A 42,110-nucleotide genomic window follows, 5' to 3' on the forward strand; every position below is an offset into this window, starting at 1 on the left:
CTACCTTTGCAGTCTCAAAATCTACCGAGAAAACCAACCCTGTAAACTATTTTTTATAAAATATGGCTAAAAAAACAGTAGAAATCGCCGTTGAAGACAAACTAAGAGCACTTTACGACCTACAAATTATTGATTCAAGATTAGACGAAATCCGTAGCACAAGAGGCGAATTGCCTATTGAAGTGGAAGATTTAGAAATTGAAATCGAAGGTTTAGAAAAAAGAGCTGAGAAATTTCAAAGTGAGGTGAAACTTCAAAACGATGAAATCAGCACAAAAAACGAAGTGATTAATCATGCGAAATCTTTGATTGAAAAATATAAATCTCAGCAAGATAACGTAAGAAATAATAAAGAGTTCGAATCTTTGGATAAAGAAATTGAATACCAGGAACTGGAAATTCAACTTTCAGAAAAAAGAATCAACGAATTTGGTGCGAAAATCGGTCACAAGAATGAAACTTTAGACGAGTTAAATTCTAAAATTGCTGATTTGAAAAACCACTTGAAATTCAAAAAAGAAGAACTGGAAAACTTAGTTTCTGAAACTCAGAAAGAAGAGGATTTCTTAATTGAAAAATCAACTGAATTTGCCAAGAATATCGATGCGAGATTATTGGCTTCTTACCAAAGAATCCGTACAAATTCACCAACAGGTTTAGCGGTTGTAGGTTTAGAAAGAGGTGCTCCGAAAGGGTCATTCTTTACACTTCCTCCACAAAAGCAAATGGAAATCGCACAACGTAAGAAAATCATTATCGATGAACATTCTGGTAAGATTTTGGTTGACGATGATCTGGTCAATGAAGAAAACGAAAAAATGAAAGACATTATTAAGTTCTAATTCTTTCTAACAATAAAAAAAGCCGATTTGAAAAATACAAATCGGCTTTTTTATGGAATATCTTTTAGCTTATTTCAACTTTATCTAAAAACTCGTGAATTCGTTTCATTGCTTCAATAAGATCTTTCTCTGAAGTTGCATAGGAAAAACGAATACAGTTTGGATTACCGAAAGAAACGCCTCCAACGGTTCCAACATGAGCATTTTCTAATAAGAACATCGCAAAATCATCGGCATCTTTAATGAATGTTCCATTTAAACTCTTTCCAACATAAAATGAAATGTCTGGAAAAAAATAAAAGGCCGCTTTCGGATAATTGACTTTAAAACCTGGAATATCTTTTATCAAAGAAAAAACCAAGTCCCGTCGTTTTTTAAATTCATCGATCATAAATCGGTATTCACTGGGATCAGTTTTTAATGCAGTAATTGACGCTTTCTGAGCCATCGTATTCGCACCGCTCGTCATTTGTCCTTGAATCTTTTCACAAGCTTGCGCTAACCAACTCGGACACGCAGAATAACCAATTCTCCAGCCAGTCATCGCGAATGCTTTTGACATTCCATTGATCACGGCAGTTTGCTCGTAAACCTGTTGAAACTCTGCAATCGAAGTATGTTTGCCTTCATAATTTGTAAATTCATAGATCTCATCAGAGATAATCGTGATCTGCGGATATTTTGCAATTACATTAGCAATACTTTCTAGTTCTTCATAAGTGTAATAACTTCCCGACGGATTACAAGGAGAACTGTACAGAAGTGCTTTTGTTTTCGGAGTAATTGCATTTTCAAGTTGTGCTGCAGTCATCTTAAATTCGGTATCAATGGAAGTTTCTACGAATACCGACTTTCCACCCATCATTTTGACCATTTCATCGTAACTTACCCAATATGGAGCCGGCAGAATTACTTCATCACCGTCATTAATTATAGAAGAAAGTACGTTTAGAATCGCTTGTTTGGCTCCATTGGATACACAAATTTGCGAAGGTTTATATTCTAAATGATTGTCTCTTTTTAATTTTCCACAGATGGCTTCTCTTAAATCCAGAAATCCAGGCACAGGCGAGTAGTGGCTAAAATTATTATTAATCGCTTCAAAAGCTGCTTCTTTAATATCTGCCGGAACATCGAAATCAGGTTCACCAAGTGTTAAACTGATCACATCGATTCCTTCAGCTTTCATTTCCCGGACTTTGTTGCTCATTACAAAAGTCTGCGAGAAACTCATTCGATTCAGCCGGTCAGAGAATTTTTCCATATATAATTTTAAGTGATTCAAAGATAAATTTTTAGTTTGAACTCACAAACCAAATTATTGTGAAATGCTTTGTTTATTTTTGTAAAAAATTTGCAATAAAATGTCCGTAGAATTAATAGAAAAGTACTTTCTCAATCTTTCTGATACCCAAAAAAAGCAGTTCGCTGACCTTGAAGAATTGTATAAGGAATGGAACGAAAAAATCAACGTCATCTCCCGGAAAGATATGGATTCGCTTTATGAAAAACATATTCTACATTCACTTGGTATTGCTAAGGTGATGGAATTCGCGCCTAATACGAAAGTTCTGGACATTGGTACTGGCGGTGGTTTTCCTGGAATTCCGTTGGCGATTTTATTTCCGGAAGTGCAGTTTACCTTAGTCGATTCAATTGGTAAAAAAATTACAGTTGTTAAAGAAGTTTCGACAGGGATTGGTTTAAAAAATATAATTGCAATTCATGCACGAGCTGAAGAGGTAAAAGGCCAATTTCATTTTGTGGTAAGTCGTGCAGTTACTCAAATGCCGGTTTTCTTACGTTGGTTAAGAGGAAAATTTTTGAAAGAGCAAATTAATCCTAAACATAACGGTGTTCTTTATTTAAAAGGCGGTGATTTGGGTGAGGAACTTGCTGGTTTAAAAGCAGAATTATTTCTGCTAAAAGATCATTTTGAAGGCGAATTTTTTGATACCAAAAAAGTAGTATATTTATCTAAAGGAAATTTTAATTCCTAATTAAAACTTTAGTTCATTTAAATTTTACCGTCATGAAAAATAGTATAAAATTTAGTTTGGTCTTTTTAATGGCTGTTACGCTATTGAGTTGTAATGACCGTAATGAAGAAAATTTGATTCAAAGCGTGGACCGTGTGAAAATTGACAGTGTCAAAGTTGCACAAGATTCCATGGATGTTTTCACGACACAAACCATTAAAACTTTTTCCAATTACAATAGCAAGTGTGAAGGTTTTTATGGATATGATTACGTTTATTCTGATGAATTGACGCGTACGGTTAGTTCTTTCAAATTTAAAACTGCAGTTGCTTGTGGTGCAGAAGTTACTCATGCCTCCCAAATTAATTTCCGTCCTCAACAAACGGGGAATTACACCTTCAAGTTTTGGAATGGTACAAATTCAGCTGGCGAAAATATATGGATTGAAAAGATAATTGTGGTAGAATAAAATCTTCCTGCAGTTTAAAGGATAAGCATCAAGAATTCAATTTTTCCTGATGCTTTTTTGTTGAATTTTCCCTATTTTTCATTTTCTAAACTTCCTTTGAATTCACGTTATAAATTAAGAGCATCATCCATGAAATTTCTAAATAAAATCGTTACTGAACTTTTAGCACAAGATACTGATCTGTCCAATTTTAATATTGTGCTTCCTGGTAAAAGACCGTTGGTTTTCATCAAAAGAATCTTGAAGGAAAAACAATATTCAGGAATGCTTCCCAACTTTTTCACCATAGAAGATTTAATAAAAGATATCGCCGACAAACAGCCAGTTCAGGGAATAGCTTTATGGCTTTTTTCTTTTGAAGTCTATCGGCAAATTCAGCCTTCTGAAGATTTTGCTAATTTTCTGAAATGGTTTCCAACGATATTAAAAGATTGGGATGATATTTTGAAATTTTCTGATTCCGACAAAGCGGTTTTAGAATATATGTTTGATGATGAACAGATTAAAAACTGGTCGGAGAACTTAGAAGTTCGCGAAGATGGATCTTTACGGAAGTTTCTCAATTTCTGGCAGAGAATGAATTTGTTTTTACCTTTATTAAAGCAAAAGCTGAACGAAAAAAATTGGGCGACATCAGGAATGGTTCATGAATCTGCGAAAAATAAAATTGAAGATTATACTCAGAAAACGGACTGGAAATTTGTCTTTTGTGGTTTTAATGCATTTACGCCTGTTGAAGAAAAATTAGTTAGAAACTTAATGCAGTGGGATAAAGCGCAGTGTTTTTTCCAGGCTGACGAATATTATATTAATGATGAAAGGCAAGAAGCCGGAAAGTTTTTACGGATCATCAAAACCTGGAAAGAATTTACTGAGACCAGAAATTTTAACTGGATTGAAAATGATTTTGCACAATCCAAAAATGTCAAAGTCTATGAAGTTTCCGGTAATATAACGCAAGCAAAAGTTTTACCTGAAATTTTCGCAGAAATAAATGATGAAGATTTATCAAAAACGGCAGTGGTTCTATTGGATGAAAATCTTCTTCCAACGTGTTTAGATGCGATGAGCAGCGTTGAACATCTCAATATTACCATGGGATTTCCGCTGAAAAATTTAGGGTTTAGTAATGCGATGAAACAGCTCTTTTATCTTCAAAAACAGTTGGAGAAAAAGGATTCTTCCTATTATTATAACGATGTTTTATCGGTTTTAGAGGAGTTGCCAAATGAGGAAATCGATCAGCAGATCATCGTAGATTTTAAAGCGAAAATTGAACAAAGAAATATCGTTTACATTTCGAAGAAACAGTTTAAAGAGCTCTTATCAGAACTTTCTTATTTTAATTTATTTGAAAAACCGAGTTCCGTTAATCAGTTCATTGATGAATTGATCGCATTTTGTTATCAATTAAAATACAGAGAGTTAGATGATATTTTATATGAAAATATTTCTCATTTTGAGAAGAGTTTCAAAATTATTAAAAATCAACTTTCACCTTATTCATTTGAAATAAAAATGGAAACATTGGAAGTGTTGATTAATCAATTAGTTAATTCAGAAACAATTGATTTTCAAGGAGAGCCATTGCAGGGTTTACAAGTGATGGGACTACTGGAAACGCGATTATTGAACTTTGAAAATATTATTTTACTTTCGACAAATGAAGGAAAACTTCCTTTAGGAAATTCTCAAAATACGTATTTGCCTTTTGATGTTCGTCAAAATTTTCATTTGCACACGTTTTTAGAAAATGACAGTATTTATGCCTACCACTTTTATCGACTTTTACAGGATTCACAGAATGTTCATTTACTCTTTAATGCTTTAAGTTCAGGTGTTAATACCGGCGAAAAAAGCAGATTTATCACTCAAATTGAAATCGAAGATAAACATCATGAAATTGAACATATTATTATTGAAAACTCTTCGGAACCGATTAATAAACAAATCATTCAAATTGAAAAATCAACTTCTGTTCTGCAGAAATTAGAGGAATGGAAAAAGAGAGTTTCGCCGTCACATCTTACTTCTTTTATTTATAATCCGGTTGATTTTTATCTGACCAAAATTTTAGGAACCCGCGAAACCAGCGAAATTGAAGAGGAGCTTTCGCAGCGAAGTTATGGGAACTTGGTTCATTATGCGCTTCAAATTATCTATGAAAAACATCTAGGTAAAAATCTATCTGTTAAAGATTTAGAATTTTCAAATCAACAACTGATTGAAGTGATGAATCAGGCCATTCTTAAATTAAATCATCAAACAGATTTCTACGAAAAAGGAATGAATTATATTCATAAATCAATTGCGGAAAGGGTAGTCCGCACGATTTTAGAAGTTGATAAAAAATTAATTGATGACGGAAACACTTTAGAAATTATAAGTGTTGAAGGGAATTTTGAAAATGTTGATTATTACTTGAATGAAGATAAAACGGATAAAGTTTCATTCTACGGCTTCATTGATCGAATCGACCGACTCAATGGAAAGTTAAGAATAATCGATTATAAAACTGCGAAGACCAAAAATCTTTTAATTAAAGAAGCCAAAAAAGAAGAGGACGTAGAAAAATTGGAGCAGTTATTTTTCAGAGATGATTATAAGCAGGCAATGCAATTGTGCATTTATGCTTATGCCGTTTTAAATGAAAATAAGTATCCGGATAATTTCGTAGAATGTGGAATCTGGAGTTTTGCAGAAGCCAATAAAGGTGTTCAGAATTTACAGATTTATGGTGATGAAGAAATCTCGAATCAATCTCTCGTAAGTCCGATGAAATGGATTAAAAATGTGATTGTAGAAATTTTAAATCCAGCAAGTGATTTTGTAGAAGAAGTAAAACAATCTTGGTGAAAATTTTAAAACCACAAAGTCACAAAAGTCAAATGAATAAAAATATACCGTGAAAAATATCATTAATAAAAAGCCCACAAAAGTGAATATATTTTCATCTTGATGAACTATGATTGCTAATAATAAAAGAAATCTTTGTGACTTTGTGGTTTAAGAGATTATTATCGAAGTTTTGCTTAATAAAAAAAAACCTTCAAGTTTTAAGATTTTAAAGGTTTTCTATATTTATCCGAAAGCGTTAATTCCGGTAATATCCATGCCGGTGATCAGCAAATGAATGTCGTGTGTTCCCTCATAAGTAATGACGGATTCTAGATTTGCAGCGTGTCTCATCATTGGGAAATCTCCCATGATTCCCATGCCGCCGAGAATTTGTCTCGATTCTCTAGCAATGTCAATTGCCATTTTCACGTTGTTTCTCTTCGCCATTGAAATTTGTGCTGGAGTTGCGGTGTGTGCATTTTTCAAATTTCCTAACTGAAGACAAAGCAATTGTGCTTTGGTAATTTCAGTTAAAAATTCAGCTAACTTTTTCTGTTGCAATTGGAAAGATGCGATTGGTTTTCCGAATTGACTTCTCTCTTTTGCGTATTGAACCGCAGTGCAGTAACAATCAATTGCGGCACCGATGACGCCCCAAGAAATTCCGTATCGTGCAGAATTTAAACAGGATAGAGGTCCTTTCAAACCAGTCACTTTTGGCAATAAATTTTCTTTCGGAACTTTCACATTATCAAAAACCAACTCTCCGGTTTTCGACGCACGAAGTGACCATTTATTATGAGTTGTTGGAGTCGTAAATCCTTCGAAAGCTCTTTCAACAATTAAACCCTGAACTTTTCCTTCTTCATTTTTCCCCCAAACTACAGCGATATCACAAACCGGTGCATTAGTGATCCACATTTTTGCTCCGTTTAATAAATAATGATCTCCTTTGTCTACGAAATAAGTTTCCATTGAACTTGGATCTGAACCGTGATTAGGTTCTGTTAATCCAAAAGCACCGATCATATCACCGCTTGCTAATTGAGGAAGAAATTTCTTTTTTTGTTCTTCAGATCCGTATTCATTAATAGGAAACATGACCAAAGAACTTTGCACAGAAGCTGCGGAACGGACTGCAGAATCGCCTCTTTCCAATTCCTGCATAATGATTCCGTAAGAGATTTGGTCTAAGCCAGAACCACCATATTCTTCGGGAATATAAGGACCGAGTGCTCCAATTTTCCCTAATTCTTTCATTAAGTTAGGAATATCGGTATGATTTTGTGCGGCTTCGTCAATTTTAGGCATCACAAAACTTTCTACCCAATCGCGAACAGATTGACGTATAAGTAGTTGTTCCTCAGTAAGTAAACTGTCAATTCCGAAATAATCTGGAATGGATTTTAAAGGGTAATAAGACATATTAATTTTGTTTGCCCTAATTTAGGATAATTAAAGATTTTTAAGAAATATTTAGTGAAATTTTATCTCTATCGTTCGTATTCAATTTAATTGATAAAGGACAGACTTATTTAGTTTTGAATTTTTTATCAAAATCAGTGCAGTCAACTTGTTTTAAAGTATTTCCTTCATATTTCAATGCAGAAGGATTAGCATATTTAGATTGTGCTCCGACGGTGGTATGTTCTCCAATTCCTTCCACAATATTTTCTCCTTTTCTTAAGAAATAAATTTCACGTTCAGAAGTTTTACCTTCAGCTTCGAAGGTGTAATTTAATTTTAAAGTGTCACCATTTTGATTGCCTACAATATCACCACTGGAACTGTCTTTTTCAAAGTTTTTGTAGCGCATTTTACCAATGATGGTGCCCAAATTATCTTCCAAAGTAACAAAAACAGAATCCTTTCCAGTTGCTTGTAGATAGCAAGTTTGTAAGGTAGAGGACTCAATCGGTTCGTTGGTTTCTGGAAGTACGCTCAGTGAATCTACAGGTTCAGAGGTTGTTACGGTCTCAGCTGATTTTTTGTCACAACTTACTGTCATTGAGACGATAAGAGCTGAAAGAATAAGTTTTTTCATAAAATAAATAACTAAATTTTGAAAATTGAAGTTACGGAAATTATTTTGAAGATTTAATATGATGATAAATAAGAAATACACTGACACACCAAAAATTTTGATTTCTTAGAATTAATAGGTTTTATTTTGATGAACAAAAATTTTGATGTAGTTTTAATAAATAATGATCAAAAACAATCCATTTATAACAATTTTTCTGCTTTTTTTTATAGAAGTAGTCTTATTCATTTATATCGATTATGCCAACCTTTTTTCTGTTCACAATGAAGATTTGTTGATGATTGTTTCATTCTTTACAATTCCGTTTATCGCAATTTTATTGAGAGTATTCTTGGTGGATGAACCATACAAAAAGAGTTTTAAATATTTTACCATCTTTTTGATTATTGTTTCGATCATTGGTTTTATCATCCTTTCCTATTTGGGAGCTTTAGCAAAAGCCTATCAACATTAAAATCGATATGAAAAGTAAAATCTTAAATATTCTCAACGTAATACTGGTAGGCATATTAGCAGTTCTTATTATCCTTTATTTTACGACTAAGGTGAAGAATAAGGAAAATGAAAAAGTAATGTGGACTGTAGAAATTAGAAGTTTTTCCGAAAATTCAACGTCTTCAAATCCAAATATTATTAAAGTAATTAATGGTGTTTTTTATAACAATTTCAATAATTCTAGGAAGGAAATAGATAATGATTCTAAGGATTTAACCAGTTCTTCAAGTCGGGAATCTATTTATTTTCAGAAAAACACTGAACTTTTACCAGATTCATTAAATCTGAAATATTTCTCGATTGATGAAAGAAAGTTCTATCAACTTCGAACAAAAATCCCATATGAGCTTTTAAAAAACGCAAAAAAAAACAGTAAGGATCTTACCAAATTATCGTGTGAGATTTACCCGAAAGGAAAAGTGATTTTGAAAATTGATCAGGAAGATTTTCCATCAATCAATATTGCTTCATACCGAGCAAAAGAAACTACAGGAAATCTTGATCAGTTGATTTATAAAGAAAGTCTGGGTGAAAAATACAATGACTATGAAGGAATTGAAAATATTAATGATTTTTCTGATTTGCTTCAAAATAAGTATCGATGGATTTTTAAGGTAGATTTAGAAGCTGGCGATCAATTATTAAATGCATATGCTTATTCATTTGCTGAACAGAATATTTTTGATTTGAAAGAAAAAAGTTTGAATAAATATGAAAATATTCCAAAAACTTTTTACGTGAGATTTGGGAATGGAAATCAATATGGAATTGACTATTATTTCCATCCAAATGAAATTCTAAATGCTTTTCGAAAATTTGATAAAATTAAAGGAACTGAGACAATAACATTTACTTTTAAATTATTTAAAAATAAACCTGCAGAATGCGAGCTTTCTAAAAACGGACAGGTTATTTCTTTAAAAAATTTGGTTTCTGAAAATCCAATAAAGTATGTAGATTAGAATTAGAAATTAAGTTGTCAATCCTAATCGATGACAATCGGCTGTAGGATTTTAAATTGATTGTGATTCATGATATATAAATTTGTTTATTAGCGGAAATTGAATAATAGTTCGGTTAGAATCTTAAAAGATTGATATATTTGATTCCCTTAGAAAAATTTGAAATTTCATAAAAGTCCTATAATTTATATTATGTTAAATTGTAGATGTTTTTAGGCTTTAGAATTATCTTCCCTTTTATAAAAATAACTTAAATCAAAACCTCTCAATTTTACTTTTTAAGAACATAAAAAAAAGAGCCTCCCAATTTGGAAGACTCTTTTAGAGAATTTATTTGTTTTTTAAACATTTTTCTAAAAACTGATCCTGTTCCCATAAAGTATGTAAAATACTTTCCTTGGCTGCATAACCATGAGATTCTTTTGGTAATAAAACCATTCTCACCGGTGCGCCTAAATTTTTCAACGCCTGGAAATATCTTTCCGTTTGCAAAGTAAATGTTCCAGGATTATTATCTGCCTCACCATGAATTAATAACATTGGCGTTTTCATTTTATCAGCAGTCATAAATGGTGACATCGTGTTATAAATTTCGGGTACATCCCAATAATTTCTTTGTTCACTCTGGAAACCAAATGGCGTCAACGTTCTGTTATAAGCACCACTTCTGGCAATTCCACATGCATAATCTTTGGAATGGGTCAAAAGATTAGCCGTCATAAACGCTCCGTAAGAGTGTCCACCAACTGCAACTTTAGTTCTGTCAATATATCCTAATTGATCCAAAGCGTCAATCGCTGCTTTTCCGTTAGCAACCAACTGTGGGATAAAAGTATCGTTCGGTTGTGCTTTTCCTTCACCAATAATAGGGAAAGATGCATCATCTAAAACTGCATAACCTTTGGTTACCCAATAAATAAACGAACCATAACTTGGGAATGTAAAATCATTTGGATTCTGTGTGTTTTGTCCAGCAGTATCTTTATTCACATATTCTCTAGGATAGGCCCAGATTAAAAGTGGCAATTTTTCTTTATGATTTTTTCTGTCGTAATTAGCCGGTAAATAAAGCGTTCCAGTCAATTCTACTCCATCGTTTCGTTTGTAAGTAATTACTTCTTTATACACATTTTTAATGCTTTCAAAAGGATTAGCGAAATGAGTTACGGCAGTAGCTTTCCCGTTTTTAATGTTTCTTACAAAATAGTTTGGATATTGACTTGGTGATTGTTCAACCACTAAAACCTGTCCTGTTTTTGCATCTAAAATATCAACGATACTTTCTTTGGAATTCTTCAATTTTGAAGTATACAATCGATTTTTTTTCATTGATCCTAAATCCAATTCATCGATGAAAGGAAACTGTCCGTCTTTAGTAAATCCGGCACCGATTAAATGCGCTTTACCATTTTTAATATCAATGACGTTTCTGCCGAATTGATTTTTATTTTCGGCAAATTTTCCCGAATCGCTATAAACGTCCTGATAATTGCGATCTTCAATTATTTTTGAAGAATTATCTTTCAGATTAATTAAATAAGATTTTGAATTTCTCGTATCATACCAAGAATCAGAAACAATTGCTACATTCCCATTAGACCAATCGATTCCGCTGAATCTTTGTTGCGTTTTAAAGAACGATTTCGGAGCTGCATTAAATGGTGCGTCCCATACGAAAACTTCATCACGATACGCTACTTTTTTAGCCTGATCTCCTCCATCCAATGCTTCGGCATAAACCAAAGTTGCGGGCTGATCGTCTCTCCAACTGATATTTCTTTTTCCTTCTCTAACGGATGAAAAACCTTTCGGCATAATTTCATTCAACGGCGTTTCATTGACCACTTTTACCAAATTCCCATTCTTATCGTAAACGGTAGAAGTCATCGGAAATCTGTTCAAGGGGACAATGTAAGAATATGGTTTTTGAATGGTGGTCAACATCAAATAATTTCCATCTGGCGAGTAATTCATGCCACTAAAGATAGCGTCACTTTTAAATTTTTGCTGATCTCCATTAATTGAAATTTTCACCAACTCAGATTTTGCCAATGTCTCAAAATTAGCTTCATCCTGTGGATTTTTCAACAGATCCTGATAAGTTCTGTTTTGCGAAACTTTTCCGTCAGAATTAGAAACGGTTGGACCAGTAGGCAGATTTTGTTTATCATCAATTAAAGCTTTTCTATCAGATGGAATTTGCTTGATCAATAAATGTTGAGAATCTGACATCCAAACATAGGGACTTCCAAGGTTGGCGTTCAGTGGTTGATTCGATATTTTTTTCGCGGTATTGGAAGCAAGATCTAAGATCCATAATTCTACTGCGCTTTTCGTAGTATTGGTAAAAGCCAATTTTTTCTCATCTGGTGAAAAACCAAGATACGCGATTCTTGCATTTGCGGGTAATCCTTTGACTTGCTGTTCGGTTTTATCCTTAAGTTTTCTTGTCTTCAGATTATTAACATAAGTCATTGTGCTGGAAATGTTGGTAACGGGATTTACACGCAATCCAGCCAGTTTCATTTCATCTTGATTGAGGTCATAGAGTGATTTGTAGGTGTCTCGATAAGAGAAAATCATCTGTTCTCTTTTACTATCCATAAAAACCGACGGAGCTCTTTCGAAATCTGCCAATTGCATGATCTCAGGAGAAGGTTTTTGATAGGTAATACTTTCTTGAGCACTTGCAAAAACTACGAATAGCAATGCAATAGCGGTCAGTCTTTTTTTCATGTATACTCTTTTTTCAAAAGTATCGAAAATTAATCTTTCTAGCAAGGATACATCAATAATAATAAAAAATCCACCAAAACATGATATGTTAATTGGTGGATTCTTGTTTTTATGAAAATAATATTACCAGCGAGATTCTCTCCTTCTGGAAATCATACTGTCTATTGAAAATTGGCGCGGTCCGAAAGTGAAGATTAAAGCAAAAAGAGAAAGAAATAAAAGACTACTCTCTTTTACACTGAAGGGATCTGCATAATGAACTCCAAAAGCTGCAACGGCCATTACGAAGATTAACACTAAACTTGCTGCCCGCGTAAATAATCCGATCATTATTAAAAACGCACAAATAAGTTCGAGCAGAATGGCTAGAATTAAGGTACTACTCGCCCCAATTCCCATAAAATTATAGAACTGAATTTCACCACCTGCCATAAATTTCTCTAATTTGGGAAGTCCATGCAAAATGATCATTGCTACTGCAACGAAAATTCGTACTAATAACATTACAATATTATTGATTGCAGGATTGTCTTTTGTTGAAGAAAAGTAACTCATTTAATATATTTAATTCAAGAAATTAATAAAAACATCTAAAATACAAAATTTTGATCTACCGATTTCCATCAATAACCGAAATTTTTCAAATCACGATCATTTTTACGCCAGTCTTTTTTCACTTTCACAAAAAGCTTTAAATGTATTTTTTTAGAAAAGAATTTTTCCAAATCAATTCTGGCTTCGGTTCCAACCTTTTTGATGGCATCACCTTTATGCCCGATAATAATACCTTTTTGAGTATCGCGTTCCACATAAATCACAGCATCGATAAATAACATTCCCTCGGTTTCCTTAAATTGTTCAGTAACAACTTCTACCGAATAAGGAATTTCTTTATCGTAATTTAAAAGGATTTTCTCGCGAACAGTTTCGTTGACAAAAAACCTTTCCGGTTTATCGGTATATTGATCTTTGTCATAATAAGGCGGATTTTCAGGAAGCATTGATTTTAGTTTTGGTAAAATCACTTCGGTATTAAATCCTGTTAAAGCAGAAATCGGCAAAATCTCGGCTTTAGGAATTTGCTCGTGCCAAAACTCCATCACTTTTTCAAGATCAGTTTGATTAGAAGCATCTATTTTATTCACCAAAATCAAAACCGGAACTGGAATCTTGTTGAGTTTCTCAACCAGAAATTCACTGTGTTCTGATTTATCAGTAAGATCGATGATGAATAAGAAAACATCCGCATCCTGCAAAGAATCCTTTACAAAATCCATCATTTTTTCCTGAAGTCCGTATTTCGGATCTAAAACACCTGGCGTGTCAGAAAAGACAATTTGCAAATCCTCTTCATTATAAATTCCGAAAATACGATGTCTGGTCGTTTGTGCTTTTTGGGTAACAATTGCGAGTTTCTCTCCCATCAATTGGTTAAGAAGTGTTGATTTTCCTGCGTTGGGTTTTCCAACTATATTAACGAAGCCTGCTTTATGATTGCTCAAAGTATTTTTATTTTAAAGTAAGGGCAAAGTTAAGGAATTTTCGTCGGTGTTGTTTTCATTCTTTAATTTAAAATTACCGAGACTAATGGAGAAGTCTTATCAATCTCGAAAGGCATAATTATTTCATTAATCAAAATCTTAAACTATTTATTATGAAGTCAATTTGGAACGGTGCAATAGGATTTGGATTGGTTAATATTCCGGTGAAAATGTACTCTGCAGTACAGGATAGCAAACTTGATCTGGATATGTTAGATAAAAGCGATTTTTCAAATATCAAATTTAAACGTGTTAATGAGAAAACGGGTAAAGAAGTAAAATGGGAAAACATTGTGAAAGGTTATTTGATGGAAGACAAATATGTTGTTCTGGATGACGATGATTATGCCGCTGCAAGTCCTGAAAAAACCAAAGTTTTCTCGATTGAACATTTTGTAAAGGAAGCAGAAATTGATTCTGTTTATTTTGAAGTCCCCTACTTTCTTGAACCTCAAAAAAATGCTGAGAATGCTTATAATCTTTTATTGAAATCTTTGATTAAAACAAAAATGGCGGGCATTGGAACATTTGTAATGCGAGATAAAGAAATTTTTGGAATGATTCGTCCTTATGATGACAATGTTTTAATTGTTAATCGTTTAAGATTTTCAAAACAGATCCGTGAATACGGAGATTTAAAAATTCCTGCTAAAAAAACTCCGAAGCCTGGTGAAATGAAAATGGCGGTGTCTTTAATTGAACAAACTTCTGAAACATTTGATCCGGCCGCCTTTACAGATACTTATTCCGAAGATCTATTAAAAATAATCAAGAAAAAAGCGAAAGGTAAGAAAGTCAGAAAAGTAGCAGATTCTAAAGAAGAAAGCGGAAAAGTTGTTGACTTAATGGCACAATTGAAAGCCAGTTTAGAAGGTTCTAAAAAGACTAAAAAAGTTTCCTGATCATGCCTCTAGAAGAGTACAATAAAAAACGAAATTTCGATGAAACCTCCGAACCGGAAGGAAAAGAAAATAAAAATGATGGCAAATTAGTTTTTGTTATCCAACGTCATTCTGCTTCACGACTTCATTATGATTTCCGGTTGGAAATGGATGGAGTTCTGAAAAGTTGGGCGGTTCCGAAAGGTCCGTCACTGAATCCAAAAGATAAACGCTTGGCGATGATGACCGAGGATCATCCGTATTCTTATAAAGATTTTGCAGGAACAATTCCCGAAGGAAATTACGGTGGTGGCGAAGTTGAAATCTGGGATTCTGGAACGTATGAATCGTTAGAGAAAGTCGAAGGTAAATCGGATGATTTGGTCATGCGACACGAACTTCATAAGGAATCTCTCAAGTTTGTTCTGCATGGAAAAAAGCTGAAAGGAGAGTTTGCTTTAGTTAAAATTAAAAACTCGAAACAAGAAAATGCCTGGTTGCTCATCAAACATAAAGATCAATTCGCATTGGAAGATTACGATTCTGAAGAACATGTTCCGAAAAAATCTAAAGTAACCTTACGCGAAGAAAATCGGCCTAGCAAAAAAAAAGTAAAAACTCCGGCGAAAGAATCAAAATCATTTAGAAACTACACGCCATCTCTGATTGGGGAGAAAAAGTTAAAAGATTTTATCAAACCAATGTTGGCTCAAAGCAATGAGAAACCTTTTGATAATAAAGACTGGGTCTTCGAAATTAAATGGGACGGTTACCGCGCTATTGCAGATTTGAGAGAAACTGCAATTCAACTTTATTCCCGAAATGGACTCTCCTATTCCGAGAAATTTTCTAAAATTACAAAAGCTTTAGAAGATCAAAATCACCAAATGATTTTGGATGGTGAGATCGTTGCGTACAATAGCGAAGGAAAACCGGACTTTCAAACTTTACAAAAAATCGGTGAAAATCCAAATTTGGCAATGACGTATCAAGTCTTTGATATGCTTTGGCTGAATGGTCACTCCACTGAAAATTTAACTTTAATTCAACGGAAAGAATTGTTGAAAGAGGCTTTAGTCGGAAACGAAGTTATCAAATACTGTGAACATATTCCAGAGAAAGGAATTGATTTTTTTGACCAGATCAAGAAAATGGAGTTAGAAGGAATGATTGCAAAAAAAGCAGACAGCACTTATTCAGAAGGAGTTCGATCCTCAGATTGGTTGAAGATTAAATTTCAAAATACAGAAGATGTTTTGATCTGTGGTTTTACCGAACCCAATGGCGGTCGAAAGAATTTTGGTGCAATCATTTTAGGAACTTATATTAATGACAAATTAGAATATTGCGGACATGCGGGCACAGGGTTTTCGGATAAAACATTAGAATCGTTATATGAAATATTTAAAACTTTAATTATTGAAAATTGTCCTTTTGATAAAATTCCAAAAACCAATGCACCTGCCACCTGGTTGCAACCAGAATTGGTTTGTGAAATAAAATATACCGAAAAAACGAAAGATGGAATTTTCCGTCATCCAGTTTTTATGGGACTTCGAATTGATAAAGACAAAGAGGATTTAATTAAAGATGATGAAATTGAAAATCTATCTTCTTTAGAAATGAAAATTCAAAATGAACCAACTAAAAGTAAAACTAAAAAACTAAAGAAAACTGTTAAACTCACCAATCAAAACAAGATCTATTTTCCTGAAAGTGGCATTACAAAAGGTGAAGTGATTGATTATTATCAGTCTGTTTCGAAATATATTTTGCCTCATTTGAAAAATCGTCCGCAATCCTTAAATCGTTTTCCTAATGGAATTGAGGGATTGAGTTTTTATCATAAAGATGCCGGAAACGATTCACCAGATTGGATTGACAAAGTTTCTATTTTTTCAGAATCCAATGAAAAAGACATACAATATTTAATCTGTAACACGGCTAATGATCTGGCGTATTTGAATAATCTCGGTTGCATCGATTTGAATCCGTGGAATTCGACCGTAAATCATTTGGATAAACCAACCTGGCTGGCTTTGGATTTAGATCCTTCCGAGAAAAACACTTTTGATCATGTTATTGAAACAAGTTTATGTGTAAAAGAAATTTTAGATAAAGCAAAAATTAAAGGTTATTGTAAAACTTCCGGTAGTTCAGGGATTCATATTTTTATTCCGATGGGTGAAAATTATGAAGTAGAACAGGTGAAAAATTTCGCTCATCTTTTAATGCAGAAAGTACAGCAAAAATTACCAGACTTAACTACTTTGGAGCGAAGTCTTAAGAAACGGGATCAAAATAAAATCTATTTAGATTATCTGCAAAATCGAACGGGTCAGACATTAGCGAGTGTTTACAGTATTCGTCCGAAACCTTCGGCTCCTGTTTCAATGCCTATTTTATGGGAAGAATTAAAGTTTAGTTTAAAGCCGACTGATTTCAATATTCATAATGCTTTGGAGCGTATTAAAAAGAATGGTGATCTCTTTAAGCCCGTTTTAGGAAAAGGAATTGATATGTTGAAAGCGTTAGAAAATCTTTCTAAAGATTAAGAGAATTTTATTTTCGAGTCGAATAAAAACTGTACACTTTCTTGCGCCCACATTTTATAAGTCAATTCTGAAGGATGAATCCCATCACTGAAAAAATCTGCAATCGTTTGATCCTCGTTCAGTAATTTCATCCATTTTTTAATATCAACTTTGTTGGTCGGAAAATAAATATTTTCGTTCTTTAAAGTTTGACTGTAAAGATATTGTGCAAGTAAATCTTTATGATTTCCTAAAACATATTGCATTTCTTTTGTAAGTGCGGGAAACGCTTCAATAGTAGGTAACTGCGCAAATGAAATCGGAGTTTCTGGAAATTTATTTCTTAAAGAATCTATTAAAAACTGAATATTTTCCAGCCATTTTTTTGGCTGAGTAAATTCAAAAGAATCATTCGCCCCAATGCCGATAACCAATAAATCACATTGAGTTTCTATAATTTTTGGGACAATTCTTTGATGAACTTTTGCCGCATTATAACCCGTTTTAGCATAGACTTTCCAATCGATATTGCAGTGAAATGCAGAACTTAATTCATTAGAGAAATGACCGGCGAAACTATTTTTGTGAAAATCTGACCCAACTCCTGCAAAAGAACTTTCACCAATAAAAAGGACTTTTAAAGTTTGATCAGAATTGACATTGACCAAACCTTCTGGTTCCTTTGCTTCCGGTAAAAACTGAATTTCTTTTTTGATTTTCTTTCCCTGAAAATAGATGATCGGCAACAAAGGAATCGACTTCAAAAGATGGGTGAAATAGTTCTTTTTCATTTAGATGATTCTTTTATTTCTTTGAAACGATCGGTAAGATTTCGTTATCCATTAAACCAAAATGGGTAATTTCTTCTTTGCTGAATTTCTTTGAATAATAATTAATATCAACCTCAAAACCAACATTTCTAAGTCGTTCAAAATAATCCATTCCGTACCAGCGAACGTGGTCGTATTGCCCGAAATGTTTCTGTCTTTCTTTTGGATCTTTGATGGAAAAATCTTCGTACGATTTCTCTAAAGAGTTCTTCATAGGAACCTGAAAAATTCCCCAACCGTCTTTTCTCATCACTCGATACAATTCACTCATCGCCTTTTGATCGTCTTCAATATGTTCTAAAACGTGATTGCAAAAGATAATGTCGAAGCTTTCATTCTCGAAAGGCAAATCGAGAATATCTGCTTTTACATCCACAATTGGCGAATATAAATCCGCCGAAATATAATCCAGATTCTTCATTTTTTTGAACCTGCGAAGAAATTCCTGCTCTGGCGCAATATGAAGAACTTTATAATTTTTAGTAAAAAAATCGGTTTCATTTTGAAGATACAGCCACATTTGCCGGTGACGTTCTAAACTTAATGTTCCTGGTGACAAAGCGTTCTCACGTTGTTTCCCATAACCGTATGGAAGAAATTTCCGGTAAGATTTTCCGTCGATTGGATCGCTGAATTTTGATCCTTTAAAGAATAAATAAATTAAAGGTCGAAGGAAAATGCTCAAATTAATAAGCAAAGGTCTTGGGATGGTGTTTAAAAGAAATTTGGCAATTTTCTTCATTAAAAATCCAATGTAAATGGTTTTTCTTCATCGCTGATAATTCCCAACGCTTCGTAAATGAATTTATAAGTTGACAGTAAAACTGGCTTGCCTCCAATAATACAGACATCATGTTCGAAATGCGCAGATGGTGACATATCAAGTGAAGTTACCGTCCAGCCATCGTCATGGAATTTTACTTTTTCAGTTCCTAAATTAACCATTGGTTCAATCGCAAGGGCAATTCCGTCTTTTAAAACTTTACCACTTCCTTTTTTACCATAATTTGGAACTTGTGGATCTTCGTGCATTTTTTTTCCTAAACCGTGACCAACCAATTCGCGAACAACGCCGTATCCATGAGCTTCACAATACGATTGGATCGCATAAGAGATATCTCCTACTCTTTTTCCACGAACGCATTGCTCGATTCCTTTATAAAGAGATTCTTTGGTAATTTGCAAAAGTTTTTTTGTTTCGGGTGCAACTTCGCCAACCTCAAATGAGTAAGCATGGTCGCCATAAAATCCGTTCATATAAACTCCACAATCGACCGATAAAATATCACCTTCTTGCAAAGGTTTTTCATTTGGAATCCCGTGTACCACTTCAGCGTTAGGAGAAATACAAAGGTTTTTGGGGAAACCATACATTCCTAAAAATGCAGGTTCGCCACCATGATCGCGAATAAATTGTCCACCTAAATTATCGAGGTGTAAAGTAGTGACGCCTGGTTTAATTTCCTTGGCCAGCATGCCCAAAGTTTTTGAAACCAATTGTGCACTTTCTCGCATTAAGCGAAGTTCTTCTATCGTTTTTAACTGTATCACTGTATGTGTATGTCTTTAATTTAAAGGGAAAGGAATTATAAATTTCGATAATCATTTACCAGAACAAGCCTTTCTTTTTGTCTTTTTTCATTTTAGAATAGGCCAAAACTTCTTTTCCTTCAACTCTAAATTCTATCCTATCATTAATAATATTATAGATTTCTCCCCAACCTGGAAATCCACCAAGGTTACGGTCGTCGATGAAAAGATCTGCATCAATTTTTCGGGAAGCATTTTCATTATCAAAAACTTCACCTTCAAAACTTGAATTAACTGCATAAAACTCAACGCCATTTTTTTTGCAAAATTCGACTGCTTCGTCCAAAGTTTTCCCATGTCGGTAAGTCCACAGAATTAATCTGTAGCCTTCGGACTGCAATTTCTTAAGGGTTTCAAAAGCAAAAGTTTTTGTTTTTCCAATTCCAGGATATCCATCATCAACGATAGTTCCGTCGAAATCAATAGCAAGTTTTTTACTGTTTTTCATTATTCTAAAATTTCAATGGTGCAAAGATAATAAATTTACGACGGAGCAAAATGGTTAGCGAGGATTAGTGACTTTAGTTAAGAATAAAAAATGCCAAATAAGGCATTAGCTTAGTTGGCATTTATATTTATTAGATTTTATCGTTCTACGATTTTATCCATTTGAATTGATATTCCTGATCTGGAGTTGAAATTCTATCGGTAACCCGTTGTAATCTTCCCGGAAGTTTCATCAAATATTCCTGCGCTTTCTCAGCAGATTCATTGAGTCCCGTGATATGTTCGATTCTCCAGTCTTGCAATAATTCGGCTAAAATATTAATGTAATCTTGACCTGTATAAACCATTGCTCTTTGCGCAGCATCGGAGAAATGTCCCCAAAGTTCGCCAGCTTTCTGACCAGATTCACGCATTAAATGTGCAGGCATTACAATTTTTTTACGCATCATATCTTCGAAAGCCAACATCATTTCTGAAGGATCAAGTTCGAAAATTTTTGTCACGAAATGTTTGTATGCTTTTGCATGTCGGGCTTCATCAGCTGCAATTACACCACACATCCTGGAAAGTTTTGTATTTCCGCTTTGCTTAGCCAATGAACCTACTCTACGGTGTGAGATATTCGTTGCAGTTTCCTGAAAACTGGTATACACAAAATTTCGGTATGGATCCATGGTCGTTCCAATATCTAAACCATCCTGAATTAAGTAATGGGTGGTAATTTCAACCTCGCGCATATTCACTCGACCGCATAAATACAAGTATTTATTAAGTAAATCACCGTGGCGGTTTTCTTCAGCCGTCCAATTTCTTACCCATTGTGACCAACCGGATCTTTCTTCCTGATTGACGCCATCAATTCCCATAATCCAGGATTCATAACTTGGCAAGGCTTCTTCGGTAATACAGTCTCCAATCAAGGTTACAAATAAATCATAGCCCATTTCCTGAGCATACGTTTGCAGTTCTTCTACATCATATCTAAAACTATCTGAAGACGGATCTGGTAAAAAATCAGTAGGCTGCCATATTTTTTCTGCGGGTGTTAAATAGGTGTCTATAAAGTCGTCGACATTCTTGCCTAAAGTCCTCATTACCTCTATTCTCATCATCTTATTGTACATGTTCACTCTTTTTATAGGTTACGCAAATATAATTTAAAAATATTATCTATTGCATAATTCATTCGTTAAATTAATTTTAAAACAATCCAAACATCAAGCCGTGCCTTAAATAATACAGAAATTATTTTCTTTTAAATATTGAAACTTTATTAACTTACTAAAACTTCACCAGTCATTACTTCTGGGATTTCAATTCCCATTACTTTTAGAATTGACGGCGCAACATCGCCCAGCTTTCCAGGTTTTAAAGTCCAGGTTCGGTCTTTATCCATTACAATTAAAGGAACTAAGTTGGTGGAATGTTGTGTGTTTGGACTTCCGTCTGGATTCATCATCACATCCGAGTTTCCGTGATCTGCAAGAATAAATACAGCGTAATCATGCTCGTAAGCTAAAGTTGCCACCCTAGAAATACATTCGTCAACAACTTCTGCCGCTTTAACTGCTGCAGAAAAAACGCCGGTATGACCTACCATATCAGTATTCGCGAAATTTAAACAAATGAAATCTGCAGACTCATTTTCAATCTCGGGAAGTATTTTTTCAGTAATATCAAACGCTGACATTTCAGGTTTGAAATCATAGGTTGGAACCTCTTTAGGACTTGGGCATAAAATTCTACTTTCACCCACGAATTGTTCTTCTCTTCCGCCAGAAAAGAAAAAGGTAACGTGAGGGTATTTTTCCGTTTCTGCCACTCTAATTTGAGTTTTACCATTTCTTTCTAAAATTTCACCCATTGTTTCGTGTAAAACTTCTTCATCAAAAACGATATGAATATTTTTGAAAACTTTCTCGTAATTCGTCATCGTTACATAGTAAAGATTCAACGGATACATCCCAAATTCTGGAAACTCATTTTGAGAAAGAACTTGAGTAATCTCGCGACCACGATCTGTTCGGAAGTTAAAGCAGAAAACCACATCGTCGTTTTCAATTTTTGCAACCGGCAACTGATTGTCTTTTAAACAAATCATAGGTTTTAAAAACTCATCGGTAATGTCATTTTTATAAGAGTTATCGATTGTTTCTAAAATATTATTGGTTTGCTCGCCGATGCCATTAACCATTGCATCGTAAGCTAACTTCACTCGTTCCCATCTTTTATCACGGTCCATCGCGTAATACCTACCGACAACTGTCGCTAACTTTCCGGTGGTAACTTTCATGTGGTCGAGTAATTCTTCGATAAACCCTTTACCTGAATGAGGATCACAATCTCTACCGTCTGTAAACGCATGAACATATACATTATCCGTTAATCCAAATTCTTGTGCAGCGGTCAATAAACCTTTAAGATGATTAATATGCGAGTGAACACCACCATCTGAAACAAGACCTATAAAGTGAACTTTCTTTTTGTTTGTTAAAGCGTATTCAAATGCTTTTGTAATGACATTCTCCTTTCCTAAAGTTGCGTTCTCAACAGCCATATTGAGTTTAACCAGATTCTGATACACTACTCTCCCAGCTCCTAAATTCATGTGGCCCACTTCTGAATTTCCCATCTGTCCGAAAGGTAATCCGACCGCGATTCCGCTTGCTTCAAGCGTTGTGTTTGGAAAATTTTCATAGCAAGAATTAATGAAAGGAGTGTTCGCTTGCGCAATTGCAGATACAGAAGAGTCCGTTCCTAATCCCCAACCGTCGAGTATCGCTAAAATGGCTTTTTTTGACATTTTTATTTATTTATGATTGAATACAAATTTAGTGATTAAACAATTATTTATCGATTGATTTCGAACAAAATTTGTCTCAGCAGCAATCTAGTTCAGCAATTTCTGAAAGGCTTTACGGGAAGAACCTCGAAAATAAACTTCACCACAATAGGTGTAATTTAATTTATTTAAAATTTTAAGCAAAGGAATATTGTCAAAATTGGTATCTACTTTAATGCTGAAATTTTTTTTTGACAAAGCAACTTTTTCAACTTCTTGAAAAATTTTCGTTGCTATTCCCAATCCTATATATTCTTCAGAAACGGCAACTCGGTGAATAACAACGTATTCTTGATCTGACAGCCATTTTCCCTCGATAATTTCATACCCAGGTTCTATTTCAAAAATGACAGCAGCGTAACCAAGAATTTGATTTTCAGATTCCAGGACATAGCCAAAATCTTGTTGGATATCATTTTTAATACTGTCCATATTTGGATATCCATCTTGCCATTGATTGCTTCCCTCCTCTTTTCTTCTTTTGATTGCTTGCTGAAGAATATCCCAAATTATGTCTTGATCTTCTAAAGATGCTTTTCTAAGATGAAATTGTTGATTGAATTTTATCATGAATTTAATTTTCTTGTACAAATTTAATCAAGATTTTATTCTCAAATCAGGAATTAGTAATTGGAATGAATATTTAAATTTTGTATTTTTATAAAAAACTTAGATGAAAAAGAAATTAGTTGTTTTTTCAGGCGCCGGGATTTCTGCTGAAAGTGGTGTTCAGACTTTTCGTGATTCAAATGGTTTATGGGAAAACCATCGTGTAGAAGATGTGGCAAGCCCAGAAGGATTTGAAAGAAATCCACAGATGGTTTTAGATTTTTACAACGCGAGAAGAAGACAGTTAAATGAGGTTACGCCAAACAAAGCTCATCTTATTTTAGCAGAATTAGAAGATGTTTTCGAGGTCAATATTATTACCCAAAACGTTGATGATTTACATGAAAGAGCCGGTTCTACAAAAGTTATTCACCTTCATGGTGAACTCAAAAAGGCACGATCTGTCAACGCCGAGTCAAATATTATATTGTGGGAAGGAGACTTAAATTTAGGTCATCTTAATTTTGAAGGAATGCAACTTCGTCCGCATATTGTATGGTTTGGTGAAATGGTTCCGGAAATGAATAAGGCAATTGATCTGTGTTCTAAAGCAGATCTGTTTCTTGTGATTGGAACTTCAATGTCTGTTTATCCCGCAGCGGGTTTGATTCATTATATTCCTGCAAACTGCAAAATATTTGTGATTGATCCAAGCCTTCCAAATACTTACACCGAGACAGACAATTACTTTAAAACTTCTGCCACGCACGGAATGGAATTATTTAAAGAGATGATTTTAAAAAAAGAAATTTGAATAAGAGATCTTTTAAATTTCGAGGTTTTGGTTCAGTTTCATCTATTGATCTCGAAGCATAAATTTTGAAATAACAAAAAACCGATTAGATAACCGGTTTTAAGTTTTGTTTTATCATTTGTGTTTTCTGATACTGCAAAAGTAACATTTAGTTGTTTTGCAAAAAAGCGTGAAAACACCCTAATTTAACACATTTCATGTTTGATTGCGAAAAGCACAATTCCAACCCTTGTTTTTACATTCAACTTTGCAAAGATAGAATCTCTGTAACCATCAACGGTTCTGGGGCTGACACACATTTTTTCAGCAATTTCTTTATAGGTTAATTCTGAGCAGGCTAATTTGATAAATTCTATTTCGCGATCCTTTAGCAAAGCGCTAATTTCCTGAATTGCTTTTTCTTCAGTCTTAATTTTTAGGAGGCTTTGCGTAACAATGTCGGTGTAAAAAATCCCTTTCTCATGAACGATATTGATGGCATCAAACAAAATATCAGGTGACATGTCTTTCAGCAAGTATCCTTTTGCACCAGCTTTTAACATGCTGATTATCGTACTTTCATTATCTTCCATCGTTAAAGCAATGACTTTCAGTTCTGGATACGTCTGCGTTAATTCTGCAGTAGTTTCGATACCATTTTTTCTGGGCATATTGATATCCATTAAAACAACTTCAGGCATGTTTTTTTTGTGCTCGAGCTGATTCAAAAAGTCTTCACCATTAAAACAATTCATGACCACTTCAAATTTTGGATTAAATGAAATCATGTTTTCGATTGCTTTAGAGACCAGTTTATGATCATCTACGATTGCGATTTTTATTCTTTCCATTGTGTTGGTTTTTTGTAGGAAATAGTTATTTCAGTGCCGAGATTCTCTGTAGATTTAATTGTAAAATCAGCGTTAATAATCTGTGCTCTATTTTTAATGTTTGCCAAACCACTTCCATCATTTCTTTTTTTTGCATTAAATCCTATCCCGTAATCCATAATACTGATGTCAATAAAATTTAAATGATCTTCTATTTTTATTAAGATCTTGTTGGATTTTGCATGTTTAATGACATTATTGATACACTCCTGAATAATTCGAAATAAAATCAGCGCATGGTCAGGATTAATTTCTAAATGGTGATTATTAATTTGATAGTCAACATCCATTAACTCTAACCTTTCTATTCTGAAAATTTCCCGTTCCAAAGATTCTACGAAACCAAAATGCTTTACCTGTTTACTGATAAAAACTTTAGAAAGATTCCTGATATCCTGAATACACTCTCCAATTAGCATGTTGATTTCGAGCGCTATATTTTTTTTTTCACATTCATCGGCCATCGCTATTTTATTGGTCATCAGTCTAGCAACAGAAAGTTTTTGTCCCAAATCATCATGCAGTTCCTGACCAATATAATTAAGTGTTTGTTCCTTAATCTCTACTTGAGAAATGGCTAATTCCTGTTCGAAAAGGGCCTCTTTTTTTTGTTGAGATAACAGAAGTTCAGATTTTTTCTTAACAAATACTCCATAAACCAAAACCATCATTAAAATAACAATCAAAATAATGAAAGTGGTGATCGTAAGCAGAAAATCTATTTCTGAAAAGTTCATTTTTTTAAATTAATATTTTTCGCGAAAAAAATTCCACTAATCAGTATGGCATAACCAATTACATTAACAACAAATAAAATTATGAAAAATATATTGATATTCATCATTTCCATAGAAGTATTACTGATAATGAGCAAAGGAGTTACTCCTAAGTAAATAGACATCAATCCGATACATGCCCAAAATGGGTAATAAGACTTAATGTTTAAAATTTTATCAGAATTGAATGTTTCTTTTAAAACTAAATAAATATTGAAAATCAACAAGATAACTTCTAAAAAATAAAATTTAAAAGGAAATTTAGAGAAGAAATCTTCAGATAATGTTGCAAATAAAATATAACTAATTAAAAATATTCCTATTATAAAAAGATTGATTATTCTCGATTTTTTGAGCTCTAAAATACTTCTGAAGTATAGAAAGAAAAGGAAAAACACACAGAGATTGACTGCTATGGCATAAATGGGAATACTGGGAAATTTAAAACTTAAACGCATGATAAATAAGACGGTATCGGTCACCACCACTATTCCACTTGCGATAATAAAATAAATAATTCCCTTTCCTAATTTTTTTCTTTTGATAAGCAGTAATATAAAAAATACGAATACTAATAAAAGTTGGATTACACTTGCTGCAGTCCGGTTCCATTCTATCATTATTGCTACTTATTAATAAGGTGGACAAAGTTGGCCAAAGTTCATATCTGGCAATTCTTCGCCATCATCATCGCCTTGTGCATTTTTATTATTGTCGGATGAATCCATATCGTGCGGAGAAAAGAAGACCGTTTGATATCCATTATAAAGTGGATTTAAGCGTGGATCAAAGCACGCCTCAGGATACTTTCCTAAAGTAACTCTGATTCCTTTATTCTTAATTCCTTTTTTCTCCATTCCGTCGCGAATGAGATTGATATATTCCTGTAAAACTTCTAAATCGTAAGTGTAAGTTTTGGAGTCAGGTTTAGCATTTGGCCGTTTTGCGTTAATGGTTGCATAATTACTCTTTTCATATTCATTAGCGAGTGATTCTCCTTCTCTCTTAGTAATTAGATGTTTTTGTAGACTGCTCATTGTTTATTTTTTAATTTTAACAAATCTAAAACTTATTAAGGTATAAATATAAGTGAAAACACCCAAAGGATCTTATTTTTTTTTATTAATACCATTATGCTATCATTTTTTGCAACTACAATATTATTTTCTTAAATTTCGAATTCCAAATTTTAGACGGAAACAATCTCATCGAAATTACCCTACCATGCAAGAATTTTCTACGATCGCAGAGAATTATCAAAAAATAAAAACTAATTTACCTTCCAATATTCAACTCGTTGCAGTATCTAAAACGCATCCTGTTGAAAGTATTCAATTAGTTTACGAATTAGGACAAAAAGTTTTTGGCGAGAACAAAGTCCAGGAATTGATAGAGAAGCATCCTCATTTGCCACAGGATATTCAGTGGCATTTAATTGGTCATTTACAAACCAACAAGGTCAAATATATCGCTTCTTTTATTGATACCATTCAAAGTGTCGATTCAGAAAAAATCCTTCTTGAAATTAATAAACAAGCCGAGAAAAATAATCGAAAGATTAAGGTATTTCTTCAAGTTAAAATTGCAGAAGAAGATACAAAATATGGTTTGGAACTTCATGAAGCCAAGGAATTATTCTTAGATTATCTAAATGGTAAATTCCCCCATATTAAAATCTCTGGTTTAATGGGAATGGCGACTTTCACGGATGATAAAGATCAAGTTAAAAAGGAATTTAGTTTCCTTAAAAATCTGTTTGATCAACTTTCACTACAACAAAATCTGCAAACTTTATCCATGGGAATGAGTGACGATTACGCTTTAGCGATAGAGTGCGGTGCCAATTCAGTTAGAATTGGATCTGCAGTTTTCGGTAGCAGAAATTACTCATAAGCACCTTTTTTAGGTATGATTATTGCTACATAGTTGGCAAAATTAAGTCAATAATTTTATTAAATCCATAAATTTTTATAATGCAAAAAATCTTAATTGTTGAAGACGAAAAAGCCATTTCGGGCGTCCTACAAAGTATTCTATCAGATGAATTACCTGATTACGAATTTATTATTGCCGAAGACGGTTTAGAAGGCTTCAAACAAATAGAGAAAGAAGATTTCGCTTTGGTTGTTTCTGATATTAAAATGCCAAAAGTTTCGGGTACCGAACTTTTAAAGCAAGCACTTCAGTTGAAACCTGACACCACTTTTGTGATGATTTCTGGACATGCTGATATCGACACTGCTGTAGATTGCTTGAAGTCAGGAGCATATGATTTTATCTCTAAACCGATTGATATCAACCGACTGATTACCAGTGTTAAAAATGCTTTAGACAGAAGAATTTTACAAAAGACCAATCAGCATTTAAAAAATGAGAATACCACTTTAAAGAAAAAAGTGAATAAGAAATATCAGATGATTGGTGAATCTCCTGCCTTGAAAAAAATTCAGGATATGATTGAAAAGGTCGCTGCATCTGACGCTAGAGTTCTTATTACGGGACCAAACGGTGCGGGAAAAGAATTGGTTGCTCACGCAATCCACGCGCAAAGTGATCGCAGTAAAGGTCCAATGATCGAGGTTAACTGTGCCGCAATTCCATCTGAACTAATTGAATCAGAATTATTTGGACATGTTAAAGGAAGTTTTACAGGCGCCATTAAAGATAAACAAGGAAAATTTGAGTTAGCCAATAACGGAACAATCTTTTTGGATGAAATTGGTGACATGTCATTAATCGCACAGGCAAAAGTTCTTCGTGCGCTTCAGGAAAGCAAAGTTTCTCCAGTTGGAAGTGACAAGGAAATTAAAGTAGACGTAAGAGTTTTGGCTGCTACCAATAAAAATATGCAGGCAGAAATTCAAGCAGGTAAATTTAGAGAAGATTTGTACCATCGACTTTCTGTGATCGAGATTTATGTTCCTTCCCTAGACGAGCGAAAAGATGATATTAAACTTTTGGTGAAACATTTTTCGAAAGTTATTTCTGATGAACACGGTACTGCTTTAAAAACTTTTGATGATAAGGCGATCAAGGCTTTAGAAAATTTCAGTTGGACCGGAAATATCCGCGAACTTCGAAATGTTGTTGAACGTCTAATTATCTTGGGATCAAATCCGATAAACGGAGATGATGTGGCCAGTTTTGTTAGAAAATAGTTTTTATTTTTACGATTAAATTTTCAATAAAAATGATATAAAGCCAAACGAATTCCGTTTGGCTTTTTTATTTCTACTTTTTTACGAAGAGGTATTTTGGCATACAACATGATGTAAATTAAGTACAGAAATACAAATTTCAATTTTTTATTTCAAATTAATTTAACATTAAAAAATAATATCATGGCAAAGAAAACCACACCTAAAGGAAAAATCGCTCCTAAAAAGGATGCAGCAGACCAACTAAAAGATTTTATGATCGATGGCTTGAAAGACCTTTACTGGGCGGAAAAAGCATTGGTTAAAAGTCTTCCTAAAATGGCAAAGAATGCTACATCTCGGCATTTAATAACTGCAATTAATGATCATTTATCAGAAACTAAAAATCAGGTTAAGCGTTTAGAAGGAGCATTTAAATCTTTAGGAATTAAAGCTGAAGCGGTAAAATGTGATGCGATGGCCGGCTTGTTAAAAGAAGCAACAGGAATTATGGAAGAAACCCAACCTGGTGCAGTAAGAGATGCCGCAATTATTGCTGCCGTTCAAAAGGTAGAACATTATGAAATTGCTTCATACGGAACCATGGCAACCTACGCCAAATTATTGGGTGAAAAAGACGTTCTAAAATTACTTTTAGAAACATTAAAAGAGGAAAAAACTTGCGATAAAGATTTAACGAAGTTGGCTAAAACTGAAATCAACGTAAAAGCCAAATAATAGAGGTAGCGATCAAATGGTCGCTACTTTTGTTAGTATATGAATCGTTTAAGTCAGCAAATTTTTCGTGAATATTATAAATCATTAAAAAAAAAATGTCAAATTTAAAAAATAAGAAAGTTGCAATTTTAGCAGCAGACGGTTACGAGCAATCGGAATTAGAATGTCCGATGAAAGCTTTGAAAGATGCAGGTGCAAAAATAGAAATTATCTCTCTAAAATCTGGTGTAATTAAAGCCATGAAAGATCATCAATGGAGCAATTCAGTTAGTGTCGACAAAATTGTTTCCGAAATTGATTGTGCGGATTACGACGCCCTTTTATTGCCAGGCGGTGTGATCAATCCGGATGCATTAAGAGCAAATGCAGACGCTGTGAATTTCGTTAAAGGTTTTTTTAAAGCCAATAAACCAGTTGCAGCTATTTGTCACGCACCTCAAACTTTAATCAATGCTGAAGTAGTTTCAGGAAAAAAAATGACTTCCTACAAATCAATCTCTGCTGATTTAAAAAATGCGGGCGCTAATTGGGTTGATCAAGAAGTTGTCACCGACGGAAATTTAACAACCAGCCGTTCGCCCGAAGATTTACCAGCTTTTAATCAGAGAATGATAGAAGAGTTTTCCAAGTAAAAATTTCACCATTTAAATTTGGGCCATGAAAAATAAAATTCCTACACATAAAATCGGGGCAGAAAGTGAAGCTATTTCGAAAATTATTTTAGATAATGTTGAGTTAGCAAAAAATCATTTTGAAATCATAAAAAAACGTTTCCTGGATATCAATTCGTGGGAACTTTTTGCTGGAAAGAATAAAGCAAAATTCACCCTTCGTAATCAGAAGGGCGAATTAATTTTAGACCCGCCACAAGTTGGAAATTATATCAGTATTAGAGTTCCTCTTCTACCAAATAAAGATGAAGACCATTTTGATTGGGTGAAAATTGAAGTTTACGAAGAAGAAAAAAAAGAGGATTACGAAGCAATTTATATTCGTTTGCGACCAACTTCCAACCCAACTAATCCTTCTGATGAAGTTACTCATTTCTTAGATTCAACGGCAACTTCCAATTTTTTCATTAGAAGAAACGGGAGAGAAATTTCCGCAGAAGTGTATGCCAGAAATGAAGTTCCTAATTTTGAGGATAAAACACTTTCGGAGAAAATAAGAAATAAAGCAGTTGCACTTGGTGGAATGCTAATTGGCAGCAAACTTCAGTGGGAAGGATTAACGGATGGATTAATTAGAGATGAAAAATAAAATTTTTATTGGTTGTTCTGGTTTTTCAGAAAGATCTTGGAAAGGTTTTTTCTACCCCGAGGATTTACCTTCCAGTGAATATTTAAGTTTTTATTCAAAGCATTTAAATGCAATAGAAATTAATTCCACTTTTTATAGAAAACCAACTTTGAAAACGCTGGAAAAATGGCTTAATGAAACTGAAGAGGATTTTAGATTTTTCATTAAAATTCCGAAAACCATTACTCATCTTAAAAAACTGGTTGATACTGAAATTGATACAGTCGAATTTTGCAACCATATTTCATTTGGTTTAAAAGGGAAATTAGCGGGATTTCTTTTTCAGCTTCCACCTTCATTTCAATTTAGCGAAGAAAATTTAGAAAAAATTCTCCAGACTGTTGATGATCATTATTTGAATGTGGTTGAATTTCGTCATTCTTCCTGGTGGATTACCGACGTTTTTGAAACTTTAAAAAGAAAAAATATTATCTTCTCAGGTGTTTCAATTCCTAGAGAAATTCCCGACGATTTTATTATTAATAATGATCATTCTGCTTATTATCGTCTTCATGGCGTTCCTCAAATGTTTAAATCGGAATATTCAGAAAAGAAGTTTATCGATTTAGCTGAAAATATTAAAAATTTTAAAGGAACTTCTTTTATCTTCTTTAATAATACTTACGGAACTGCCGGAATTAAAAATGCACTCTATTTAAAAGATCAATTCTTGTAATTCTAATATTGATAGATGAAGACTTCTACGAATGATAGGAACAAAAAACCGCTAATCAAAAGTAATGTAGAAAGTTTGCTGTAAATTTGCCGCAAATTTTTTTATAGTTATGCAAATTCTAAATCCCGAACTTTCCAGAAGATTATTTAAGCTTGCCCTACCCGTAATGATCACGCAGGTTGGTCAAGTGTCTGTGCAGCTTTTTGATAATATTATGGTTGGGAAACTTTTGGGTGCAGATGCTCTAGCTTCTGTATCACTCGCAAATGGGGTTTTCTTTTCTGTATTTGTTTTGGCTCTTGGTTTTTCTTTGGCCATACCTCCCCTCGTTTCAGAAGCTCATTCTCAAAATGATCATAAAACCATCAATCGGGTTTTTCGCCACGGTTTTGTGGTTAATATGCTTATAGGTCTTGCGTTAGTTATTGCGATGCTTTTAGCAATGCCTTTATTATATCATCTCAATCAGCCCGAAAAAATTCTTCCGGATACAGAAAGTTATCTCCGAATTACCATTATCAGTATCATTCCATTTATGGCGTTTCAAACGATGCGCGAAGTTTCTGAAGGTTTGAGTTTTACGATCGGCGTTACAAAAGCCACCATCATCGCGAATGTCATCAATATCGTGTTGAATTATATTTTTATTAAAGGAATTGGTATGGATTCTCTTGGAGTAGATGGTTCGGCCTACGCCTCTTTCATTGCGAGAATTTTTATGGTAATTTTCCTTTTCGTCGTGATGAGGAAGCATCCCACTACCAAAAGATATATGGATGACTTCAGTTTGAAAACTAAACTTTTTCAGAAGAAGATGTTCCAAACATTAATTAAATTAGGATTTCCTACCGCTTTACAGATGTTTTTTGAAGTAACTGCTTTTGCAGGCGCCGCCTTTATCTGCGGTTTGATTTCGGCAAATGATATTGCTTCGCACCAAATTGCTTTGTCGATGGCTTCTTTTACTTTTAATTTAAGTATAGGATTTAGTGTAGCTTCAACGGTGATGATTGGCCGACGAGCGGGTGAAAGAGATTTTGTGGGATTACAGAAAGTTGGAATCAATAATATGAAAATCGTATTTATTTTCATGGCCTTCTGTGGTTTGTTCTTTATTGTAGGCCGAAATATATTACCGACTTTCTTTACGAAAAAAGAAGATGTTGAAGTTATTATGCTTGCATCAAAATTATTAATTATTGCCGCTTTATTTCAATTATCAGATGGTGTGCAGGTTGTGGCACTTGGGATATTGCGTGGAATTCAGGATGTTAAAATTCCATCATTGATCACTTTTGTCGCGTACTGGATCTTCACTATTCCACTAGGATATTTCTTGTGTGTAACACTAAATATGGGTGCTTGGGGAATGTGGATTGCGCTGGGATTAGGGCTCACTATTTCTGCGGTCTTCCTTGTCATGCGATTCTTTAAACTTTCCCAACGAAAAATTGATGCCGCAGTTGCTCATTAAAAATAATCCCTGAAGAACTATCGCTTCAGGGATTTTTGTTAGAATTAATTTGCTGCTGATCACTTTAATTTATTGTAAACTGTAATTTTAAGATTACTTTCTTTTAACCTCAATTAATTGCTCCATACGCAACTTTATAAAAAGCTCATTTTTAAAAGCCGTGTTGTGAAATGAAAAGATAGCGCAGTTTTTTTAGCTCTACTATATTTTGAAGTCAATTCTTAACTTCCATAGCGTTTGTAAAATCTATAAAAATTTGACGAAATTGAAATTTCTGATTTTGTTATTTTCAATTTCATTCGTCATTTTTTTGATAAAATTAGATTTTCTAGAACTAAATTTCTGTAAAGCGAAGAAAAAAGATTAACAGTTGTAAATCAAAAACTCTAATAGATTTTACGCAATTCTTCGTAAAAAAGGCATTGACTAGCTTTAAATAAAGCGATTGCTTACTTCACTAATTACATCGTATAAAGGTAATTGCGCATTTCCCGCAAACCCAAAAGGTGTTTATACTATGCTTATCATTGTTTAAGGTGATTTTGTTAATATCATTATTGTTTGTGATTTCTTGAACTCTTATTGCCACTACATTTGTATCACTAATTAACCAATAAAATTTTTTAATCATGAAAAAATTAATTACTAGTGCTATCGCACTTATCGCAGTAAGCTTTACTTACGCACAAGGGAATATGGATTATACATCTCAGTATGGAAATCTTAACAGCGCAGTTGTCAACCAAACTGGTATGATGAATTACAACAATCTAGAACAAGATGGTAACCGTAATGATGCCACCGTTGATCAAACTGGTGCGATGAATGTAAATGAGGCTTTAAGTCAAGGGAATAGAAACCGAATTGATGTTGATCAGGTTGGTTTAGGCAATTACAATTCCACAGAACAATATGGTAACAGAAACAGAGCAAAAACTGATCAAGATGGATGGTTCAACTCTGTAGAGCAAGTGCAAACAGGTAATCGTAACAGAGTTACTGCAACTCAAGACGGTTTATTCAATGAAGCTTACCAAGATCAAATGGGTAACCGTAACAGAGCGACGATCACTCAAGATGGTGTGGCTAACTTATCTATTCAAGACCAGGTTGGAAATAGAAACAAAGCTACAGGTTTACAAGTTGGTTGGTTTAATGAACTATATCAAATTCAAGACGGAAATAGAAACAGTGCAGATCATACTCAAGCAGGTGATGGTAACTTAGCAGTTTCTTGGCAAATTGGAAATGATAATGAAACTATAGGATGGTCTCAAGGTGACGACAATACTATTATACAGTTACAAGATGGTGACAGAAACTTCGCTGATGATTACCAAGTAGGTAATAACAATTATGCTGAAGTTTTCCAAACAGGGACAGATCATATTCATGTTGGAACTCAAATCGGAAACGGTAACTATTTGAGCACTACTCAATCTAACTAATCATTTTCTAAAACTATTTTAAGGAGCCATCTTTTGGCTCCTCTTTTATTTATTTTGAATTATGAATTTTTAAACTTATTTCTTTTAAAAAATCCGATTGAAAACGACGTACAGTTAAACACCCAAATTCAATAAGTGTTTTCACTTGTAACCTAACCATTTTTAAGGATGTTTATAAAACCATTAGTAATAGTTAAAAAATTCCTAATAATATGTGCGACCTTAGCATTAATAACTAACCATAAAAACTTTTAATCATGAAAAAACTAATTACAAGTGCAGTAGCGCTTATGGCAGTAGGATTCACTTACGCACAAGCTAACGTAGATGTAACAACACAGTTGGGTAATACCAACAGTGCGGTGGTCAATCAAACTGGTTTAATGAATAACAATAATCTTTTACAAGATGGTAATCTAAATGATGCCACTGTTGATCAATTTGGTGCATTCAACACAAACTTTGCGATCAGCCAGGGAAATCGAAATAACATTGATGTCGATCAGGTTGGAATTGCAAATGCTAATGACACTCAGCAGTATGGTAATAGAAACGATGCTTCAACAGACCAATTGGGAATTTTGAATACCGTTGAACAATTACAATCTGGCAATAGAAACGACGTTAGCGCGATGCAAATTGGGTTTGTCAACTATGCTAAGCAATCTCAAATTGGAAATAGAAACGATGCTTCTTCTTTCCAAATGGGACTAAGCAATGAAGTTTGGCAATATCAGGGCGGAAATGACAATGATGAAACTGCGTTACAAATAGGTACGGATAATATTCTTGGACAATTTCAACTCGGTGACGATAATATTGCAGACCATGTACAAATTGGCGATAACAACTATTCTTATTCTCAACAATGGGGTAATGATAATGAAGCTTTAGGATTACAAATGGGAGATGGTAACATCATGACTCAGAATCAATTTGGTGACAGAAACTTTGCTGATGATTTACAAGTAGGAAATAACAATAGTTCTTTTGCAGTACAAACCGGTCAAGACCATGTTCATGTTGGAACTCAAATTGGTAGCGGTAACTACGACAGTACTACCCAATCCAATTAGTGTCTATCAATAATTAATCATGCAGGAGATCTAGTAATATTTCTCCTGCTTTTACCATTTATCATGAAAAATTTAATCACTATCATCTTAGTACTTATATTTTCTCAATTGATTTCGGCACAAAATATTTCATTTAATGATGTCAACAGTTCTAACGTATTGGAGCTATACCGCCAGAGTCACGCAGGTAATATGCCTCAGGAAATGAAGAGCATGGATATTATGGTCCAAATTGGCGAAGGAAATATGATACAACTAATCGATAAAACACCAAACTTTATAGAGTTGGTACAAACAGGAAACTATAATACTACTCTTTTTATTAACCCTAATAATTACCCCACTAATGCAGAAATAAAAATTAATGGTTCGGGCAATTACATTGACATTACCGGAAGCAACAGTATTTCAGATGGAATGAAAATGAATATTAACGCCAATGACATGACGATATTTATGAGAAACTACTAAACCCCTTGAAAATGAAAACTCTCATCGCAATTCTAGTCACATTTTTTTTCGCTAACAAAACTTCCGCACAAAAAAACGGCGCTGTTACAGGAAAAATAGTTACAGAAAATAAGGAAGGTCAAATTAAACTCAGAGCTGTTGCAAGCAACGAATCTGATTTATATTCCAACCTTAACTACATCATGGTTTCAGTAAAAAAAGGAAAAGGAGGAAATTCTACCAATAAACAAAGCGGTAAGTTTTCTTTAAATCCAAAAGAGACCAAAACCCTTTCCGAAGTTAATCTTAATCTTTCAAAAAATGATGGATTAAAAGTGTTTCTATTCGTGAAGGATGAAGAAACAGACCAAGTAATCTCCAAAGACAGTTTAGAACTTAATGGCAATCAGTTTACTTCAGACGTGAGCTACATTCCTGAAAGAGATCTTGAATTAACGGGCCTTACCATTGATAATACGAAGACGAAAATAGGACAGATGTTTTATGATTCCTTTTACAAAAAGTATAATCAAATTCCACAAAAATTTGAAGGAACAATTACGATCTCTGAAATGCCTACGTTTGGTCGAAATACCAGAATCTCAGTAGAAGTTGATGATCAGCTTATTCATGCATTTCTTTCAAAACCTGACGAAGAATCAATCGATGCCGAAGCGGATAGAGCTTTGGCAAATTTGATTGCATACAATTCCAGAAATAGTCTTCGGAATAAAGAATTTAAATATTAATGAAATGAAAAATCTAATATTAACAATCGCAATTTTTTCCTTTTCAGCATTATATTCACAGCAGTTTGTATATAAACCAGTCAATCCAGCCTTTGGTGGTGACACATTTAATTACCAGTGGCTACTGAGCTCGGCAAGTGCACAAAATCAGTTTGATGAAGGTGACAGTAGACTTAGTGGTTTTAGAGACATCAATTCTCTGGATAGTTTTACCGACAGTTTAAATAGACAAATTCTCAGTGAATTATCCCGAAAACTTTTTGGTGATCAATTTGGTGACGGAGACCTTAAACCAGGTACCTATATATTTGGTTCTATCTATCTAGAAGTAATACAGACTGGCCAAGGATTACTGATTTCTATTCTTAACACCGATACTGGCGAGCAATCGCAAATTGTTATACCAGGCGGTGGCTAAAAACAAAAACCCTATGAAAACATTATTAAAAACTTTAAGTCTCATTATAATTCTCCTCCTATTTAAAAACTGTACTCTCTTCAATATTCCAACAAACAGTGAAAAATCAACATTGGGAGAAATTACGCCAGGTACCTCGGAACTCAAAAACCTCCCAACTCCAAAAGATAAAATTGTAGTTGGTGTTTATAAATTCCGCGATCAGACAGGACAGTACAAACCAACTGAAAACGGAACAAGTTGGAGTACCGCTATTCCACAAGGAACAACTGCAATTCTCTTGAAAGTTTTAGAAGACAGTCGCTGGTTCACCCCTATTGAAAGGGAGAATATCGGAAATTTAATGAATGAGAGACAGATCATCAGATCTACCAGAAAAGAATATTCTGGTAATGACGCAGAAGCGTCAAGCTTACCCCCACTTTTGTTCGCCGGAATCATCTTAGAAGGTGGCGTTATTTCTTATGATAGCAACGTCATGACTGGAGGTATTGGCGCCAGATATTTTGGATTGGGTGCTGGAGCACAGTATCGACAGGATAGAATCACTGTTTATCTTCGAGCAGTTTCTACTTCTACAGGAGAAATTCTTAAAACAGTTTACACTTCTAAAACAATTTTATCTACCAGTTTCAACGGAAATTTCTTTCGGTTTATAGACACGGAGCGACTTCTGGAATCCGACATTGGAATTACTCAGAATGAACCAGTACAACTTGCTGTAACTGAAGCGATAGAAAAAGCAGTTTATTCTTTAATCGTGGAAGGAGTAAAAGATCAAATTTGGGATAGTAAATTAAACAAACCGAGTGATTTTAATAAAATTATAGCCAACTATAATTCCGAGGAAGTCATGAACGATACAAGAATTATAGGAAACAAATTCCCGGAGCAAAACCGTGGAAAAATGGCTGTCTTTGGCTACTTAGAAGGATTTAAGATCAAAGGTGATTACGTTAATGCCAAGATGAATCTAGGTGGTAAAGTCGGTGTGAAATATTTTATAAGTGACCATTTTAATGCAGAAGCAAACGTCAATGCGGTGACATTTGAAAATGTTGATATCTTCAAAAAAGATGTTCTTGTTTCAGAAGTGAATTTAGAATATCTCTTTCTTCCTAAACTCAAATTCACGCCATTTGTTTATGCTGGTGTTGGAAGTTTTTTCTTACCCTATAAAACCGTTTATAAAGCTCAACTGGGTGGAGGTTTAGAATATTTGGTTAATAAAAACTTAGCAATTAGGGCTGTTAGTCAATATGACTTAGGTTTCACTGATGACTGGGACGATTTCGTCAATGGTGATAGAAAAGACATGGGTGTGAGAGTCGGCTTGGGTTTGATCTACTATTTCGGCGGAAAAAAAATTAAAAAATAGAATCATGAAAAATATATTTAAAATAAGTGCGCTTTTGTTTTTCCTTATAATGCTGACTTCGTGCAGTGAAGATTTGGTTGAAAAGGTCCAAGTAGGCACCTTAAAAGGAATTGTGATTAGAAAAGGAACCAATCAACCTATAAAGAATGCAAAAGTATTTACAACACCATCTACTGAAACAGTCTTCAGCAAAGAAGATGGAAGTTTTATTATTGAAAATATTCCTTTAGGCGATTATTCAGTTCGGGCGGAACTTACCGGATATTTAACGACTTTTCAAGGTATAAACCTTAAAAACACCAATCAGGTGGTAAGCATTGTGTTTGAGATGAGCGATGATGATTCTTTAAACAGCTCGCCATCGGTTCCTGTTTTGTTAAGTCCAGTTGATAATGCTGTAGATCAGCCACTTTCGATTGATTTAACCTGGGACTGTAATGATGCCGACTCGCTCGATGTTTTGAAATATACCTTAGTTGTTAAAAATGATTTTGATTCGAACGTTATTGAGATAAAAGATTTAGAGGAAAAACATTATTTCTTAGAAAATCTAAAATTTGGAGTAACCTATTACTGGCAAGTAACTGTCACAGATGGAATTAATCCAGCGGTAAACAGTCCTGTTTTTCGCTTTAAAACGAGCACAACACCCAATAACAGATTTCATTATGTAAAGAAAATGAATGGAAGTTATTACATTGTTTCCAGTGATGAAGAAAACGTTACTTTTCAGTTTACTCCTTTCGATAAAAATAGTTGGCGACCAAGGTTAAATCAAAATTCAAGATTAATTGCATTTTTGAGAACTGTTGGTGGAAATGCTCAAATCTTTACCGCAAATCCTGATGGTTCTAATCCTTTTCAAGTTACAGCTGTTCCCATAGCAGGTTTTGATAATGCCGAAATCGATTATTCATGGAGTAAAAACGGCAAAGAGTTTTTGTATGCGAATTTTGCCAAACTATATAGAATTAATAAAGATGGTAGCGGGCTTCAACTGATCTACACAACTCCAGATGGAAGTTTTATTTCTGAATGTGACTGGAGTTATGATGGAAGTAAAATTGCGTTAAAAACTAATGATGCTAACGGTTATAATGTTAAAATCTATATTATAGATCTCCTGGGTAATACTGTAAAAACAGTTTTAGAAAATGTTCCAGGTGCTGCCGGCGGCTTAAACTTTTCAGTTGACGGAAATCTTTTGCTATACACTTATGATATTTCGGGACATCAAGAAGATAATTACAGACAACTCAATACCCATCTGTTTATCTTTAATTTGCTGACAGATGAAAATATTGATTTGTCAGCCGTAAGTGAAAAGCCAGATGGAAGTAATGATTTAGATCCACGGTTTTCACCTAATGATGCGGACGTTATTTTCGTCAATACTTCTAATGATGGCATCTCCGCTAAAAAAATCGTAAAAGTAACCTTACAAGATAATGAAAGAACAGACTTATTCCCTGACGCAGAAATGCCAGACTGGGAGTGATGTTTTCAAGGGGGTTGAGGATTAAAATCCTCAACTTTCTTTTTACTAAAAAAGCAGACCAATTATTGATCTGCTTTTTTCATATTTTTTTTGAAATTATTCTAATATTCTACCAACCGATTTTCCATTGCAAACTTCACCAGTTTAGAAGAGCTATTCAGATTGAATTTGAGCATCATATTTCTACGGTGTGATTCAACGGTATGCGGGCTGATGAAAAGTTTTTCAGCAATTTCCTTAGAACGAAGACCTTCACAAATTAGTAGAAGTACATCTTTTTCTCTTGCAGTAATATCCTCTGAGCCACTTAGTTTTTTACTATGCTCATCATCTACGCTGCATATAAAATTGAGAAGCGCATTTTTAGCATCATAATTTACGTAAACATTCCCATCAGTTACCTGATTGATTGCTTCAAAAAATTCTTTGCTACTTGCATTATTTCCTAAATACCCTTTTATTCCCTTGTCGAAAAACTTTTTAATAAGCTTCACTTCGGTGTGAAGAGCGTGGATAATAATTTTTAGAGTTTTGTTTAATTTAAGGAATCCCTCGATTTGGTCTGCCACTTCAGCGTAGTTCAACGGGGCAATATTCAAGATAAGAACACTGTCTTTCTCAAGAATGTACTGGTGGAGGTCATCAAAATTATCTACTCCCTGCAAATTGTATTTTTTCGTAATATCACTACAGACTAGGAAATATTGCATACACTCTAAGTACAGCCTTTGATGATCATAAAGGATGATTTTCTTTTTCATGGTTTTGTGTTTGTACGAATTTAGCCAATATTTTAATTAAAACCAAAAAATATAAGTATTATATTAGTTAATGATAATCAAATTGAACTAAATTTATAAAAACAATAATGATGAATTGTATAATCCACGAAAATTGACAATCTAATATTCAGAGCAGATCACTAAAATTTTACTAGTAGATATTATTTAGTTCCGCTAATTAAGGAATATTTGATACTTCTGAGTTTCGTTAAAGATTTCGAGCAAGTCACCATTTACCTGAACCATCGTTTGCATGCTCATTAATTCCAGTTGGCTTTCATCCTCAGGATTTTTAATGAAAAAATTAAGTTTTTGTTCCCCTTTATGTTCATCAAACTGACTTCTGAAAAATTCTAAATCTGATTTTCTTAAATCATTGATGTCAACAACAATGGTCATTTTTTTAGCAAATTTTTCAAAGGCCTCTTTCAGGTCGATCACGTCAGAAACGTTGACAAAAACCCGCCCGTCTTTAGATGACGAGAATTTAATTTTAAAAATGACAAATCTTTGAACATCAATTCTATCACGCAGCTTCATGTAATCACGATCACCCAATCGGAAAGAGTAACTTCCGCTGTAATCCTCCAGCATCAAAAAAGCAACTTTTTCACCGCTATTCATTCCATCTTTCACCGTATATTCTGTCACCAATCCAGCAACCATATATTCGGGAGTATTATTTCTCATTGCTTGTTTTTCTTTCCAGCTTAATTTATCATTATTAAATAAATCGGGTTGCTGATTTGCGAATACGTTATTTTTGAAATTTTCTATTTCGTCAAGATTTAGGAAATTAAAACTTCCTCTTGGTTCTACAATCTTTGTTGGTTCTTCGATTAAACCTTCTTCGTCACCATCCAAAATATCCGGCGGAAGATCGACCAAATCATCATCTGAATCGTCAACTTCCGAAACTTCAATTGGTAAAATCACTTTCTCTAATTC

41 protein-coding genes and 1 pseudogene are annotated in these 42,110 nt (G+C 33.9%); 23 read left to right on the plus strand and 19 right to left on the minus strand.

What is annotated here, in order from left to right; translation table 11 throughout:
* Window positions 1-62: 62 nt before the first annotated feature.
* Window positions 63-842 (plus strand): zinc ribbon domain-containing protein, encoded by a 780-nt coding sequence (locus ACEYOS_RS13160; protein WP_373709938.1) that lies wholly within the window; start codon window positions 63-65, stop codon window positions 840-842.
* A gap of 64 nt (window positions 843-906) precedes the next feature.
* Here the strand turns inward: ACEYOS_RS13160 and ACEYOS_RS13165 are convergent, their stop codons facing one another.
* Window positions 907-2,106, minus strand: a complete 1,200-nt coding sequence (locus ACEYOS_RS13165) for a pyridoxal phosphate-dependent aminotransferase (RefSeq protein WP_373709939.1) — start codon at window positions 2,104-2,106, stop codon at window positions 907-909.
* Window positions 2,107-2,206: 100 nt separating this feature from the next.
* Between ACEYOS_RS13165 and rsmG the strand changes: the two genes are divergently transcribed.
* From rsmG to ACEYOS_RS13180, 3 genes are all read left to right on the plus strand, one after another.
* A complete protein-coding gene (gene rsmG, locus ACEYOS_RS13170) occupies window positions 2,207-2,842 on the plus strand; it encodes a 16S rRNA (guanine(527)-N(7))-methyltransferase RsmG (protein WP_373709940.1) in 636 nt (211 codons plus the stop codon).
* 32 nt (window positions 2,843-2,874) lie between these two features.
* Window positions 2,875-3,291, plus strand: a complete 417-nt coding sequence (locus ACEYOS_RS13175; protein ID WP_373709941.1) for a hypothetical protein — start codon at window positions 2,875-2,877, stop codon at window positions 3,289-3,291.
* Between the two features lie 129 nt (window positions 3,292-3,420).
* Complete coding sequence (locus ACEYOS_RS13180; RefSeq protein ID WP_373709942.1) at window positions 3,421-6,147, plus strand: PD-(D/E)XK nuclease family protein; 2,727 nt, start codon at window positions 3,421-3,423, stop codon at window positions 6,145-6,147.
* 225 nt (window positions 6,148-6,372) lie between these two features.
* On the opposite strand, the gene ACEYOS_RS13185 is transcribed toward ACEYOS_RS13180, so the two are convergent.
* The gene (locus ACEYOS_RS13185; protein ID WP_373709943.1) at window positions 6,373-7,554 is read right to left on the minus strand and encodes an acyl-CoA dehydrogenase family protein; all 1,182 of its coding nucleotides are present in this window, start codon (window positions 7,552-7,554) and stop codon (window positions 6,373-6,375) included.
* Between the two features lie 106 nt (window positions 7,555-7,660).
* Window positions 7,661-8,173 (minus strand): hypothetical protein, encoded by a 513-nt coding sequence (locus tag ACEYOS_RS13190; RefSeq protein ID WP_373797592.1) that lies wholly within the window; start codon window positions 8,171-8,173, stop codon window positions 7,661-7,663.
* A 163-nt stretch (window positions 8,174-8,336) separates the two neighbouring features.
* Here ACEYOS_RS13190 and ACEYOS_RS13195 point away from each other — a divergent pair, with 163 nt between their 5' ends.
* Window positions 8,337-8,627 (plus strand): hypothetical protein, encoded by a 291-nt coding sequence (locus tag ACEYOS_RS13195; protein ID WP_373709945.1) that lies wholly within the window; start codon window positions 8,337-8,339, stop codon window positions 8,625-8,627.
* A 7-nt stretch (window positions 8,628-8,634) separates the two neighbouring features.
* The gene (locus ACEYOS_RS13200) at window positions 8,635-9,630 is read left to right on the plus strand and encodes a hypothetical protein (protein WP_373709946.1); all 996 of its coding nucleotides are present in this window, start codon (window positions 8,635-8,637) and stop codon (window positions 9,628-9,630) included.
* Between the two features lie 330 nt (window positions 9,631-9,960).
* Here the strand turns inward: ACEYOS_RS13200 and ACEYOS_RS13205 are convergent, their stop codons facing one another.
* The 3 genes from ACEYOS_RS13205 to era form a co-directional block, all read right to left on the minus strand.
* A complete protein-coding gene (locus tag ACEYOS_RS13205) occupies window positions 9,961-12,366 on the minus strand; it encodes a prolyl oligopeptidase family serine peptidase (protein WP_373709947.1) in 2,406 nt (801 codons plus the stop codon).
* Window positions 12,367-12,489: 123 nt separating this feature from the next.
* Window positions 12,490-12,921 (minus strand): DoxX family protein, encoded by a 432-nt coding sequence (locus ACEYOS_RS13210; protein ID WP_373709948.1) that lies wholly within the window; start codon window positions 12,919-12,921, stop codon window positions 12,490-12,492.
* Window positions 12,922-12,989: 68 nt separating this feature from the next.
* Window positions 12,990-13,868, minus strand: coding sequence for a GTPase Era (gene era, locus ACEYOS_RS13215; RefSeq protein ID WP_373709949.1), 879 nt, complete (start codon window positions 13,866-13,868; stop codon window positions 12,990-12,992).
* A 152-nt stretch (window positions 13,869-14,020) separates the two neighbouring features.
* On the opposite strand from era, the gene ACEYOS_RS13220 reads away from it, so the two are divergent.
* A complete protein-coding gene (locus ACEYOS_RS13220) occupies window positions 14,021-14,809 on the plus strand; it encodes a Ku protein (RefSeq protein WP_373709950.1) in 789 nt (262 codons plus the stop codon).
* Between the two features lie 2 nt (window positions 14,810-14,811).
* Window positions 14,812-17,343: a DNA ligase D gene (gene ligD / locus ACEYOS_RS13225; protein ID WP_373709951.1), complete on the plus strand. Its 2,532-nt coding sequence runs from the start codon at window positions 14,812-14,814 to the stop codon at window positions 17,341-17,343.
* On the opposite strand, the gene ACEYOS_RS13230 is transcribed toward ligD, so the two are convergent.
* The 7 genes from ACEYOS_RS13230 to ACEYOS_RS13260 form a co-directional block, all read right to left on the minus strand.
* Complete coding sequence (locus ACEYOS_RS13230) at window positions 17,340-18,113, minus strand: SGNH/GDSL hydrolase family protein (protein WP_373709952.1); 774 nt, start codon at window positions 18,111-18,113, stop codon at window positions 17,340-17,342. The genes ligD and ACEYOS_RS13230 overlap by 4 nt on opposite strands.
* 13 nt (window positions 18,114-18,126) lie before the next feature.
* Window positions 18,127-18,894 carry a class I SAM-dependent methyltransferase gene (locus ACEYOS_RS13235; protein WP_373709953.1) on the minus strand — a complete coding sequence of 256 codons (768 nt, stop codon included), beginning with the start codon at window positions 18,892-18,894 and terminating at the stop codon, window positions 18,127-18,129.
* Window positions 18,894-19,703, minus strand: coding sequence for a type I methionyl aminopeptidase (map, locus tag ACEYOS_RS13240; RefSeq protein ID WP_373709954.1), 810 nt, complete (start codon window positions 19,701-19,703; stop codon window positions 18,894-18,896). The genes ACEYOS_RS13235 and map overlap by 1 nt, the downstream gene beginning before the upstream one ends.
* Window positions 19,704-19,758: 55 nt before the next feature.
* Window positions 19,759-20,190: a BT0820 family HAD-type phosphatase gene (locus ACEYOS_RS13245; protein WP_373709955.1), complete on the minus strand. Its 432-nt coding sequence runs from the start codon at window positions 20,188-20,190 to the stop codon at window positions 19,759-19,761.
* Window positions 20,191-20,335: 145 nt separating this feature from the next.
* Window positions 20,336-21,313 carry an acyl-ACP desaturase gene (locus tag ACEYOS_RS13250; protein WP_373709956.1) on the minus strand — a complete coding sequence of 326 codons (978 nt, stop codon included), beginning with the start codon at window positions 21,311-21,313 and terminating at the stop codon, window positions 20,336-20,338.
* Window positions 21,314-21,462: 149 nt separating this feature from the next.
* The gene (gpmI, locus tag ACEYOS_RS13255; protein ID WP_373709957.1) at window positions 21,463-22,992 is read right to left on the minus strand and encodes a 2,3-bisphosphoglycerate-independent phosphoglycerate mutase; all 1,530 of its coding nucleotides are present in this window, start codon (window positions 22,990-22,992) and stop codon (window positions 21,463-21,465) included.
* A gap of 87 nt (window positions 22,993-23,079) precedes the next feature.
* Entirely contained in the window at window positions 23,080-23,601 is a 522-nt protein-coding gene (locus tag ACEYOS_RS13260; protein ID WP_373709958.1) for a GNAT family N-acetyltransferase, read from the minus strand.
* 103 nt (window positions 23,602-23,704) lie between these two features.
* Between ACEYOS_RS13260 and ACEYOS_RS13265 the strand changes: the two genes are divergently transcribed.
* On the plus strand, window positions 23,705-24,394 hold the full coding sequence (locus tag ACEYOS_RS13265; RefSeq protein ID WP_373709959.1) for an NAD-dependent deacetylase: 690 nt from the start codon (window positions 23,705-23,707) through the stop codon (window positions 24,392-24,394).
* Between the two features lie 185 nt (window positions 24,395-24,579).
* Here ACEYOS_RS13265 and ACEYOS_RS13270 read toward each other — a convergent pair whose 3' ends face one another.
* Genes ACEYOS_RS13270 through ACEYOS_RS13285 form a run of 4 tightly spaced genes read right to left on the minus strand, consistent with a single transcriptional unit; the run spans window position 24,580 to window position 27,076 of the window.
* Window positions 24,580-25,224 (minus strand): response regulator, encoded by a 645-nt coding sequence (locus tag ACEYOS_RS13270; RefSeq protein WP_373709960.1) that lies wholly within the window; start codon window positions 25,222-25,224, stop codon window positions 24,580-24,582.
* Window positions 25,212-26,000: a sensor histidine kinase gene (locus tag ACEYOS_RS13275; protein ID WP_373709961.1), complete on the minus strand. Its 789-nt coding sequence runs from the start codon at window positions 25,998-26,000 to the stop codon at window positions 25,212-25,214. Before ACEYOS_RS13275 ends, ACEYOS_RS13270 begins: the two co-directional genes overlap by 13 nt.
* Entirely contained in the window at window positions 25,997-26,659 is a 663-nt protein-coding gene (locus tag ACEYOS_RS13280; RefSeq protein WP_373709962.1) for a hypothetical protein, read from the minus strand. Before ACEYOS_RS13280 ends, ACEYOS_RS13275 begins: the two co-directional genes overlap by 4 nt.
* 12 nt (window positions 26,660-26,671) lie before the next feature.
* Entirely contained in the window at window positions 26,672-27,076 is a 405-nt protein-coding gene (locus tag ACEYOS_RS13285; RefSeq protein ID WP_373709963.1) for a hypothetical protein, read from the minus strand.
* A gap of 187 nt (window positions 27,077-27,263) precedes the next feature.
* Between ACEYOS_RS13285 and ACEYOS_RS13290 the strand changes: the two genes are divergently transcribed.
* The 14 genes from ACEYOS_RS13290 to ACEYOS_RS13355 all read left to right on the plus strand — a co-directional run bounded on the left by ACEYOS_RS13290 (window position 27,264) and on the right by ACEYOS_RS13355 (window position 40,380).
* Window positions 27,264-27,932, plus strand: a complete 669-nt coding sequence (locus ACEYOS_RS13290; RefSeq protein ID WP_373709964.1) for a YggS family pyridoxal phosphate-dependent enzyme — start codon at window positions 27,264-27,266, stop codon at window positions 27,930-27,932.
* Window positions 27,933-28,012: 80 nt separating this feature from the next.
* Window positions 28,013-29,197, plus strand: coding sequence for a sigma-54-dependent transcriptional regulator (locus ACEYOS_RS13295; RefSeq protein WP_373709965.1), 1,185 nt, complete (start codon window positions 28,013-28,015; stop codon window positions 29,195-29,197).
* 183 nt (window positions 29,198-29,380) lie between these two features.
* A complete protein-coding gene (locus tag ACEYOS_RS13300) occupies window positions 29,381-29,914 on the plus strand; it encodes a ferritin-like domain-containing protein (protein ID WP_373709966.1) in 534 nt (177 codons plus the stop codon).
* 95 nt (window positions 29,915-30,009) lie between these two features.
* Entirely contained in the window at window positions 30,010-30,546 is a 537-nt protein-coding gene (locus ACEYOS_RS13305; protein WP_373709967.1) for a type 1 glutamine amidotransferase domain-containing protein, read from the plus strand.
* Between the two features lie 25 nt (window positions 30,547-30,571).
* On the plus strand, window positions 30,572-31,174 hold the full coding sequence (locus ACEYOS_RS13310) for a hypothetical protein (protein WP_373709968.1): 603 nt from the start codon (window positions 30,572-30,574) through the stop codon (window positions 31,172-31,174).
* Window positions 31,164-31,889, plus strand: coding sequence for a DUF72 domain-containing protein (locus ACEYOS_RS13315; RefSeq protein ID WP_373797593.1), 726 nt, complete (start codon window positions 31,164-31,166; stop codon window positions 31,887-31,889). The genes ACEYOS_RS13310 and ACEYOS_RS13315 overlap by 11 nt, the downstream gene beginning before the upstream one ends.
* 109 nt (window positions 31,890-31,998) lie before the next feature.
* Entirely contained in the window at window positions 31,999-33,363 is a 1,365-nt protein-coding gene (locus ACEYOS_RS13320; protein WP_373709970.1) for an MATE family efflux transporter, read from the plus strand.
* A 695-nt stretch (window positions 33,364-34,058) separates the two neighbouring features.
* A complete protein-coding gene (locus tag ACEYOS_RS13325) occupies window positions 34,059-34,811 on the plus strand; it encodes a hypothetical protein (protein ID WP_373709971.1) in 753 nt (250 codons plus the stop codon).
* 290 nt (window positions 34,812-35,101) lie between these two features.
* Complete coding sequence (locus ACEYOS_RS13330) at window positions 35,102-35,887, plus strand: hypothetical protein (protein WP_373709972.1); 786 nt, start codon at window positions 35,102-35,104, stop codon at window positions 35,885-35,887.
* Window positions 35,888-35,995: 108 nt separating this feature from the next.
* On the plus strand, window positions 35,996-36,358 hold the full coding sequence (locus ACEYOS_RS13335; RefSeq protein WP_373709973.1) for a hypothetical protein: 363 nt from the start codon (window positions 35,996-35,998) through the stop codon (window positions 36,356-36,358).
* An 11-nt stretch (window positions 36,359-36,369) separates the two neighbouring features.
* Window positions 36,370-37,086, plus strand: coding sequence for a curli-like amyloid fiber formation chaperone CsgH (gene csgH, locus ACEYOS_RS13340; RefSeq protein ID WP_373709974.1), 717 nt, complete (start codon window positions 36,370-36,372; stop codon window positions 37,084-37,086).
* A 4-nt stretch (window positions 37,087-37,090) separates the two neighbouring features.
* On the plus strand, window positions 37,091-37,504 hold the full coding sequence (locus ACEYOS_RS13345) for a curli production assembly/transport component CsgF (protein ID WP_373709975.1): 414 nt from the start codon (window positions 37,091-37,093) through the stop codon (window positions 37,502-37,504).
* Between the two features lie 13 nt (window positions 37,505-37,517).
* Window positions 37,518-38,882 carry a CsgG/HfaB family protein gene (locus tag ACEYOS_RS13350; RefSeq protein ID WP_373709976.1) on the plus strand — a complete coding sequence of 455 codons (1,365 nt, stop codon included), beginning with the start codon at window positions 37,518-37,520 and terminating at the stop codon, window positions 38,880-38,882.
* A gap of 4 nt (window positions 38,883-38,886) precedes the next feature.
* Window positions 38,887-40,380: a carboxypeptidase-like regulatory domain-containing protein gene (locus tag ACEYOS_RS13355; RefSeq protein WP_373709977.1), complete on the plus strand. Its 1,494-nt coding sequence runs from the start codon at window positions 38,887-38,889 to the stop codon at window positions 40,378-40,380.
* Window positions 40,381-40,481: 101 nt separating this feature from the next.
* On the opposite strand, the gene ACEYOS_RS13360 is transcribed toward ACEYOS_RS13355, so the two are convergent.
* Window positions 40,482-41,141 carry a response regulator transcription factor gene (locus ACEYOS_RS13360; protein ID WP_373709978.1) on the minus strand — a complete coding sequence of 220 codons (660 nt, stop codon included), beginning with the start codon at window positions 41,139-41,141 and terminating at the stop codon, window positions 40,482-40,484.
* Window positions 41,142-41,336: 195 nt separating this feature from the next.
* Window positions 41,337-42,110: pseudogene (locus ACEYOS_RS13365) on the minus strand (DNA polymerase III subunit alpha); the annotation flags it as partial.

Origin of the sequence: Kaistella sp., from assembly GCF_041824135.1 — a bacterium.
Taxonomy (GTDB): domain Bacteria; phylum Bacteroidota; class Bacteroidia; order Flavobacteriales; family Weeksellaceae; genus Kaistella.

Coding starts and splice junctions, on each gene's coding strand:
- ACEYOS_RS13160 (WP_373709938.1), top strand. CDS start 63: ATGGCTAAAAAAACAGTAGAAATCGCCGTTGAAGACAAACTAAGAGCA.
- ACEYOS_RS13165 (WP_373709939.1), bottom strand. CDS start 2,106: ATGGAAAAATTCTCTGACCGGCTGAATCGAATGAGTTTCTCGCAGACT.
- rsmG (WP_373709940.1), top strand. CDS start 2,207: ATGTCCGTAGAATTAATAGAAAAGTACTTTCTCAATCTTTCTGATACC.
- ACEYOS_RS13175 (WP_373709941.1), top strand. CDS start 2,875: ATGAAAAATAGTATAAAATTTAGTTTGGTCTTTTTAATGGCTGTTACG.
- ACEYOS_RS13180 (WP_373709942.1), top strand. CDS start 3,421: ATGAAATTTCTAAATAAAATCGTTACTGAACTTTTAGCACAAGATACT.
- ACEYOS_RS13185 (WP_373709943.1), bottom strand. CDS start 7,554: ATGTCTTATTACCCTTTAAAATCCATTCCAGATTATTTCGGAATTGAC.
- ACEYOS_RS13190 (WP_373797592.1), bottom strand. CDS start 8,173: ATGAAAAAACTTATTCTTTCAGCTCTTATCGTCTCAATGACAGTAAGT.
- ACEYOS_RS13195 (WP_373709945.1), top strand. CDS start 8,337: ATGATCAAAAACAATCCATTTATAACAATTTTTCTGCTTTTTTTTATA.
- ACEYOS_RS13200 (WP_373709946.1), top strand. CDS start 8,635: ATGAAAAGTAAAATCTTAAATATTCTCAACGTAATACTGGTAGGCATA.
- ACEYOS_RS13205 (WP_373709947.1), bottom strand. CDS start 12,366: ATGAAAAAAAGACTGACCGCTATTGCATTGCTATTCGTAGTTTTTGCA.
- ACEYOS_RS13210 (WP_373709948.1), bottom strand. CDS start 12,921: ATGAGTTACTTTTCTTCAACAAAAGACAATCCTGCAATCAATAATATT.
- ACEYOS_RS13220 (WP_373709950.1), top strand. CDS start 14,021: ATGAAGTCAATTTGGAACGGTGCAATAGGATTTGGATTGGTTAATATT.
- ligD (WP_373709951.1), top strand. CDS start 14,812: ATGCCTCTAGAAGAGTACAATAAAAAACGAAATTTCGATGAAACCTCC.
- ACEYOS_RS13230 (WP_373709952.1), bottom strand. CDS start 18,113: ATGAAAAAGAACTATTTCACCCATCTTTTGAAGTCGATTCCTTTGTTG.
- ACEYOS_RS13235 (WP_373709953.1), bottom strand. CDS start 18,894: ATGAAGAAAATTGCCAAATTTCTTTTAAACACCATCCCAAGACCTTTG.
- ACEYOS_RS13245 (WP_373709955.1), bottom strand. CDS start 20,190: ATGAAAAACAGTAAAAAACTTGCTATTGATTTCGACGGAACTATCGTT.
- ACEYOS_RS13250 (WP_373709956.1), bottom strand. CDS start 21,313: ATGTACAATAAGATGATGAGAATAGAGGTAATGAGGACTTTAGGCAAG.
- gpmI (WP_373709957.1), bottom strand. CDS start 22,992: ATGTCAAAAAAAGCCATTTTAGCGATACTCGACGGTTGGGGATTAGGA.
- ACEYOS_RS13260 (WP_373709958.1), bottom strand. CDS start 23,601: ATGATAAAATTCAATCAACAATTTCATCTTAGAAAAGCATCTTTAGAA.
- ACEYOS_RS13265 (WP_373709959.1), top strand. CDS start 23,705: ATGAAAAAGAAATTAGTTGTTTTTTCAGGCGCCGGGATTTCTGCTGAA.
- ACEYOS_RS13270 (WP_373709960.1), bottom strand. CDS start 25,224: ATGGAAAGAATAAAAATCGCAATCGTAGATGATCATAAACTGGTCTCT.
- ACEYOS_RS13275 (WP_373709961.1), bottom strand. CDS start 26,000: ATGAACTTTTCAGAAATAGATTTTCTGCTTACGATCACCACTTTCATT.
- ACEYOS_RS13280 (WP_373709962.1), bottom strand. CDS start 26,659: ATGATAGAATGGAACCGGACTGCAGCAAGTGTAATCCAACTTTTATTA.
- ACEYOS_RS13285 (WP_373709963.1), bottom strand. CDS start 27,076: ATGAGCAGTCTACAAAAACATCTAATTACTAAGAGAGAAGGAGAATCA.
- ACEYOS_RS13290 (WP_373709964.1), top strand. CDS start 27,264: ATGCAAGAATTTTCTACGATCGCAGAGAATTATCAAAAAATAAAAACT.
- ACEYOS_RS13295 (WP_373709965.1), top strand. CDS start 28,013: ATGCAAAAAATCTTAATTGTTGAAGACGAAAAAGCCATTTCGGGCGTC.
- ACEYOS_RS13300 (WP_373709966.1), top strand. CDS start 29,381: ATGGCAAAGAAAACCACACCTAAAGGAAAAATCGCTCCTAAAAAGGAT.
- ACEYOS_RS13305 (WP_373709967.1), top strand. CDS start 30,010: ATGTCAAATTTAAAAAATAAGAAAGTTGCAATTTTAGCAGCAGACGGT.
- ACEYOS_RS13310 (WP_373709968.1), top strand. CDS start 30,572: ATGAAAAATAAAATTCCTACACATAAAATCGGGGCAGAAAGTGAAGCT.
- ACEYOS_RS13315 (WP_373797593.1), top strand. CDS start 31,164: ATGAAAAATAAAATTTTTATTGGTTGTTCTGGTTTTTCAGAAAGATCT.
- ACEYOS_RS13320 (WP_373709970.1), top strand. CDS start 31,999: ATGCAAATTCTAAATCCCGAACTTTCCAGAAGATTATTTAAGCTTGCC.
- ACEYOS_RS13325 (WP_373709971.1), top strand. CDS start 34,059: ATGGATTATACATCTCAGTATGGAAATCTTAACAGCGCAGTTGTCAAC.
- ACEYOS_RS13330 (WP_373709972.1), top strand. CDS start 35,102: ATGGCAGTAGGATTCACTTACGCACAAGCTAACGTAGATGTAACAACA.
- csgH (WP_373709974.1), top strand. CDS start 36,370: ATGAAAACTCTCATCGCAATTCTAGTCACATTTTTTTTCGCTAACAAA.
- ACEYOS_RS13345 (WP_373709975.1), top strand. CDS start 37,091: ATGAAAAATCTAATATTAACAATCGCAATTTTTTCCTTTTCAGCATTA.
- ACEYOS_RS13350 (WP_373709976.1), top strand. CDS start 37,518: ATGAAAACATTATTAAAAACTTTAAGTCTCATTATAATTCTCCTCCTA.
- ACEYOS_RS13355 (WP_373709977.1), top strand. CDS start 38,887: ATGAAAAATATATTTAAAATAAGTGCGCTTTTGTTTTTCCTTATAATG.
- ACEYOS_RS13360 (WP_373709978.1), bottom strand. CDS start 41,141: ATGAAAAAGAAAATCATCCTTTATGATCATCAAAGGCTGTACTTAGAG.